Origin of the sequence: Grylomicrobium aquisgranense, assembly GCF_033971865.1 — a bacterium.
Lineage (GTDB): Bacteria > Bacillota_I > Bacilli_A > Erysipelotrichales > Erysipelotrichaceae > Bulleidia > Bulleidia massiliensis.
Genome location: NZ_JALBUR010000015.1, coordinates 1 through 54,125, shown reverse-complemented (window position 1 = coordinate 54,125; position 54,125 = coordinate 1). Strand labels below are relative to the sequence as shown.

Sequence of the window (54,125 nt, the reverse complement as noted above, 5' to 3'; positions counted from 1 at the left end):
GTAACTTTAATTGTCTTTTTACCATCTTACTGTAACAATGAAACCGGAAAGGAAAGCCGTATGCGTTAGAAGCGCACGTACGGTTTGATGAGGGGCGGCAGAAGTTAACTCTGTCGCCTACTCTTTTCTATTACATTGGTACCTTGTTTTCAGCCATTCTGTAATACAATACTTCTGGTAAGCGTCACGGAGGATTTCAATCATGGCAAAACTGTACTTTTATTATGGTGCAATGGGCAGCTCCAAAAGTGCCAATGCATTGATGGCAGAATACAACTATCGTGAAAGGGGACAGAAGGTATTACTGGCCAAGACCAATACGGATACAAGAGATGGTAAAAATGTCATTCGTTCCCGGATTGGTCTGGAAAGAGAATGCATTCTGCTGAGCGATATCTGCGCCATGAGCGATGAAGAAATCAAAGAATATGATGCTGTGATTGTGGACGAAATCCAGTTTGCGCCGGCCAAGCAGATTGATTTCCTGGCTCATATTGTCGATGACCTGGGTATTCCGGTACTCTGCTATGGCCTGCGTACAGACTTTCAGCTGAACCTGTTTGAAGGCAGTGAACGTCTGTTGGCGATTGCGGATGAGATCAAAGAGATCAAGACAGTCTGCTGGTGCGGCAGGAAGGCAACCTGCAATGCCAGATATAACAAGCATGGCATTGTCCGCAGTGGTGCCCAGATCATGCTTGGTGCCAATGATGACTATATTGCTTTATGCCGCAAACACTTCCTGGAAGGAAAACTCAGCCCTGATGATCCCGGTGATCAAAACAGGAAGTGATGATGCGGGGATATTCCTCTTCTTCCGATAGATCATAGACACAGATCACAGCAGGTTCCTGCAGCCTTGGAAGTACTATGCCTTCCGGCCGCATGAGTTCCTGCTTTTTTTCATGGGCTGTTTCGATGGTTAATAGATATGTAGAACGGTCAGGATTCGGTATACTGCAGTGAAACAGGGAATCGTTATCAAAGTCCAGTACGGGTCCATTGGTAACCTGAACTTTGCCATAGCGGATGGCATCATGGAATTGCTTTGAAAGCGGCTTTCTTTCTTCAGCATCCATCCAGGTGGTATACCATCCTGCCATGTTTTCCGGCTGGTGCAGATCCATGCCGGATACCGGCTGAATATGAAAGCCTTCCAGTACCTTTGCTTTCCAGAGATACAGTGCTCTCTGGTTGTCAGGATACAGTGGATGGGCATTGTTTACGATCTCCAGGAAGTCCACCAGATGCCAGTCATGAATCTGCATGGTCCATGCCATGCCGTTGGAAAAGGGGTAGGGGATGGAACAAGGGTGGGCAGGACCAGCCACGCCGCCATCCTTGTGAATGCGCTCTAACAGCAGATCGGCATTTTCTTTCTGGAAATCTTCCCATTCAAAATAGCTGCTGATTCCCTGGGCCAGCAGATGGCCATACCATGTCGTCACTTCCATGCCCTGGATTGTTTCCATGTGCAGATCTGCACATGCTTTTGCAAAGCGTTCATAACCGGCGGTTGTATTATGATCTGTCAGCGATGCCGCCATGATGTCATGATCGTGCAGATATTGTGCAAGTGCTTCGGGGGTAAACTTTCCATCCGAGGCGATTGTATGATGATGCAGTTCAATGCGCTTCCACATATGGCTACTCCCCCTTTACCTGCAGTGTGATTACAGTATCATCCTCAATGGCCGCAAACACATTGACCACAATCCTAATCTGACCCCGGATCTCCTTTACCACAGTTCCTTCATTTTGCGGACTGGATGTGATCACCATTTTTTTAGTTTTGCCAGGTTTGTGGATATTGCAGACAAAGCGGCCATTCATAAACAAGGCAAACTGAATCTCTGTCTTCATGTGATCCATTGCCTGCCGCAGATCGATATCACTGGGGTGTCTGCCAAGGTACGCTTCCAGCCGGTTGGCCAGAAAGATGCGGTATTTCTGTAGATAGGCTGCTGGATCCTGTATTTTCTCATGATTGTATGACAAAGTGATTTCCAATTGGCGCAATGGTTTTTCCAGACAGTATTCATAGCTTATGGTTCCCTGATAGTTGCGGGGAACTGTACTTTGAAATGACAGCAGATCTTTCATTTCTCGTGTCTCCTTTTGTACAAAAGCAGCCTTACTATACAAAATCCGTGTGAAAAGTTCGGCTTATTTATGTTGAATATAGGTAAAAGCCAGATATTTTGTATATGAAAATTTTACATTTGCGATAAATATTTAACCAAATCTGTTTTTGTACTTCTGAAAATATTTTACATTCCTCTGGCAAGATGGATGCCGTTGAAAGGGAGTGACAAATATCGGTATGACATATCTGACTGCTCATGCTGGCAGTGATGGTACAAAAGACAACACACTGCCATCTGTACAGTATGGTCTGGACAGCGGTGCCGACTGTGTGGAAGTGGATGTCCGTCAGAAAGATGACGGAACCCTCGTCCTTTCCCACGATGAAAGCAACCGGGACAGTGTGCCTCTGGCGGATGCGTTTGCCTGTCTGAAAAAGTATCCGCAGGCGAAGATGAACTGTGATCTCAAGGCAGAAGGGCTTGAGGAGGCTGTATATCAGCTTGCTGTATCCTGCGGTGTATCGGATCAGCTGATCTATTCCGGTACTGTGGATCCGGTGGATTTCCATCAGCGCCATGCAAAGTTTGCCAAAGCAGAAGTATATATGAACATCGAGAATCTCTGGCCGACGATCTATGAGAACATGCTCAAAGGCGTGATTCCGCTGCGTATGCTGGATGTATTGAAGGATGCCGCGGCACAGGGAATTCATGTGATCAATCTGGAATACCGCGTCTATGACGTACTTGTCAATGATCTGAAAGAATGCGGTTTAAAGGCTTCGGTGTGGACGGTGAATGAGATGGGTGAGATCAAAAGATTTCTGCAGGATCCGCAGATCATCAATATCACGACCCGGAAGATCAGGGATGCCGTGGCATGCCGGGAGGAATTATGCTGAAGAAATACTACCATCAGGTTGGTTCAAAGAACTTCTGGCAATACATCATCTTTGCGGTATTTGTCATCTTCTTCTATCTGCCATTGCTGAACCTGGTCATGCTGGCATTTGCCGACAAATATGAGGCACCGGCCATCATTCCGCAGAAGTTTGGCTTCAAGTGGTGGCAGTTTGTGCTTGGACAGCCTTCACTGCTGTCATCGATTGGCACATCCTTCATTCTTGCCATCGTTGTGACCATTGTCAGTGCCATCATCTGCGTGCCGGCAGCCTATGCCCTGGCCCGCTTCAAGTTCAAAGGCAGAAATGCCTTCATGCTTTCCTTCCTGCTGTCCAATGCCTTCCCGCGCATGGGCCTGTACATCTCGATCGGCATTCTGTTCTACAAGCTGAATCTGATCGGGACCTTCCAGGGCGTTGTGCTGATTCATGTCGTCAACTCCATGATGTTCATGACCTGGATCCCGTGCGGTGCCTTCCGCAGTGTGTACAGCCAGATGGAAGAGTCAGCCCGTGATGCCGGTGCCAGCCCGCTGCAGACTTTCTTCAAGATCACGCTGCCGATGGCAAAGCCTGGCATTGTAGTCGGTGCCGTGTTCACGTTCCTTGGTTCCATGGAAGAAGCACAGGGCACTCTGCTGGTAGGCTTCCCGCAGATCAAGACCATGCCGGTGCAGCTGTACGGCGTCATCATGGAATATCCATTGACAGCCGGTCCGGTGCTCTCACTGATCCTGATCGTACCAGCGATCATCGTGCTGCTCTGTGTCCATAAATATTTGAGTGCCGATACTATTTCCGAAGGATTCGGCATGTAAGGGGAGGAATCAATATCAATGTGTACTGAATGGAAGCTGCAGATCAAGGATATGAAGAAACGCTACCGCAATGGTGATGGTGTTGAACATATCAATATCGATGTGGCACCAGGCGAGTTTCTGACCATGCTTGGTCCGTCAGGCTGCGGCAAATCAACAATTCTGAGAACGATCGGCGGATTTCTGCAGATCGATGAAGGTGACATCCTGCTGGATGGCAAGTCCATCAAGGATCTGCCGCCGGAGAAACGGCCGACAGCCATGGTGTTCCAGAGCTATAACCTCTGGCCGCATATGACCGTGGCAGACAATCTTGCCTTTGGCCTCAGGATCCGCAGGATGAACAAGAATGACATTGCTAAAAAAGTGAAGGACGGACTGGCGCTGGTGAACATGAGCGGTACGGAATACAAGTATCCCACTCAGCTGTCCGGCGGCCAGCAGCAGCGTATTGCCATTGCCAGAGCACTGCTTCTGGAGCCAAGTGTTTTGCTGCTGGATGAGCCGTTCTCAGCACTGGATGCCAAGATCCGGGCACAGATGCGTGAAGAGCTCAAGAAGATCCAGGAAGAGCTGCATATCACAGTTGTGTTTGTAACGCATGATCAGGAGGAAGCCATGGTGCTGTCCCACCGTATTGTGGTCATGAACAAGGGCGTGATTGAACAGACCGGTACACCGAATGAAGTGTATGACCATCCGGCCAGCCGCTTTGTAGCATCGTTCATTGGTGAGATGAACTTTGTCAATAACGGCGACAAGGTGCTGGCGGTTCGCCCCGAGAACGTTCTGCTTTCAGAAGGGGATAAGGCAGGCATCCGCCATGGCAGTGTGCGCACTGTGATGATTCTGGGGCACTATGCCGAAGTGACTGTGGATGTCAACGATCAGATCGTCAAAGCATATGTGACAAGACAGGAAGCTGACCGTTTCCACCCGCATGATGAAGTATCACTGCAGTTTACAAAGATGTTTGAATACGCTGCATAAGCGAATGAGATAAGGAAAGAGAGAAATAAGTTATGAAGAATGGTTTCAAGAGAATTGTCAAGATCGGCTGTACCGCTTTACTGACTGCTTCCATGGCAGCCGGCTGCTCCGCAGGAGCTGCCAAGAGCACTTCCGGCGCGAAGACGATTACGGTCTGGGCAAACGGCTCCGACAATGTCAGAGTGCAGTTTGAACAGCAGATTGAAAAGTTCAATGCCAGCCAGAGTGATTACACAGCCAAGCTGGAGTTCATCACTTCCGGTACTGGTGCCCAGTCTTTGAGTGACAGAATCATCGCTGCCAAGAAGGCAGGTCAGACAGACACTGACTATGATGTTGTGGAAGTATCTGACAATGATGCTGCAACCTATCTGTCTCAGGCAGGTGACGATATCTTCACCAAGATTGATGCATCCAAGCTGAGCAACTACAGCAATCTGACAGTACAGTCTTCCTATTCTGATTATCTGGTGCCTTACCGTGGAACAACCGTTGTTCTGGCTTACAATTCCGATACCGTCAAGAATCCGCCGAAGACAGCAGATGAGCTGTATCAGTGGATCAAGGACAACCCTGGCAGATTTGCCTACAATACACCATCTTCCGGCGGTGCCGGCGGATCCTTCGTTCTGACCGCTGTCTATAACTTCCTGCCGGAGGAAGCATTGACTTCTACCGATACCAAGTGGGAAGAACAGTGGGACCAGGGCTTCAATCTGCTCAAGGAACTGCACCCATACCTCTATCAGTCTTCCGGTAAGACTGTTTATCCGAACAAGAACCAGGGTACCCTCGATCTGTTGGCCTCCAAGGAAGTTGATATGATCCCGGCCTGGGCTGATATGACGCTGTCACAGATCAAGCAGGGCACACTGCCGGATTCCATCAAGATCACCCAGATTGATCCTTCCTTCACTGGTTCGACTGTAGGTCTTGCCATTCCTACCATCGGCTCCAATCAGGATGGTGCATATGCGTTCATCAACTACATGCTTTCTGCAGATGCACAGAACATTGCTCTGGATTCCATGGCAGCTGTACCGGTTATCAGCTATGATAAACTCGACCCGGATCTGACAAAGTCCATTGAAGACCTCAAGATTTCCTCCTATCGTATGAGCAGCATCGGTTCCCTGTCCACAGACCTCAACGACAAGTGGGACTCTGAAATCGGCACACTGAACTGATGAAGGAAACCCGCTTTCATAAAATCCTGCCGTATCTTCTGATTCTGCCATCCTTTCTGATCATGGCCCTGGTCATCATCTACCCGGTGATCCTGTCCGTGATCAGCAGCTTCCAGCAGGAAGAAGGCGGCATCGGACTGGGCAATTATGCCTACTTCTTCACAGATGCCGTGCAGCGTGGGAATATGATCTATACCCTCAAGATTGTTATCTGGACGGTTGTACTTGCCATTGGCATCTCGTATCTGCTGGCGATCTACCTGCGCTTTTCCAAAAGCAAGGTCGCGAAATGGATCTCCCATCTGTATCTTTTGCCAAGATTCATTCCGGGTCTGGTCGCTGTCAACGGCATGATCACCATCATCCGTGACTCCGGCATGATCAACCGGTTCTTCCAGTTGTTTGGTCTGAATGTACAGCTTGGTCTGATGTACAATGCCAAGGGTATCGTCCTGATGAACCTGTGGTTCAACATCCCGTTTGCCACGATGCTGCTGGTATCGGCTATGGGGAAAATCCATGATTCCATCATCGAAGCGGCCAAGGACGTCGGTGCTTCACCAATCCGTATCCTGTGGAAGATGATTCTGCCGCTAACATACCGTGATCTGTTCATCGCCGCAACATTCGTCTTCATGTCCAACATTTCTTCCTTCACAACCCCGTACCTGATGGACGGCACCAACCCGCAGATGATGGGCATTGTCCTGTACAACCAGTACACCAACATGCACTATGCACGTTCGGCGGCACTGTCCGTGATCATGTTCCTGTTCTCTGCACTGTCTGCAGGTGTCTATGTCTATACCAACATGAAGCAGGCTGGCTGGGAAAAAGGCCAGGATGACTGAGCAGCGAATGCTGCCAAGGATCATTGCCCACCGTGGGGATCTGACCAAAGGCATTGAAAATACAATGGAGGCTCTGAATGGTGCTCTGGAATGCGCTGATGGTGTGGAGATTGATATCCGGATGACATCAGATCATCATCTGATTGTCTTCCACGATGACAGTCTGAAACGCCTGGCACCAAAGGAATATGAGCGCCTGGGGAAGAGAAAGATCCATGATCTGACTTTGTCAGAAATCCAGAGTGTACAGATGCCGAAGGATGGCAATCTGCTGGGTCCGTTTCCAAAAGGCGGCTATCCGGTTGAGACGATGCCGTTGCTGAAGAAGTACCGCACTGGCAATGGTCATGGCGAAACATCCGGCATTGTGACATTTGCCCAGTTCTGCGCCTGGTTAAAGCAGACACCGGAAAACTTCTTTGCGGAAGTGGAATACAAAGAGAAAGATCTTGTTGAGGCAAGTCTTGCCACGATGAAAGAATATGATGTGCTGCACAAGTGCATTCTGTTCTCAGGCGACAGGGCAGTCATCCAGCAGCTGCAGACCTGGTTCAAAGAGCATGAAAAACCGGATGGCCTGCGGCTGGGGGCCAACATCCGCTTTCTCAACAAAGAAACCATGGCAATGATCCAGAATATGGATCTCTATGAAGCCGGGCTAAATGGCGGCATGTATGCCAACCATGATGTGCTCTGGCTGAAAGAACATGGTATTGTGACATTCTCAAATCTGCTGGATGTACCATCCTGGTGGGAAAAACTGGCAGGAAGTGAGACTGCTTGTTTCAAGACAAACTGTGCCCGCACTGTACATGATTACTTTGAAAACATGTGGTAAATGAAAAGAAAGGCTTCGGCCTTTCTTTTCGTTATGCAGCATCATTTGTGCACAGCTTGTTATATGTTTTTTCAATCAGAATCGCACCCAGCGGGGCGGTAATCAATATAGCAATAACTGACATGGTAAGCACCTGATTGCCGCAGGATAAACCTCTTGCCAGCGGCACGCCGCCAATGGCGGCCTGTACCGTAGCCTTAGGAAGTTCGGCAATGATGGTAAAAAGTTTTTCTTTCCGATTGAGATTTGTACCAAGGATTGCCAGCCAGGTACCAAGAGAGCGGAAGGCAAGTCCAATGAACAACACAAGAATCATAGCAAGACCAGCCGATACGACATACCTGACATTCACGAGTGTTCCAACAAGGACAAACAGAAAGATGGATGCACCAACCCACAGCTTGTCGAATTTGGGGCACAGGCGTTTTGCAACAACAGGGCGCCTGTTATTGATGAGGATGCACATACTGATGAGCGCAATCAGACCGGAGATGCTGATGACTCCTTTGATGACATTTTCCTGATAGACAAGCAGGAAGGATACGGCAAGGATGATCAGTACTTTCAGTGTGTCCCGCATATGGATTTTCTTGAAAAGGAAAGAAAGCAGAATACCAATCAAAGCACCAATGATAATTCCAAGAAAGATGGATACAGGGATCTGCAGGAAGGTGCCGGCAGATACTTTCTGACCGCTGGCAAAAGAGAGCAGGGCAGTGAAGATGACAATGACATAGACATCATCGGCAGAGGAACCGGCAATGATCATCTGCGGGATGCCTTTCTTTGTGCCGATCTTTTTATCGAGCATCATACTCATGTATGGAACAACAACCGCCGGGGACACAGCACCCATGACCGCTCCCATGATGGCGGCTTCCAGTACCGTGCAGCCCAGCAGCTTTGGGGCAAACAGGACAAATCCGATCAGTTCAAATGTTGCCGGCAGAAAGCACATCAGCACGGCCGGACGGCCGATCCGCTTGAGATCGCTGAGATCCAGTGACAATCCTGCTTTGGCCAGGATGATGATCAGGGCAATCTCACGGACATCACCAGAGATAGCAAGAATATTCTGATCCATCAGATTCAATGCATTTGGCCCAAGCAGGATGCCGGCAATCAGAAATCCCAGCAGAGAGGGAAGGCCAAGTTTTTTGAAGAGGGCACCGATGAGAATGCCGGTGAGAATAATCAGGGCAAGACTTAACAGCATATTTGTTCTCCTTTCAAACGGGCCATAAAAAAGCTGATGACCCTGTGTAATCACAGAAGTCATCAGCCTGTATGGCGGTTTTGATTTGCATCAAGGGAGAACTTCATTCCCGTATGGAGATATGTTACCACGCAATGTTATTTCTGCAACTTTTTCAAACAGCATCAGACTGTCAATTTTCATTCAATGAAATGGAAAAGGCATTCATGTCCTGGCCTGTTTCCTTTAATACACTCTGCAGATAGACGGCCATCATCGTGTCATCCATATGGGCAATCTGATCATCCAGTTCCGGCTCATCCTGTATCGTATCCACGCTGCCGGTAAAGAAAGCCGCATTCAGATTGGCAATATAGTCATCCAGCTCTGCACTGCCGGTGGATTTTGCATAAATCGCCTTCATAAAGAAATCTCTGGCATACTGACTGTAATGCAGCAGATTCTCATCGGTAACCAGATGCTCTTTTGCCCAGGCATCCACATCAACGCTCTCTGTCTGATAGGAAAGTGTTCCATTCTTGATCGAAATGCTGGCAATGTGGCTTTCAAGAATGGAAATGGCACTGGTCACAGCTTCTGTAAAACCATTCCTGGAGGCGATGTGCTGGCAGTGCATATGACCGGAAAATCCTGCTTTGACACCATACGCCTGAAACAGATCCAGAAGCTTGTCACCATTGGCAATCCGGAATCCATCTGTAAAAAGGTCCATATGAACAAGAAAGTTCTGGTGGGAGAATGCCAGTACAGGCTCGCCGGCTTTCTTTGCTTTTTTGAGCTGCTGTTCGATCCATGTCAATGTCGTATCAGACACAGCCCCAAGAATGGAAGAGCCATTGACATCAATCATCAGACAGCGCACACCAGAATCCAGGCGGTATACATAACTCAGAGAATCCGAATCACGGGAAAGGGCATCATCATAGCCATCGTTATGGTAGATCTGTACAAATTCATCGTTTGTTACAGAATCAACCGACTGTACACCATCATTGGTATAGGCAATGGCATGTTTGTTATTCAGATCGTGATTGCCGGGTATAACCAATACCGGAATACCGGCATCATTGATTTCATCCAGTTTTTCAGCCAGTTCTTCATGGGAAGTCTTTTCACCATTCAAGGTCAGATCGCCCGTCAGGATAAAAGCATCGGGATGGTTATGAATGACAGTTTCGATCATGGCATCAGTTAGCTGGCTGCCATAGATGATGGTTTTGCCATCACCTTCTTCAGCAGCTTCCTTTACCAGGTCCAGATTCTCCATTAAAGAAGGGGAAAGATAGTGCAGATCCGTTGCTGTCATGAATGAAGTATCAGGCGTTGTTTCAACGGCATGCACGCCGCAGCCTGCCAGCGAAAAGGACAGGCATACAAGCAATGTTTTCAGATAGAGTTGTTTCATCACGGCCATTACAATAACACACTGTCGTATAATAGTCATGCAAGGAGACTATGACAATGAAGGGTGCAATTTTTGATATGGACGGCCTGATGTTTGATACAGAACGCATCTGGCAGGATACCTGGCATCAGATTGCCAGCGAACATCATGTGGTACTGGATCCCGGTTTTGGCAAAGCAGTAACCGGTACATCCGGTCCGAAAAGAGAAGCTGTGATCCGGGAGTATTACCATGTCAGTGATGGCCATCCGATTGATGAAGAGTGTGTAAAACGCATACATGCCTATCTTGAAAAAACTGTACCGGAAAAGCCGGGCATTCACGAAATTCTTTCCTGGCTGCATGATCATGGCTACAAGATCGCTGTGGCATCCAGTACAGAAAGCAGACAGATCGAGCATAACCTGGAGATGACCAATACCAGACAGTATATTGATGCGGTATGCTCCGGCACCCAGGTAGCTCACAGCAAGCCGGCACCGGATGTGTTTCTGTATGCGGCAGAGTGTATCCATGTACCGATTGCAGAATGCTATATCTTTGAGGATGCTTTCAATGGCATCCGGGCAGCCTACAATGCCGGGGGTGTTGGCATCATGGTGCCGGATACCCAGGCCCCGGATGAGGAGATGAGACAGAAAGCCCATGCCATCTGCAGGGACCTCAATGAGGCTCTGGCACTGATTCAGAAGGAATCCGCACAATGAACGGATGTCTGAATACTGCCTTGTTTTCAGATTCATATCAGGTAACAACGCTGCAGGAAGAAGATATTCCTGCAGTTTTTGCACTCTGCAGAAAAAATGAGCTGTACTACCAGTACTGTCCGCCCATGGTAACTATGGACAGCATTCGCTCTGATCTGCATGCTCTTCCCACCGGTGCAGAGATGTCGCAGAAGTATGACGTTGGATATTATCAAAATGGCAGACTCGTTGCCATCATGGATCTGATTACCGGCTGGCCAGAAGAAAGAACTGTCTGGATTGGCTTATTCATGGTGGATGTTTCCTGTCAGAGAAAAAATGCTGGCACAAAAATCATTCATGACCTGAAGATGGCGTTGAAACAGGCTGGTTTTGAGATGATTCAGCTTGGCTGGATGCAGGGTAATCCTCAGGCAGAACATTTCTGGAAGAAGAATGGCTTTGTGCCTTTGGATATACCCCGGCATACCAGCAGAGGAGATGTCATAATTGCACAATATCAATATTAAATAATGAATCCCTGCCTGATTGCTATGCATGTTATGTATAGCAAATCATACTGAAATACAATTGGAATTCTCATTTGATGCCAGCTATATTGTTGCTGAAAGAGGGCAGACATGAAGAAAAATCTGGTGATCTACTACAGCAGAAGAGGCGAAAACTATGTCAGCGGCCGCATTGAAGATCTGGCCAAAGGAAATTGTGAATATCTGGCTGCATATATTCAGGATGCGATTGAGGTGGATCTTTTTCATGCAGAGACAGTTGTACCTTACAGCAAAGACTATGAAGAATGTACCAGAGAAGCAGCACGCGATCTTAAGGAAAACAGGAAGCCAGAACTAAAAGCTTATCTGGATGATCTTTCTGACTATGACAATATCTTTCTTGTGGGTCCATGCTGGTGGGGGACCTATCCGATGGCCTTGTTTGTAGCTCTGGATGGACTCGATTTTACTGGAAAACATGTGTTTTGCTGCATGAGCCATGAAGGCTCTGGCATGGGGCATAGTGTACAGGATTGTAAGAAGAAGCTGAAAGGTGCTATCTTTGGGGAAAGCCTGGCAGTGCAGGGGAGCCGGACACAGGCATCCAGGGATCTTGTTTCAGCTTGGGCACAGAAGTGTATGAACAGATAATATACAGGAGAAAAATATGGAGTATGTAAGACTTGGCAGCAGCGGACTCAAGGTATCAAAGATATGCCTTGGCACAATGGGATTTGGCACACCTGGTGAATTGTTTTCCTGGACGGTTGGCTATGAAACAAGTGAGGCAATTGTGCGGGAGTGTCTGGATCTTGGCATCAATTTCTTTGATACGGCAAATGTGTATTCCAATGGGGAAGCAGAACAGTATCTGGGCAAAGCAATCCGTCAGTATGGCAATCGGGATGAAGCTGTGATTGCAACCAAAGTTGGTCTGAACATGGACAAGCATCCCCGTCCAAATACGGTCGGTCTTTCACGCAAAGTGATTTTTTCTGAAGTAGAAAAGAGCCTGACAAGACTTGGCACAGACTACATTGACGTTTATATTATTCATCATCCGGACGCGGAAACACCGGTTGAGGAAACGATGGAGGCACTGGACGATCTGATCAGATCCGGCAAAGTCAGATATATCGGTGCATCCAATATGAAAGCATGGCAGTTTGCCAAGTATCAGTACATTGCCAGAATGCATGGCTGGCATGAATTTATCTGCCTTGAAAATATGCATAATATCTTTGTCAGACAGGATGAACGTGAGGTGTTCCCGATGCTGGAAGATATGGGCGTCTCGCTGATGGCTTATAAGGTTCTGGCAGGTGGAAGACTTTCCCGCAGTGTGAATGAAAAGACGGCACGTTCTGCTACCCAGCCGCTTTCTGCAAAGGATCTTGCCATGAATGACAGGATCCAGCAGGTGGCAGATGCCCATCATTGTTCAAAGGCAGATGTATTAATCGCCTATGAATTGGATAAGAAACCTGTTGATACGGTATTGATCGGGACAACAAAGCCCGGCAGAATGAGCGATACCGTCAAGGCACTGGATATTCACCTTTCAGATGATGAAATTGCCTTACTCGAAAAAGACAATTAACGTACAAAAGGCTTATAGCTGCAGTATTAATTGATTGAACAATGCAGTGCAGGAGGATTGAGTTTATGATGAATGTATTTCCGGAGGTAAAAAAGAATTTTGGCTTTGGTATGATGCGGCTGCCAATGAAAGATAATGATGTGGATTATGATCAGGTGTCGCAAATGGTCGATCTGTTTCTGGAAAATGGTTTCAATTACTTCGACACTGCCCATGGCTATATCGATGGCAAGTCTGAAATGGCAGTGAAGAAGTGCCTGACATCAAGACATGACAGAAGTGAATATTCGCTGACAGACAAGCTGACAGGCTCCTATTTCAACAAAGAAGAGGATATCCGTCCGTTCTTTGAAAGTCAGCTGAAGGCATGCGGTGTTGATTACTTTGACTTTTATCTGATGCATGCCCAGAATGCCAGAGAGTTCGAAAAGTTTAAAAAGTGCAGGGCATATGAAACGGCGCTGGAACTGAAAAAAGAAGGAAAGATTCATCATTTTGGCATTTCCTTCCATGACAAGGCAGATGTTCTGGATCGGATTTTAACTGAGTATCCGCAGATTGAGATTGTGCAGATTCAGTTCAATTATCTGGATTATGAAGATGCTTCAGTAGAATCCGGGAAGGTATACCGTGTCTGTGAAAAGCACAATAAACCAGTGCTCGTCATGGAACCGGTCAAGGGAGGCTCTCTTGTCAATCTGCCCAAAGAAGCACAGGAGATTTTTGATGCATTGCATGGCGGTTCCAATGCTTCTTATGCAATTCGGTTTGCCGCAGGCTTTCCGAATATCCGCATGGTACTTTCCGGCATGAGCAGTCTTGAGCAGATGCAGGATAATATCTCATTTATGAAAGATTTCAAGCCGTTGGATGACAAGGAACAGGAAGCAGTCCGCAAAGTGACGGAAGTATTCTCTCACCTGCAGATGATTCCGTGCACATCCTGCCACTATTGTGTCGAGGAAAACCACTGTCTGAAGAAAATCCGCATTCCGGACATGTTTGCCTGCATGAATAAAAAGAAGATCTTTAATGACTGGAACCAGAATTATTATTACAGCAATGTTCTGACTTCGGGCGATAATGGCAAAGCTTCTGACTGCATTCAGTGCGGCGGCTGTGAAAGGGTATGCCCTCAGCATCTGCCAATCCGCAGTCTTCTCAAACAGGTCGCAAAAGAATTCGAATAATGAAAAAAGGTCAGAGATTATTCCTGGCCTTTTGATTTGCCTCATTCAGTTTTCTGACAGCATCAAGTTCCACTCTGGTGATATGGCAGTAGCCATCCGGGTTCTTTTTGAGATAATTCTGATGATATTCCTCTGCTTCATAGAAGCACTGCAATGGCTGCAGCTCCACATAGAACTTCTGATGTTTCTGTCTTTCCAGATCAAACCGTTTCTGCAGCACCGGCAGCAGTTTTTCATCCTTGTAATACACACCGGTCTGATACTGCTCGCCGATATCATTGCCCTGCTGGTGATACAGGGTAGGATCAATACACAGGAAGAATGCATCAAGCAGTGTCTCTTCCTTTAATACCGATGGATCATAGGTGACCCGTACTGTTTCCTTAAAGCCGGTATCATTGCGGCAGACTTCTTCATAAGAAGGATTGAAAGTATGGCCATTGGCATAGCCCACCGTTGTATCAATCACGCCATCCAGCATCTGAAAGATTCTCTCTGTGCCCCAGAAACAGCCCCCGGCAAAGTACAGAACATCTTTTCCTTCCGGCTGCCAGGCATCATCTTTAGTCGTTCTTGGGGCATCATGCACATAAACAATCGTTTCTGCATTCTTCTTGAAGCGTGCAAACCCGTTGTGTTCCAGCACATGGCGCGCCTGCTCATTACGGATGGGAACTACAGCAAATACTTTTTCCAGATGCATTTCTTTGTGCAGATAAGGCATCAGCACATATACAGCATTTGCCGCAAAATGCTGTTTCTGATACGCCGGATCAACTGTAAAGGAAAGCATTGGCCCATCCTCTTCTGTTGTAACAGAGAGACAGCCAGCTTTTATGCCATCATGCAGGATATCCCAGTGTGTGTCATCTTTCTGTTTCAGAGTGACAAGATCATTTTTGAGTGTTGTTTTCATGGCGCCATTGTAGCATTCTTCTGCAGAAAAATATGAAATCATGATCTGATCAAAGAGAAATTTCAGATGATGAGGCTGGCAGGCAGAGATGCCCGCTGTGAAAAACAGTAAATATGGGGAAATTCAACAAAATAAAAATATGAAATATGAGGCTTATTGTCCAAATGAGAATATCAAATATGGGGAAAGTGATAGATAACAATCAAGGTGCCTTGGGATATTGAACAGGAGCCGGTTATCATTCTGCTTCATTCCGCATATATTTTGTAAGAAAATAATATAGTTAGAAATGCTCAGAAATGTTCAAATCTCCTTTTTCTGCCTTACAGATTCGGCTGCGACACAGCAGTGGCTGATGTTTGCTATGTCCAAAGAGAGCAGACGGATGTTATACTGATGCAGGAAAACCGGCAGGACAGATATGAAGCATTCTGCCAGTATCATAAGCTGATCCTTTCAGTGCAGGAGAAAATGATGGCATATAAAGCGGTTCTATTTGATTATGATGGTACACTGACTGATCGTACCAGAAGTGCTTATACAGGTTTTAAACTGGTTTTGAAGAAATACTTTCCTGATATGGAAGAGAGTGATCCTGTCTTTGAGGGCATGATGCAGCAGTGCATTCTCTGGGATGAATATGGCACCATTGGCAAGAAGACCGTGATGGAGAGAGTGAAAAATCACTGGCTTCCGGATCTGGATGTGGATCAGGCTGTGAAAGAGTGGTACGAGATCTTCCCGGACTGCCAGTTCTGGACGGAAGGCATGCCGGAAACAATCAAAGCCTTGAAAGAAAAATATAAAGTCGGCATGGTTACAAATGGTCCGCATGACCGTCAGTGGCCGAAGATTCATAAGATGCAGATGGATGGGATGTTTGATCCGATCATTGTCAGTGGAGATTTCGGTAAGAAAAAGCCGGATCCTTCCATCTATCAGGCAGCTGCCGATTACCTGCATGTATCCTGTGAAGAGTGCATTTATGTCGGTGATACTTTCCATACAGATATCGTTGGGGCAATGAATGCACATATGCGTCCCATCTGGTTCTGTGCAGAAAGGGCAGGGGTTACGGACCTGGATGTAGAGATTGCCAGATCGGCAAAGGAGCTGGCAGATCTGCTGCTGTAAATGAATACGAAAACGGAGCAGTTACCACTGATGTGGCAGCTGCTCTTTTTGGTAAGCTGTTCGAAGCAGATTATCGGTTATGATCGGTAGTCTGCCTGCGACGTATTTTCGACGTGTGGTAATACATCCTGAATTGCCCGAAGACATTCAGCTTTATTTTCTTCTGGTAAGGAAGAAATATCCTGCATTAATTCATCTTCAGCCTGCTGATCAGCATAGTTTTGAAGCTTTTGATATTCTTCTCTGGTATTAGCAAATTTCAATAATTCCTGATTATCAGTGATGATGGTTTCTTCATTGATTGCAGAAAGCATAGTATCAATACTTGTTTCTGTGGATTTCCTTGCGCTAAGTTTTAAATCAATGAAGCAGTACTGCTGCAGCTTATTGAAGAATTCTGCTGACTGCAGTTTATGGAAGATATCCAGCCAGGAATCGTGGCCCAAGTGCCATTCTGATCCAGTTGCTTTTGACTCATCTGAAAAATAATAGTAAGTATCATATTTCCTAATGAGCATTGCATACATTGCCGAAAGAGCCATGACTGCGCTCAATATGCTTTCCTTGTCGTATACAGCATCTTCTATGAAGCATCTATACATGATTGTTAAGACTGACTTCATTTTTACGATATTTTCAAAATAGACATTATCGTTGATCGCAATGTGGCGCTTTTCTTTATCAAGAATATCGACATAGTTATCAACGCATTCACCGTACTTTGCCAATGTCTCTGCTTCAGATGCTCCAAGAGTTTTTTTAACTTGCTCACTTAATCTAGCAATGCTGTTTTCAACATCCTTGATTTCATCGCTGAGGATTGCAAATCCTGCAACATCTACACACAGGTTAACACCAGTCAGAGCTATATTTACAAAATTCAGCCCTTTGATAGTTTCCAGTGAATTTGTTATAAGACCAATATTGCTTGCAATGTTTTTTGTTGTATCTGAGATTTGTACTGCGTTTTTCCCAATTTCATTGATAGCTGATAATGCTGACTGATTTGCCTTCACAATTTGCTGCATGAGATTGGAGGTATTGCCAGAATCAGAAACTGTTTCAACCATTATCTTCTTGAATCTCTGTAGTGTTCCATTCTTGCGTCGTGAGATTACTTGCAGCACTCCATCTTTAACTAGTTTTTGATACTCAGCATCGGTTAGGTTTATTATGTATTGCATTATTCATTCTCCCCAACTTCAAAATCTCTCATTCGCAGGTAAAACATCAGTGCCATCACATAAGTGAAGTTTCGTATTGTATATCGGGTATTATCCATACTTTGATTCACTAATACGTTATAAACTGGTTCACTTGTATTAAATTGGTTGATGACCATGTTAACCTGGTAAGCCAATTCTTTTCCATCATGCAACATGTCTGCAGCGGCATCCTTCACCACCTCAGGTACTATTGCGTCTGCTTTCTTTTTTACCCCATTAATGAAGGAATTCCCTTTTTTCTGCTTTTCGTCTTTCAGAATGCTTTTCATGCATGTGTAAAAGAGAATTTGATTAATACGGAAATCTACTGAACGTACTGGCTCCTGATTGTTTTGCAGATATGTTGAATACAAGCAGAGAAATCCTTTCGTGAAATCTTCAAGCATGCTGATTACATCTTCACTTTTGCATACTTTTATATCAATACTGATCTCCGTGATCCGTTCTAGATAATCGTCTGCAGACGATCCTGGTTGTACTCTTTCTGCAAGGTAACTTAATGCACTTTTCGTATAGGTGCTTGCCAACTGTGTATCATGTAGATGGTTACGCTTTTCGATTCCTGCTAAAAACACCCCCAGTTTTTCCAGCAGTACTTGTTTGTCTGCATTTGCTGGATCAATAAAGATGTAGTCTGCAAAGCTATTAAATCTTTTTCTGAAATCTGCTATCGAACGATCACTTAATTCCATAAGGACAGTTTTGAAATCAATAACAGGCTCTGCAGGTTGAGGCTTCGTATCTGTCTTCTCCGGCATAATATCCTCCCAAACCTTTTCTTCTATTGTAACGTTACGTCAAAAGAAAAGGGGAGTGAAATAACATCACTCCTCCTGATTGCAGTATATGCGCAGGGATTACTTTTCGCCTTCTCTTGGCTTCATGGTCGGGAATAACAGAACATCACGGATGGAATCCTGACCTGTCAGCAACATGACAAATCTGTCGATACCGATACCGATGCCACCTGTCGGAGGCATGCCGTATTCCAGTGCCTCAACATAATCTTCATCCATTTCACCGGCTTCATCATCACCGAGCTTCTTGTTTTCCAGCTGCTGGATGAAACGCTGCTTCTGATCGATTGGATCATTGAGCTCCGTGAAGGCATTGTCGAATTCAACACCGCAGATTTCCAGCTCGAAGCGCTGGGTGAATCTAGGATCATCCGGATTCTTCTTGGCCAGCGGCGAAATCTCAATCGGGTGGCCCCAGACAAAGGTCGGCTGTTCAATCTTGTCTTCGCAGAACTGATCAAAGAACAGCGAGATGATGTTGCCGACTGTTCTTTGATGAGGAAGTACTTCCACATTGTGTTCCTTGGCCAGCTCGAGTGCTTTGTCAACGGACATCGGCTGCCAGAAATCAACACCAGTGACTTCCTTGACGGCATCCACCATGTTCCATCTCTTGTATGGTGCCTTCAGGGAAACATTTTTTCCCATGAAGCTGAACTCAGTCTTGTGGAAGACTTCATTGGCGACGTATTCAAACAGCTGCTCATTCATTTCCATCATGCCCTTGAGATCACTGTAGGCAAGATAGGCTTCCATGGTTGTAAATTCAGGGTTGTGCTTGAGGTCCATGCCCTCATTGCGGAAAATGCGGCCGATTTCGTAGACACCTTCCATGCCGCCAACAATCAGTCTCTTCAATTCCAGCTCAGTGGCAATACGGAGATAGAAATCCTTATCGAGGGCATTATGGTGGGTAATGAACGGTCTGGCATTGGCACCGCCGAGAATCGGCTGCAGAATTGGTGTTTCGACTTCCACATAGCCATGGTCATCCATCCATCTCTGGATGGCACGGATGATCTTCGGTCTTGTCAAAGCAATCTCCATGCTGGAACGGTTCATGATCAGATCCAGATACCGTCTGCGGTAGCGCTCTTCCTTATCGGTCAGGCCATGGAACTTCTCCGGCAGAGGGCGCAGTGCCTTGGACAGGTGGGTGTATTCATGGCATTCCACAGACAGCTCACCGGTCTGGGTACGGATGATGCGTCCCTTGACACCGATGATATCGCCGAGATCTGCAGACTTGAACAGTTCATAGACTTCCGGGCCGACGACACGCTCATTAACGACAACCTGGATTCTGCCTTCGCGGTCCTGCAGCTGGATGAAGCCAAGCTTGCCCATTCTGCGCTTTGCCATGATACGGCCGGCAACGGATACCTGTACATCCATCTTCTCCAGCTCTTCGCCAGTATTATCGCCATAATCGCGGCGGATGATGCCGCTGTTGGAATTGCGGCTGAAGGCATGTCCGAACGGATCAATGCCCTGGCTGGCAAGCTGTTCCATCTTCTGGCGGCGGGCAGCTTCCTGGTCATTCAGACTCTGCTCATTGACAGCCTGCACAAGCTCTTCCTTTTTCTTCTGCAGTTTCTGTTTCTTCTGATCAGCCTCTCTGCGGCGGGCAGCCAGCTCCGGATGCGCCGCTTCAAATGCTTTTCTTCGTTCTTCCTTGAGACGCTTCTTCTCTTCTTTTGTCAGTTCTTCTTCAGACATTGTCTTCCTCCATCCTAATATAAAAAGCTCTCACCCATAGGGACGAGAGCTTGTTCGTGGTACCACCCTAATTCATGACAGAATCTGTCATCTCATTACTCTGCCATATCGCAGCAGCGCGGCTTTCTCAAAAGGCCTTGTCATCAGGTTTCACCATTGTTCTGCTTGCACCATCCAGAACTCGCTGCTCATGGCCTTGTGCCTGTGCTTCCTCTATCACTGTCGGCGCTGTTATTCTAGCAGATAGGCAGGGGAATGCAACTTAAAGATCGTTGTCGTCGCGGGAGTTTGGATCCTTTGCCAGCAGCTTGTTTACGATGATGCCAAGGATCAAAGAGCAGGCGATCGTCGTGATCGTGATCTTGCCGAATGTCAGGGACAATCCGCCGATGCCGGAGATCAGAATCGTGGAGACAACATACAGGTTGCGGTTGAGGTCGAGATCAGCTCTTTGGATCATCTTCAGTCCGGAGACAGCGATGAATCCGTACAGTGCCATGCATACACCGCCCATGACGCAGGTTGGGATCGAGGAGATGAAGGCGACGAACGGTGTGATGAAGGAGATGATCAGGCATTCCACAGCGGCGCAGGTGATGGTGGCAACGCTGGCATTGCGGGTAATGGCAACGCAGGCGATGGACTCACCATAGGTTGTGTTCGGGCAGCCGCCGAAGAAGGCACCGGCAATGGAGCCGATGCCGTCACCCAGCAGTGTGTGATCAAGGCCTGGATCTGTGAGCAGGTCTGTTTCAATGATGCTGGAGATGTTGCGGTGGTCCGCGATGTGCTCGGCGAAGACGACGAAGGCAACCGGTACATAGGCCGCAAAGATCGTGCCGATGTAGGAAGCGTCGATTTCATGGAAGCCGGCAAATGCCTTGAGAAAAGTGAAGTCCGGTACAGACAGGAAGGTGTGCAGGCCGATGCCGCCATCTGTCAGTGTGCTGAAGGCGCTGAAGTCAACAATCTGCATTGGTGCATAGCCGGTGGCCAGGCCGATCCATGTGAAGATCGCCGCTACACCGTAGCCGGTCAGGATACCGATAATGAAGGGGATCATCTTTGCCTTGCGGCCGCCATAGGTGCTTGCCAGCATGGTAGCGATCAAAGCGATGATGCCGCACAGGACGGCAAACTGGGTCGTTTCGCCGGTCAGGCTGGATGTGCGCAGGTTGGTGACAGCACTGCCTGCCAGGGACAGGCCGATGATGGAAACGGTGGGACCGATGACAATCGCAGGCATCAGCTTGTTGATCCAGCCGGTGCCGACTTTGCGGATGATCATCGCGAAGATGACATAGACGATGCCGGCGAAGGCTGCACCCAGCAGCAAGCCTGCATAGCCGGCCTGAATGGATACCGCACCAGCGAAGGCTGCACTCATTGATCCTATAAACGCAAATGAAGAGCCCAGGAATACTGGGCTCTTATGATTGGTAAACAGGATGTAGACAAGGGTTCCAATGCCGGCACCAAACAGGGCGGCGGCGGTGGACATGCCATTGCCGATAATGAGAGGAACGGCGATTGTTGCGGCCATAATAGCCAGAACCTGCTGGAAGCCGAAAACAACGAGCTGCGTGAATTTGGGTCTGTCATTAACCTGATAGACGAGTTTCATGTGAAGATCCTCCTTTTCGGTGTCTTATCATATCGGACGCATACCTGTTTGTAAACACTAACATTTGCCTGATACTGTTTTCATGAAACAGAAAATGGTAAAATATAGCCCGGAGAGAAAGCATGAAGTGGAAGAATAAACTTGATCCTGTCCTGACAAAAATATGTTTATACATCATCGGAACCATTGCCATCCTGTATGTTCTCTACCATGCCGGCAATTCTTTGTTCTCATTACTGATGATGTTAATCAAGCTGATCGGCACGATCTTCCATCTGCTGGTGCCGGTGTTCTGGGGTTTCTTCCTGGCATACCTGCTGATGCCGATCACTGACTTCCTGCAGAAAAAGCTTGCCTATTCCCGCTTCAATAAGAAAAACAAGTCATGCCGCGGCTTTGCCGTTGCTTTGACGATCATGATCATTGCGGCCTTCTTTGTGGCAATGCTTTCCATTCTGATCACGTCCTTTACATCCACCGTTCAGATCGCCGATCTGGACAGCACGATGAAGTTCTTCAAAGGCATTTCCGACAGTGCCCAGAACATCTATAACTCGCTTCTGTATCAGCTCAAGAACATGAACCTGGATTCCAAGCAGATCCAGGATGGCATCAATGCCGTTGTCTCTGCTTTGACCAACTGGTTTACCGGTCTTGGCAAGAATATGTTTACTTCTTTGGAAGATCTGCCCGGCATTCTGTCCAGAGTTCTGCTGTCAGTCATCTTTGCCATCTGGTTTCTGCTGGATGGGGCACACATTGCCATCTACTGGGGCAAGGTTGCCTGTGCATTGTTTTCGGATGAAACAAGACAGAAGATCGGCGACTTCATTGAAGATGTCGACCGTGTCTTCTCCGGCTATGTGCGCGGCCAGATGCTCGATGCATTACTGATGATGATCATTCTTTCCGTTACACTGTCATTATGCAAAGTGCCGTTTGCCGTACCGATCGGCGTGCTGGCAGGCTTTGGCAATCTGATTCCGTATGTCGGCCCGTTTGTTGCCTATGTCGGTGTTATCATCGTCTGTGCAGTCAAGATGGATCTGTCCAAGATGATCATTTCGCTGATCATGCTGTGGATCGTGCAGTCGATCGATGGCAATATCATCAATCCGAAGTTGCTTGGCTCCAATGTCCATATTCATCCGATGTATGTGATCATTGCACTGATCATCGGTTCAGGCCTTGGCGGACTGCTTGGCATGCTGTTTGCGGTGCCGATTGCGGCCTTGATCAAGCTGCAGTTTGACCGGGCAATGGCTGCACTGCTGAAGCGCAGACAGCGAAAAGAACAGGAAAAAGAAAGTTCCGATTCTGAGTGAACCGGAACTTTTTTACATGTTGGTATTGAGGTAATTGACCAGAGCCAGCGCCTGGGGATACAGCTGGACAGAGGATGCCATCGAATTAAACGATACGCAGAAGGAATAGTTGTCAGTAAAGCCGATCATGTAGCAGTGTACACGGTCATTGGGGCATTCTGCCGTACCGGTCTTGGCATAGACCATGCCATACCTGCTTTCCGAAAAGCCGTAGGACAGGGCTGCTTCATGCATGGCTTCCTTCAGTCTTGCGTCTACCGTTTCATCAATGGCCGCAGAAAGCTTTTTCTGCCTGGCCTGATAGGAAGTAAACAAGGAACCGTCAATCTTCTGGACGATGTAGGGTGACATCATGACGCCGTCATTGGCCACTGCCTGAGCGATCAGAGCCAGATGGACAGGCGTGATTTCGGTATTGCCCTGGCCAAAGGCGGTCTGGGCAATGGTTGCCGGCTTGTCATCTTCAATATCAAGCTGCGAATGCAGCGTGCACAGGAACGGGATCTCAATATCCTTGCCGATCATGAAGTTTTCTGCCATGGTGCGCAGATTGTCAGCACCGGTCTGAATGCCAAGGTTGGCAAAGTAACAGTTGACGGAATTGGCAAAGGCTGTATCCAGATCAATATCGCCATAGACCTCATTGTTGTAATTGGTGATCGTCCAGTCATCACCTTCCGGCGTATACGTGCCGGTGTCGGTATACTGGAAGAAATCATCGGATAGGCCTTCATCTTCCTGTTTCTTCAATGCCGCTGCCGTTGTGACAACCTTGAAGGTGGATCCCGGGGGATCGGTCTCATAGGTGCCGCGGCGGTACTGGCCGTCCTGGGTGGTATTGGCCAGGAAGCTGTCGGGATCATTGACGTCATAATCAATCGTTGACTGGGAAGCCAGGGCCAGAATGGCACCGGTCTTGTTATCGATGACCGTGATGGAACCTTCCTGTCCATCCAGCAATTGATAGGCATAGTCCTGCAGACCGGTATCGGTTGTCAGGGTAACCGTTTCACCTTTATCATTGCTGTCAAGATGATACAGCAGGGCATCCTTGAGACTGCCCCGCAGGCCATAGGAATTTTCCTGCGAACTGTTGACAGTATAGTAGCCAAGCAGCCATGCATAGGAATAGCTTTCCGGATCTGATGCCGTGCCGCCTTCACCAGCTTCGGCATTTCCGAAGATCAGACTGCCGTTGCGGTCAAGAATATCGCCTTCCTTGACATAGCTGCTGATTTCCTGATATGTAATCTGATTTTTAGTTGCCTTGTACGTGTCATTGACATAGGGCATCACGACATATTTGCCGCCAAATACCGCACATAGCACAAGCGGTGTGACAACACACAGCACCTGGGCACTCTGGATGCGCCGGCGGGCATTGCTGCGATGGTTTTCATGCGTCTGTTTCATCTTCGGATTCCTCCTCTTGCTCAGACAGGTGCAGAAGGGTACCTGTAAAGCAGAATACAATCGTCTGATAGGTAAAGCCGCGGGATAAGAACGGGATCGGCAGACCGGTGAACGGGATGATGTTGCACGAGCCAAGAATCACAATCAGTCCCTGCATCACCAGCATGAAGGCAGCGCCAAAGGCAACCACCGCATCCTGGCGGTGATGTTTCAGCAGACGATTGGCAGCGGCACAGCCGCGGCTGCCGATCCGGCACAGCATGAAGATGCAGTACAAAGCAAGCACCCAGCCAAACTCGGCAACCATTGCCACAAAGGCCATATCACTTTCTGCCACCGGAATGGCATTGAAGTTGACCGTGTTGCCAAACAGGCCACCCATCCACAGTGCTTTCTTGCCCTGCAACAGCTGATAGCCGGCACCATAGGGATCAGAATAGATGTTGGCTGTGACTGAGAAGCGCTCATAGACTTTTTTGCATAACGGATACAGCAGAGTGAAGGGTGCTTTTAACGTTCCGGCCTGATAGCTTGGATCAAGCAGCTTATACAGGCCGAACAGGGCTGCTGCACTTCCAAAAAACAGGACAAACATGATGATCAGATACATCCGCTTGCGGTGGGAATGCTTCATGAAGATGAAGATCAGTCCAAGGTGCAGAAAGAACAGGATGAAGAAAGAGCCAAGTTCACGGATGAGGATCGAACCGCCCAGGTTAATGAGAAAGAAGATGGTGGACAGCAGCAGTACTTTATCTTCTTCAAAGCGCAGCTGAGAAGAGAATAAAGAGGCATAGAACAGCAGGGCACTGACTTTGGTGAAGTCAGTCATCTGGATCGTGAAGCCGGCAATGGAAATCCATGCATTGGTGCCATAGCCATTGGGGTCATAGCCTCTGACTGCCAGAAAGAGATAGATGGCAGCGGAGACGGCCATCATGACATAGACGGTTCCCTGCTTGTTCAGCAGTTTGCGGAAATAGCTGTAAAAGATCAGGAAGATCACCGCAATGACAAGTGAGATCAGATATTTAATGACACTAAAGGTGCCAATCGGGTTATACACCTGATCAATGGTCAGCTGCAGGCCGATGCCCGCCGCTGAAAGTTTTGCCACGGCCCCAAACAGTTTCATGTCGGCATTTTTCTGGTAGGCATAATTGCCGGCCAGGCCGGTGATGACAAGCATCGGTGCCAGAATATACAGATAGTTCATACCGGCCTTGGCAGACTTGAGCCATACAAAGGCCCCCATCAGCACTTCAAACAGAATGGCATACAGGATATGGCGGTCACTGCGGTCTACCCTGACTTCTTCCTGCTCATCTGTATCTGTTGCGGGCTGGCTTTCTGTTTCCTGCCGGTCATCGTTTTCTTCATCAATCCAGATTTTCATGCATTTATCCTTGATAACAATGTAATAGGATACGGTTTTTCACGTGGGAATACAAGTCTGGCTCACGATTCTTAAGGGCTCTGCGGTACAATGGAGACGGAGGAACCGTATGAAACAATCATCATTTGGAATCGATACAAAAGGGCGTGAAACAACACTGTATACACTGGAAAATGAGAAAGTTTCCATCAGTGTCTGTGACTATGGCGCCACCCTGGTGCGCTTTATTGACAAAAAGAGCGGAAAGGATATCGTCAAAGGGTTTGATGATATCCATGGCTATCAGAGTCAGACATCGTATATCGGGGCCAGCATCGGCCGCACTGCCAACCGCATTGGCAAAGGGCAGTTCTCTTTAAACGGAAAAACATACCAGCTGCCGATCAATAATAATGGCAACTGCAACCATGGCGGCATCGAAGGCTTTGACAAGAAGCTCTGGCAGGTCAAAGAAGCAGGGGATGATCACATTGTGTTCTGCTATCTCAGCAAAGATGGTGAAGAAGGTTATCCGGGAAATCTGGATGTGCGTGTGACATACACGCTGCTGGACCGCGGTGTTTCCATCACGGCAGAAGGAACGGCTGATCAGGATACCTTGTTTGCCTTTACCAATCATTCCTACTTCAATCTGGAACAGAGTGAGGATATCCGCCATCATCTTCTGCAGGTCAATGCGGATGGCTATGTGCCGGATGATGAAAACGGCATGGGCATGGATGAGGTGCGGCCGGTGGCAGGCACACCGTTTGATTTCCGTGCGATGAAGGAAATCGGCAAGGACCTGGATCAGGATGATCCCCAGTTGCATGTGGCAAGAGGCTATGATCACTTCTATCCAGTACAGGGTGAAAGTCTGCGCACGGTGGCAAAGCTGCAGGGCGGCGGATTGCTGTTAACAGCGCAGACAAACCAGCCTGGCGTGCATATCTATTCGGCTAACTGGCTGGAAGGAGAAACGGGCAAATATGGCATCGTGCATAAACCGCAGAGCGCTGTCTGCCTGGAATGTGCATGGCATCCAAATGCCATCAATTACCCGGATGTCTGCGCCAAGCCGATTGTAAAAGCAGGACAGACTAGCGTGCAGATCATTCAGTATACAGTGGAGGACGCATGAAGAAGGACGAAAGATGCCGGCTTCTGTATGAAGCAGGTGCCATCGTTCTGCTGTTTTTCGGGGCATGGGTGATTGCCTATACGTGGCTGCCATCCGCTCTGCGCTGGCCGCTGGGCATCATCTGTATTGTGCTTGAGATTGTGCTGCAGGCAGCGCTGCGGATTCTGGATCAAGAAGGCGAATGGTCTTCGATTGTCAATGTACGCAAACGCTCATCCTTTCTGAATATCCTTTCTTTGATCAGTTTCCGGATCATGCCCATCGTGGTCATTGTGATTCTGATCCTGATGGATCTGGGAGGTATGCTATGAGTGCACAGGCAGCTGTTTTTGATATGGATGGCACACTGCTCAATACCGTGGCAGATATGGGCGGTGCTTTGAATTATGCCATGGGTGCATGCGGGCACCGCCATGACTTTACACCGGATCAGATCCGCAGCTTCTTTGGCTCGGGCGGACAGGTGGCCATCTGCCGTGCTCTGGCTGTTGAAAAGGGCTATGGCTTGGATCAGCTGGAACAGGTAGGCACAGACCATGATGCCATCTCGCCGCATCTGGATCTAGCCCTGGCAAAAAAGATTGTCGGCGTGTGGGAGCCGTACTACTTTGCCCACAATGCGGAGCAGACTTCTCCATATCCCGGCATTGTTGAGATGCTGAAAAAGCTCAGAGAAAACCGGGTGTTTACGGCGGTGGTATCCAATAAGCCGGATCCGTCTGTACAGGTGCTGGCAGAAAAGTACTTTCCAGGCTGCTTTGACTATGTGGTCGGCAACAGTGCAAAGATGCGCCGCAAGCCGGCGCCGGACATGGTTGTTTCCGCATTGCAGGCAGGACGTATTTCCCCGGCCAATGCGGCCTATATCGGTGATTCAGAGATCGATATTCTAACGGGCAGAAATGCCGGTACAGCCAGTATTGCCGTGGCGTGGGGATTCCGCAGTGAAGCGTTTCTGCGTGCCCATCAGCCGGATCTGATTGTGCATGATGCCGCAGAGCTGTGCAAAGCCCTGCTGGAAATGTGACAATAGTCTGTACAGTCATAGTAAAATATGCAGGAAGAGATACAAAGAAATACAAATGGAGGCAAAGCGATGAAAGTTTGGTCAAGAGAAGAACGCAGCCGTACGCTGACAGCGAAGGATTATGATGAACTGGCGCATGCCCATGAGCAGATTTCTCATTCGATCTGGCGTACCCAGTACCATGTGCAGCCGGTGACAGGCCTGCTGAATGATCCCAATGGTTTCTGCTGGTACAAGGGCAAATGGCATCTGTTTTACCAGTGGTTCCCGTTTGGACCTGTGCATGGCCAGAAGCACTGGTACCATGTGCAGTCGGATGACCTTGTCCATTTTGAAAATGTCGGTCTGGGCATGAAGCCGGATACCTGGTATGACAACCATGGCTGCTATTCTGGCAGTGCACTGGTGGAAGATGATCTTGTCTATTTTGTCTACACGGGCAATAACCGGGATGAAAACTATATCCGTCATCCGTATCAGCTGCTGGCTGGCATGAATCAGGACAACCGGATTCTGAAGTATGAGGAGCCGCTGATCCAGGAAGACAAGGAGTATACGGAGCACCAGCGCGATCCGAAGATCTTCCGGCGCCATGAAGATGAAATGTATTATATTCTGATGGGTGCGCAGAATCTGAAGAAGCAGGGAAAGTTCCTGATGTACCGTTCGAATCAGATTCATACCGGCTGGCAGAAACTCGGTGAGCTGAAAGTGCGCGGCATGGATGACTTTGGCTACATGATCGAGTGCCCGGATATTGAAAAGATCGGTGACAAGTATGTACTGATCTTCTCGCCGCAGGGTCTGCCTGCTCACAAAGACAGGTTCCTGAATAAGTTCAACAATGTCTGCCTGGTTGGTGATCTGGATCTGTATCACATGGAGTTTATTCCGGATGGTGATCTGCAGATGCTGGATGCCGGCTTTGAGTTCTATGCGGCGCAGTGTGCAAACCAGTCTCTGTACAAGGATGCAGCGATTCTGGAAGGCTGGTTTGGGTGTTCTGACTATACCTATCCGGCAACGGATGAAGAGGGCTGGGATGGCCTGATCAGTCTGCCCCGTCAATTGACAATTGAAAATGGCAAACTGATGCAGAGACCTGTCAAGGATGCGGACAGTCTGAAGAAGGATCTGATCTTTGAAGTGCGCAATGGTTCCATTGTCAAAGATCAGATGCATGCCGAAATGCCGCGTGCCTGCATCATGGAAGTTAACAATGCCGAGGATAAATCGCTGACCCTGAATCTGTTTACCTGGGGCAGGGAAAGAGGCTTTGAGATTGCCTATGACGCTGACAAGAAGAAGTTAACAATTGACCGCTCTGCGATGGCGAATCAGTTCAATACAGAATTTGGCACGTCCCGCTCTGTCCATCTGGACAAAGGCTTGTCAAAGATGCAGATTTTTGTGGATCATTCCGCCATTGAAATCTTTGTCAATGATGGTGAAACGGTGATGTCTTCCCGGATCTTCCCGGAGAAGAGTGAAAATATGATCCGGATGGCTGGCAGTGATATCGATATCAAGGTGTGGCTTGCAGGAAGGAGTGTGCAGGATGAATTCAAGCTGTAAGGAGAATGACTGGCTGCAGAATGCCGTCTTCTATGAGATTTATCCACAGTCTTTCCGCGATGCCAATGGTGATGGAATCGGTGATTTTCAAGGCATCATTGAAAAGCTGGATGAGGTCCATGACACTGGCTTTAATGCCATCTGGATCAATCCCTGCTATGATTCGCCGTTTGTGGATGCCGGCTACGATGTCAGAAACTATTACAAAACAGCTGCCCGCTATGGTACCAATGCAGACCTGGTGAAGCTGTTTGAAAAGGCCCATTCTCTGGGCATGCATGTCCTGCTGGACCTGGTGCCGGGGCATACAAGTGTTGAATGTGACTGGTTCAAGCAGTCCAGTCTACCTGTGCGCAATGCGTATACGGACCGCTATATCTGGACAGATATGGTATGGAATGCACCGCAGAATGTCGGCTCGATCACAGGCTGGCTGCGGGGCGGCTTTGACCGTGACGGAGCCTGTGCTACCAATTTCTTCACTGCCCAGCCGGCTTTGAACTATGGCTTCTACCATAAAGATGAGGGCTGTGACTGGGAACAGGGCGTCAACGATGAAGGCCCGCAGTCGACCAGAAAAGAGATCGAAAAGATCATTGCCTTCTGGTGCGGGCTTGGCTGTGACGGCTTCCGTGTTGATATGGCTGGCTCTCTGGTCAAGAATGATCCGGAAAGAAAGGGAACCATTGCACTTTGGAATGAGATCTTCTCTCATGTCAGAAAGCAGTTCCCGGATGCCCGCTTTGTCTCTGAATGGGGACAGCCGGAACAGGCATTGCAGGCCGGCTTTGATATGGATTTCCTGCTGCACTTTGGCCCCAGCCATTATCTGGATCTGTTCAGGACAAAGACACCATTCTTTGCCAGAGAAGGCAAGGGCTCTTTGAAGGAATTCTTCCGTCTGTACATGGCTAACCGTGATTTGACAAAAGGCAAAGGTCTCATCTGCATCCCGAGCGGCAACCATGATATGGACCGTCTTGCCACAATGCTGGATACAGCTGCCCAGAAGCTTGCCTTCCTGTTCCTGTATACGATGCCGGGTGTTCCGTTTACGTATTATGGCGATGAGATCGGCATGCGGAAGCTGAATCTGCCAAGCCATGAAGGCGGCTATTTCCGCACAGGATCCCGCACGCCGATGCAGTGGAATGCCAGCACGAATGCTGGTTTCTCAGCGGGTGATCCTGCTTCTCTGTATCTGCCGATTGATGAAGAAAAGTATCAGGAGGTCAATCTGGAAACGGAAAAGAAAGATCCTGCTTCTTTGTACAGTGAAGTGAAGCGTCTGCTTGCCTTCCGCAAAGAACATTCCTGCTTCCTGGCTTCCAGCGGCTTCACGCTGGTCAGTGATGATTATCCGCTGATCTATGAACGTCATGATGACAAAGAAAAGCTGACTGTTGTGATCAATCCATCCCGCGAATCCTTTGGGACAAAGCTGCAGCAGAAAGATGTCATCTACAGCACCTTTGATCAGGAAATCAAAGATGGCGTTCTGCCGGGACAGAGCGGCTTCATCCTGCAGTCAAAGTAATGAAGAAAGATCTGTTTTGACAGCAGATCTTTTTTCCTCTTGCAAAGAGGATGAAGTTGATCTATGATACTGACACATCACGAAAAGCACAGGCGGTTATGGAACAGCTTTTTATAATGGCTGTTTCAGAAAGGCAGGTGCTTTTTTATGATGAAGACGATTGTTGTGACAAGTGTGAAGAAAAATGCTGGCTGTACAGAGGTTGTCTGGCAGCTCAATGGAAGTGAGCAGGTTTCTCACTTCTACCGGCACGGGGATGGCTCCATTGGGTTTGATCCTTACTTTGTGCGCCATTCCCTGACGGTGCAGGCAGTGGTCTTTGCACTGGCAAATGATTCATCCTTTCCCAGAAAGGGAAAGAAAACGGCTGTGCTCTCGGCATGAGGCACCGCCGTTTTTTCAGATTGCCGGAATGGCTTTGGCACGTTCTTCTGCCTTGGCCATCAGTTCATCCAGATAGGTATTGTCTTTGTGGTTCTTCCTGCAGGCAAGCACAACCGGAATGGATCCTTCCGGCTGTAATGGCACTGCCGCCAGCCCCTGTGCCTTGGCAACGTTCAGGGTTGAGATCGGCAGCAATGCAACCCCATGTGTACGCCTGACGGTATCGAGAATTTTATCAATGTCAGCGGTATGCACATTTTCTGTAGAGATGTGGCTTGCGATCAGCAGCTGTCTGCAGAAAGAATAGGAACCGCTGTGGGGATTGCTGAGATAGAAAGATTCATTCTTCAATTCACGCAGGGTAATGCTTTTGCGCTTTGCGGCAGGGTGGCTGCTGCAGACAATCGCTGCTACCTCGTCGGCGGCCAGCTGCACAATTTCATAATCATTTCCCAATACCTGGCTGCGGCGGGCAACAATGGCATCAAAATAGCCGCTGTTCAGTCCTTTCAGCAGGGTGGGTACTTCGCCTTCCTCCAGATGGAGCTCACATTCAGGATGCTCATCTTCAAAGTTGCGGAAGAAGCTATTCAGGCGGTACTGGCGCAGGATGGGCAGATGGCCGACATACAGGGTGCGGCGCTCTCCGGTTTTATACGGATCCATGGCTCTGACCATGGCATGATAGCGGCGCACAAAGTCAATTGCCATCGGCAGCAGTGCTTCTCCTGCTTTGGTCAGACGGCCGGAGGCCATGCCCTGGCGGTCAAACAGCACGCAGCCAAGCTCTTTTTCAAGGCGCAGGATTTCTTCGGCAGCTGATGTGCTGTAGCGGTGCACACTGCCATCCGGCGTGACATAGATTTCGCTTTCTGCCGCATTGATAAAAGCTTCCAGTTCCTGAATTGTCATAATCATATCTACCTCTGATTTTAGTATAGCATGCCAAAAGAAAAAGGACCGTGCGGTCCTTATGCATTCTGTTTGGCCAGATTCTCTTTGGCCACTGCAAGCATCAGCTTGATGCGGTTTTCCTGATTGACCTTGGTGGCACTGGGGTCATAGTCAATCGCACTGATATTTGCCTGCGGGTATTTGGCACGGATCGTATTGATCACGCCTTTGCCCATGATGTGGTTGGGCAGACAGCCAAAGGGCTGGGCACAGATGATGTTGGGATAGCCGCCCTTGATCAAAGATACCATTTCACCGGACAGCAGCCAGCCTTCACCCATCTTGGCACCAAGATGAATAATGCCTTGGGTCCCCTTGATCAAATCATAGAAGCTTTCTTCGCCATAGAAGCCGCATGCCTGCATTGCTTTTGACATCGAAACACCAATGCCATCCAGCACTTTCAAGGCAGCCTTCCAGCCAAGCTCAGTGATCTTATTGCCGCCATAGAGCTGAATATCCATCTGGAAGTTTTTCACACAGTAGTTGACATATCCCATCAGTCCCGGCATGTTCACTTCACAATCCTGCTCTTCCAGGAACTTTTTAAGTTCATTATTGCCCATCGGTGAAAACTTGACATAGATTTCGCCAACCACGCCGACCTTAACTTTCTGGATACGGGTGATCGGTACTCTGGCAGCATCGCGGGCAATCTCTTTGAAGCAGTGCTTCATCGCCGGAATCGTATAGTTCTTGTTCGCATGCATCCAGCCTGAGATCGTATGGATCCATTTATCACTCCAGGCATCGGCTGCCCCGGGTTCATTTTCATAGGGACGGATCTGATTGCGCAGGGCATCGATCATATCGCCATACTCCGCGGCAGCCAGTACCTTCTCACCCATCTTCAGGGTAAATGGCATCTGGGATCCTTTTTCAAGACCAGTCGGATTGATCGAGGCGACCGGAATATAGCCATAGCCTGCTTTGACAAGGGCTTTGCGCAGCAGCTTGATATAGTTGGACGCACGGCAGCCGCCGCCGGACTGTGAGATCAGCAGGGCAGTGTGGTGCAGATCATACTCACCGCTGTTGAGCGCATCCAGGAACTGGCCGATGACCAGCAGGGCAGGATAGCACGTATCGTTATGTACATAGCGAAGGCCAAGCTGGGATACATTTGATCCACGGTTTTTCAATACTTCCACGTGGCATCCTTCACTGTCCAGGGCTGCCTGAATCAAAGCAAATTGAATCGGTGCCATGTTGGGGATCAGGATCGTGTAATCCTTCAGCATATCCTTGGTGAAATTCGGTGTGAGATACTGCATAGTCACTCCTTTTCTTCTTTTTCCTTCTGCTCGTCCAGGGCCGCAAACAAAGAGCGGATCCGAATATTGACGGCACCAAGATTGGTGATTTCATCAATCTTGAGCTGGGTGTACAGCTTGCCGCCTTCCTGCAGAATTTCCTTGGTTTCATCGGTTGTGATGGCATCCAGGCCGCAGCCAAACGATACCAGCTGCACAAGATCCATATCTTTCTGGGTTGTGCAGTATCTGGCCGCCGCATACAGACGGCTGTGATAGGTCCACTGGTTCAATACGGCCGTAGGGAACTTATGCACGATCCAGGAAACACTGTCTTCGGTGATGACGGCAGCGCCCTGGCGCACAATGAGCTTGTCAATGCCATGGTTGACTTCCGGATCCACATGATAGGGACGGCCAGCCAGGACGATGATACGTTTGCCCTGTTTTCTGGCTTCTTCCACAATCCATTTGCCATGGCTGCGGATATCCTGCATGTGCTTTGCATATTCTGCATAGCCGGCGTCGGCCGCCTGCTCCACAAGCTTCTTTGGAATACCATGAAAATAGCGGGCCAGATACTTCGGGGCATCATGCTTGAAGCGCGCTGGATTGTCAAGATTCAGATAATCGTAAATAAACAGCTTGTCATGCAGTTCTGGCACATTGTTGGCCAGCACTTCCGGATAATAGGCAACCATCGGGCAGTTGTAGTGATTGTCGCCAAGGCCTTCATCCATGTTGTAGCTCATGCACGGATAGAAGATGGCATCCACATCCGGATCCTTTGCCAGTTCCATGATGTGGCCATGGGACAGCTTGGCCGGATAGCATGCGGTATCACTTGGGATGGTACCCTGACCTTCCTGATACAGCTTACGGCTGGAAACAGGGGATACCTTGACACGGAAGCCAAGGGTTGTCCAGAAGGCATGCCAGAATGGCAGCAGCTCATACATGTTCAGACATAGCGGAATGCCGATCGTGCCTCTATTGCCATTGCCAGGATTTTTTGCATAGGCAAGCAGAGCATTGAGCTTATAGGCATACAGGTTCAGAGTATCATCTGATGCCTTGCCGGTGACCGGCTTCTCGCAGCGGTTGCCGGAGATCAGCCGCTTGCCATCAGAGAATGTATTGATGGTCAGCTGACAGTGATTGCCGCATCCCTGACACTGTACGGAAGTAACTTTCTGACTGAAGTCTGCCAGTTCCTTCTGATTCAGGATGGCAGATTGGGCATCCTTTTTACTCTTTCGCAAGCCATACAAAGCAGCACCATAGGCACCCATCAGACCGGCAATGTCAGGGCGGATGACTTCTACGCCCATTTCTTTTTCGAAGGCACGCAGCACGGCTTCATTGTAGAAGGTGCCGCCCTGTACAACGATGCGGCGGCCAAGCTGATCAGGACTGGAAGCACGGATGACCTTGTACAGGGCATTCTTGACAACCGAGATGGAAAGACCAGCGGAGATGCAGTCAAGGGTGGCACCATCTTTCTGGGCCTGCTTGACAGAAGAATTCATAAACACGGTGCACCGGGAGCCAAGATCCACCGGATGCCTGGCAAACAGGCCCTGCATGGCAAATTCTTCCACGGTAAAGTTGAGCGCTTTGGCAAAAGTCTGCAGGAAACTGCCGCAGCCGGAAGAGCAGGCTTCATTCAGGAAGATGTCACTGATCGCGCCATCCTCAATCTTGAAGCACTTCATATCCTGACCGCCGATATCAATGATGAAGTCGACATCCGGCATGAAATGCTTGGCAGCCGTGAAATGAGCTACGGTTTCTACCAGGCCATAGTCACAATGGAAAGCCTGCTTCATCAGCTGTTCGCCATAGCCGGTTGCCGTAGCGGACTGGATATACAGGTTCGGGTGCTTTTCATAGAGTTCCTGCAGGGTCTCTTTGACCATCGGGATCGGGTTGCCGTTGTTGGGCTGATAGCGGGTGAACAGCAGTTCACCTTTATGATTGATCACGGCAATCTTGATCGTCGTGGAACCGGCATCAATGCCGATATGCACCGGTCCGCATGTTTCATCAAAGGGAACACGGGGGACAGCTGCCTTTGCATGGCGGTTATGGAAGTCCCAGTATTCCTCCCGGCTTTCAAACAGGGGAGGCAGCGAAGCATACTTTGCCTTGCCGCTGTATTCGGAAAGATTCCGGATGACATTGCGTACATCCAGTTCTTCATCCGCATAATACGCAGCCCCCAGGGCGACATACAGCAGGGAGTTCTTTGGACATGTGCCTTTGACGTGCAGTGTTTTGTCAAAACTGTCCCGCAGACATCTGGAGAAGGTCAGCGGGCCGCCCAGGTACAGGATATTTCCCTGGATGGGGCGTCCCTGGGACAGGCCGGCAATCGTCTGGTTGACAACAGCCTGATAGATGGAAGCAGCGATATCGCCTGTTTTGGCACCCTGATTGATCAGCGGCTGTACATCGGACTTGGCAAAGACACCGCAGCGGCTGGCAATGGTATAGGTGCGCTCTGCCTTGCAGGCTGCTTCATCCATCTGGGACGCATCCATCTTCAGCAGGGTCGCCATCTGGTCAATGAAAGCACCAGTACCGCCGGCACAGGATCCGTTCATCCGCACTTCTGTGCCGTTGGTCAGAAACAGAATCTTGGCATCTTCACCACCGAGCTCAATGATGCAGTCAGTGCCGGGGTTGAGCCGGTTGGCTGCCACGCGCTCTGCGAACACTTCCTGTACAAAGGGTACCTGGCACGCATCGGCCAGGCCCATGCCCGCCGAGCCGGAAATGGCCAGAATGGCTTTGCCATCCGGCAGGTATTTATTCACAATATCAGTGAGCATTTCCTCACCCTTTTCCAGGATGTGGCTGTAATGGCGCTGATAATCTGAGGCAACGATTTGATTCTGATCGTCCAGAACCACGCATTTGATGGTTGTCGAACCAATATCCAGACCAACTCTCATGCAGATCCTCCTAAACATATGCAAGCAAAAACAACCTTATTTTAGTAATAAAAGGCAAACAGTCAATTTATGCACCTGCAACAATGAACAAAGAAGGCATATTGTATGCTAGCCAAGAAAGAACAAAGCAGACAGGCTGCCATCGAAAATATTGGTATTTTGCACAAGCCATGCTATTCTATTTACGCGTGTGGAAATTCACACTAAATGGGAGGAAGAGTATGGATCAGAAACATGGTTTCAGACTTGGAACCGTCGGCCTTTTTGCCGCGGCTCTGGTTCTGGGCGCAATTCCTGGCTGTGCCAAGAGCAAGGGTGTTTCCGGTGATTTTACAGGAACAGCCAAAGGCAACGGCGGCACAGTTACAGTAACAGTGACGCTGAAAGATTCTGTGATTACAGATGTCAAGGCAGATGGACCGGATGAGACACAGGGGATTGGCTCCAAGGCCATTGATAAGCTGCCTGGTGAGATGGCATCTGGCAATACACTGAATGTGGATGCAGTCTCTGGTGCTACCATTACATCTAATGCCATCAAGGAAGCAGCTGCGGCAGCTTTGAAGTCTGCCGGCCTGAATCCGGATGACTATCAGAGTGTGGCAAGTGCTGCTGCAGCTGAGGATGTGACGGAAGACGCTGATGTGGTTGTTGTCGGTGCCGGCGGTGCTGGTATGACAGCTGCAATCGTTGCGGCCAATGAAGGCAAGTCTGTTGTCATTCTGGAAAGCCAGGATGCCGCAGGCGGAAACTCCGTACGTTCTACTGGTGGCATGAACGCTGCCAAGACATCCTATCAGGATGAAAATCAGTTCAATGAGGCCGCTGGTGTTCAGAAGACTCTGGATACAGCTGCCAGCAAGTACGCTGACAACCAGGCTATTACAGACCTGGCCAAGACGGTACAGGAACAGTGGGATGCCTATCAGGCAAATCCGACTGGCTACTTCGATTCTGTAGAGCTGTTTGAGCTGGATACACTGATCGGCGGCAAGGGCATCAATGATCCTGCCCTGGTCAAGACACTGTGCGAGAATTCTGCAGATTCCATCGAGTGGCTGTCTTCGATCGGTGCTGATCTGAAGAATGTCGGCCAGTTCGGCGGTGCTTCTGTCAAGCGTATTCACCGTCCGGTCAACGCCGAAGGCAAGACAACAGCAGTTGGTGCGTATGTTGTGCCGATTCTGGAGAAGAATGTCGAAGATCTCGGCGTCAAGGTTTACTACGATACAACTGCCAACAAGATCCTGATGAAGGATGGCAAGGCTGCTGGCGTTGAGGCTGAAGGCAAGTCCGGCAACAAGGTGACTGTCAATGCCAAGGCTGTTGTTCTGGCTACCGGCGGTTTCGGTGCGAACAACGACATGGTTGCTGAACAGAATCCGGATCTCAAGGGCTACATCACAACCAATGCACCTGGTGCACAGGGACAGGGCATTACCATGGCTACGGCTGAAGGCATTGATGCTGCTACAGTTGATATGAAGCAGATTCAGCTGCATCCGACTGTTCACGTTGATGATTCCGGCAATGCACATCTGATTACGGAAGGTCTGCGCGGCGACGGTGCGATCCTGGTCAATGCAGAAGGCAAGCGTTTCACAGATGAAGTTGGTACGCGTGATGTTGTCTCTGCTGCTGAGAATTCTCAGACCGGCGGTACAGCATGGCTGATCATTGACCAGAACATGGTCGATGCTTCTGCTGTCATTCAGGGCTACATTGATTCCGGCTACACAGTACAGGGTGATACGTATGAAGACCTGGCCAAGGCTATGGGCGTTGATGAGTCCACATTTGCCGAGACCATGAATACATGGAATACAGATGTTGAAAACAAGAGCGATCCTGATTTCAACCGTACAACCTTTGCCAACAAGCTGGATAAGGCTCCGTACTATGCCATCAAGGTTCAGCCGGGCGTTCATCACACCATGGGCGGCCTGAAGATCGATACTTCTGCTGAGGTCATCAATACTTCCGACGAAGTGATCCCGGGTCTGTTCGCTGCAGGTGAAGTTACCGGCGGTGTGCATGGTGCCAACCGTCTGGGCGGCAATGCTGTTGCTGACTTCGTTGTCTTCGGCAGAATTGCTGGTCAGAGTGCTGCTGACTACGCTAAGTAATGCACGTGAAAAGCTGTCTGGAGAAATCCGGACAGTTTTTTTGTATTTGTGAAGCAGGCAATCTGTGATATCATACATGAGACTTTCAGGAAGAGATGGGGAAGATGAACAAGAAAAAGCTCTCAAAAATATGGCCGGTGATTGCCATCATCGGTGTGATGGTCCTGACCATCTGGCTGATCTATCATTTTTTTGGTGACTTTTTTGCAACACTGTTCACGATCCTGCGCAATGGCGATCAGGCAGAACTGACAGCCTATCTGAATTCCCAGAATGAAGCTTCCGGCTTGCTTTCCATCTTCCTGTTAACAATCCTGCAGGTTGTTTCCATCTTCTTCCCGGGCATGGTCATTCATATCGTTGCCGGTGTGATTTATGGCTGGTGGAAGGCATTCCTTGCCTGTTATGCCGGCTTTGTCGCAGGCAACGTCCTGGTCTTCATCTTTGCCCGCAAGTTCGGATCTGCCCTGCAGTCTGCTTTCAATGTTGAAAAAAGAGCAGGCTGGATCACCAGCAAGATCAACAGCACCAAGCCTGCCTTCATCTTTGCTTTGGCATGCATGATTCCCGGCATTCCCAATGGCTTCATCCCGTACTTTGCGGCAAGAACCGACATCCGTGCCGGTCAGTATGCCATGGCCGTGGCAGTCTCCAGCTGGATCCAGATCCTGTGCAATTGCTTTGCCGGACATTTCCTGATCCGCGGTGAATATTTCTACATGGTTATGGCCATCATCCTGCAGATTGTGATCATCCTGATTGCAATCTGGAAACGTGACTGGTTTCTTGGCAAAGGCAGACGCAATCCCCAGAAGGCATCCTGATGATGCCTTTTCTTATGCCTGTATACGCTTTCTGGGCTACAATACAGGCAGGAGGATTGTTATGCATACAATTACAATCGGATCACAGCAGGTATCTGTCATCGGTGCCGGCTGCATGCGGATTGCCGGCCTGTGTGAAACAGAAACAGACGCATTTGTTTCAACAGCCCTGGACAATGGCATCAACTTCTTTGATGAAGCGGATATTTATGGCGGCGGCAAGAGTGAGGAAGTGCTCGGCCGCTGGATCGCAAAGCACCCCGAAAAGCGGGAGAACATGTTTATCCAGAGCAAATGTGCCATCCATGATGGCATGTATGACTTCTCAAAGGAACATATTCTCAAAAGCGTGGATGGCATCCTGTCACGCCTGCACACAGATTATCTGGACTCTCTGCTGCTGCACAGGCCGGATATCCTGATGGAGCCATCAGAAGTTGCAGAAGCCTTTGATACGCTCGAGAAAGCTGGCAAGGTGCGCCATTTCGGCGTATCCAATGAAAACCCGGCACAGATGTCCTATCTGCAGTCTGGCCTGGCCCAGAAACTCTGGTGCAATCAGGTCCAGCTCAGCTGTGCCCATACGGTACTGATTGATGCAGGATTAAACGTGGATATGCACAATGATGCCGGCATTGACCGCGATGGCGGGACGCTGTACTGGTGTGCGCAGCATCATATGGCCATTCAGGCATGGTCTCCCTTGCAGATGGGATATTTTGAAGGCGTGTTTCTGAATGCAGAGAAGTATGCTGCCCTGAACCAGAAGCTGCAGGAGATTGGCGAGCGCTATGGTGTTGGCAAAGATACGATTGCCTATGCCTGGATTCTGCGTCTGCCATTTGATATGCAGGTGGTGCTTGGCACCAGTAAGCCTGCCCGTCTGATCAATGGCGCCAAGGCCGCGGATATTCAGCTGACCAGAACCGAATGGTACGATATTTACAAAGCAGCAGGGAATATGCTGCCGTAAGGAGAGAAACATGAATAAGAAAATTGTCTTTCTGGATGTGGATGGGACACTGATCAACTACCATGCCGAGCTGCCTGAAAGTGCAGCAAGGGCAGTGGAAGAAGCACGTGCCAATGGCCACCGTGTGTATATCTGCACGGGCTGCTCCAAAGCGGAGATTGAACAGCGCCATCTGTGTGAGCTGGATGGCATGATCGGCGGCAATGGTGCCTATGTGGAAGATCATGGCCATGTGGTCATGCACCAGGGATTGAGCAAAGAAGAGACAAAGCACATTGTCGACTGGTGCTGTGAACGCCATCTGGGCTTCTATCTGGAAGCCAATTCCGGCATGTACTGCAATGATGACATGCTTGTGCAGGGACCCGCCGTCATGACCCGCTATGCACTGGGCAAGGGTGCGGATCTCACCGATGCCCAGAAGGGTGCAGATTCCTTTGTGAATTCGTTTATTCATCTGCCGCAGGAACAGCTGTACCGTGATGACATCAACAAGGTTTCCTTCATCCTGTCTTCCTACCAGGACCATCTTGACAGCAAAAAGGAATTCCCTGAACTGGAGGCCAATACATGGGGCGGCAAGGGTGAAGAAGCCCTGTTTGGGGATCTTGGCCCCAAAGGCATCACGAAAAAGCATGCCATTGATGTGCTGCTGAAATACCTGCATGCGGATCAGAAGGATACGATTTCCTTTGGCGATGCCAAGATTGATCTGTCTATGTTTGAGCTGTGCGCGTACAATGTAGCAATGGGCAACGGCGGCGATGAGATCAAGGCTGCTGCTGATTATGTGACCGATGATGTGGACAATGACGGCCTGTACAAGGCATTTGTGCATATCGGCCTGATAGAAGGAGACAAGTAATGACCAAAGAAGAAATGCTGCAGAAATATCATGACTGGATCTTTGCCATCTCGGCATACCGGATGGCACTGAATACGATTGAAATCGACAAGCAGACCGTTGCGCCTGCGGGCGGCAATGCGTACCGTGACAAGCGTTCTGCTTATCTTGCCGGCCAGCTGTTTTCTCTTGAAACAGATCCGGAAATGTATGAGATTCTGAGCGCATTGAACAAGGATGAAACACTGGATGGTGATGACAGGAGAGCTGTGCAGCTGTATCTGAAGGAAGCTGACAACAACCGTTGCATTCCGCATGATGAGTTTGTGGCATACCGCAATCTGATTGATACATCCTGGAATGTATGGCTCAAGGCAAAGCAGACCAATGACTATGATTCCTTTGCACCGGTGCTGGCAGATGTCATTGCAGCTAAAAAGAAGCTGTATGGCTACCGTCAGAGCGATCTGTCTTTGTATGACCGCATGCTGGATGACTATGAGCCGGGCATGAATCAGCAGAAGTATGATGCCTTCTTTGCAAAGGTGCAGAAGGATCTTGTGCCGCTGCTGGAAGAGGTTGAAAAAGCAAAGCAGATTGATGATGGCTTCCTGTATCAGGACTATCCGGTGGAAGGCCAGAAGAAGTTCATGACCGGCCTGCTGCAATATCTTGGCTTTGATCACAGCTGGGGCTATCAGAATGAGACCGAACATCCGTTTACATCCTGGATCTGTGAAAATGACTGCCGGACAACGACAAAGTATCTGGAACACAATGTTATCAGTGCGGTGCTGTCCACTGTGCATGAAGTTGGCCATGCCTATTATGAACATGACTGCAATCCCAAGTATGACGGCATGATTCTCTCCGAAGGTATTCCATGTGCCCTGCATGAGTCACAGTCCCGCTTCTGTGAGAATTATCTTGGCAGAACAAAAGCATTCTGGACATACAACTATCCGCGTCTGCAGGAAGTCTTCCCGCAGCAGTTGCAGAATGTGTCCCTGGATGCCTTTGTCAAAGCAATCAATGTGGCAAGACCGTCTCTGGTCAGAACGGAAGCGGATGAGCTGACCTATCCGCTGCATATCCTGGTGCGCTACCAGATCGAGAAGGGACTGTTTAACGGCTCCATTTCCACGGATCATCTGGATCAGACATGGAATGATATGTACCAGAAGTATCTTGGCGTACATGCTGAAAAGGCAAGTGAAGGCATTCTGCAGGATGTGCACTGGGCAGATGGTGACTTTGGCTACTTCCCGACCTATGCCCTTGGTTCTGCCTATGCGGCTCAGTTCATGCATGCCATGAAGAAGGATCTCGACGTGGATGATGCCCTTGCCAATAACCGCTACAAGGACTGCATCAGCTGGCTGAAGACACATATTCATCAGTATGGTTTCCGCTATCCGGCAGAAGAGCTGATGGTCAAAGTAACGGGTGAGCCGTTCAATCCGGACTACTACATTCAGTATCTGAGAGATAAATACGCAGCTTTGTACCAGTTATAACTAACGCATATAACAAAGAAGGCGCCTGTGCATACAGGCGTTTTTGTTTCTGTGCTATCATCGACGCAATATGAGTTAGACAGAGGGATGCATATGTCAGCAGAAAGTGTCAGAACGTTCTTTGAGGAAAAGGGAATCGCGGATCGGATCCAGACGCTGCATGAGTCTACAGCTACGGTGGCTCTGGCCGCAGCAGCTCTGCATATTGAAGAAGCACAGATTGCCAAGACGATGGCATTCATGGTGGAAGATCAGCCGGTGCTGGTGGTGTGTGAAGGCACAGCCCGGATTGACAATCATAAGTTCAAGGAAACTTTTCATACCAAGGCAAAGATGATGAGTGCAGAACAGCTGATGGAATATGTCGGTCATGAACCGGGCGGTGTGTGCCCGTTTGGCCTGAAGCCAGGTGTGGATGTGTATCTGGATGAGAGTCTGAAACACTGGGACAAGGTATGGCCGGCGGCCGGTGCCCACAACAATGCCATCTGTGTTTCTCTGGAAGAACTGGAGCAGTACAGCGGTGCAAAGGGATGGGTGGATGTGACCAAGGCTGCCGCCTGAGACAAACAAAGCAGAGAAATGGTATAATACTCCTGTTTTGGAGGAGCTTTATGAAGGGACGCCATTTGATTCCGCTGCTGAGCATCATGCTGGCAGTCAGTGTTCTGCCCATACGCGCAGATGATGATTATTCCGATACAACATACTGGACAAATCTCTGCACATCGGGAAATCTGACTTCAGCGGAAAAGACTTCCTGTCAGGGCTTCGTGGATTATATGTCATCCCAGTCTGATTCACTGTCTGCATCGATTGCGGATATTGACAGCCAGAAGGAGCAGATTGCGGCCAACATTGAAGAATATGCCGCTAAGATCTCCGACTATCAGACCCAGATTGATAATCTCAATGCGCAGATCAATTCCCTGCAGACACAGATTGATGATCAGCAGGCACAGATCAATGAACAGGAAGAAAACGAAGCTTCTCTGCGTGAGAAGGTGAACCGTCAGATTGTCAATGCCCAGCCGACGATGCGGCTGTCAACGATGGTGGATATTCTGATGGGTGCCAAATCATTTGAAGATCTGATCCGGGTGGCCAATGGTCTCAGTGATATCACATCCTACAGCCATTCGCTGTTAGTACAGCTGAATAATCTGATTGCGTCCCTGAATGATGCCAAGGCACAGTTGCAGACCAGCCAGGGTGAGCTGAAACAGAAGCAGGATGATGTGCTTGCAAAGCAGTATGAGGCACAGGTCATCCAGCAGGAATATGAACAGCAGCAGGCAGATTTGATGGCCCAGCGAGCTTCGATTGTGTCCAATATCGAAGACATTCAGTCACAGATGAAGAATATATCGGATGCCCTTGGCCAGGTGACAGCCAGTGACGGATGGACATGGCCGGTGCCCGGTGTCAAGATGACGCCCGGTGCAGGCACATGGTATTACGCTTCCGGCGGCAAGCACTATGGTGAAGACTTCGGCTATGGTGTTGTCTATGGCCAGTCCTATGTCGTAGCAGCGGCCAACGGTGTTGTCCTGTATGCCCATGATGCCGGCTGCGGCTATGGCCATCTTGGCGACTACTGCCCGGTGGTCGGCGGCGGCAATGAAATCCTGCTGCTGGTCAGCGTCAATGGCTCCGCCTATGGTGTCAAATACTACCATCTGTTAACCGGATCCTTCTCGGTATCCACCGGACAGGTAGTCAATGCCGGCGACCGGCTGGCCAATGTCGGTTCCTCCGGCAACTCGACCGGCCCGCATTGCCATATCTGTGTGTATTATCTTGGCGATGCTTCCAACTTCTCGTATTATGCCGAGAACTGGAATGGCGACATGGCGATGAATACCGGCTGGAATTCCAGGACGGAAAGAATCTGTGAAAATGGTGCTTCGGCACCATGCAAAGTCCGTCCGGAGACAATCTTTGGAACAGGTTGGGAATAAGGTGCATTGAAGCACCTTTTTCTTTGGGGTATGATGTGTTCAGGAGGAATCGTATGGCAGTTTATACAATGAAAAATGAGGAAGCGGCAGTCACCATTGATGAGCACGCATCCGAGATTCACAGCTTCACACTGGCAAAGACCGGCTTTGAGTACATGTGGAATGGAGATCCCAGGTACTGGTCAGGCCGCAACCCGACCCTGTTTCCGATGGTTGGCAAGACATGGGATGATACACTCCATATCAATGGCAAAGAGTATCATACCGGCAATCATGGCTTTGCCAGACACAGTGATTTCACCTGCATTCATCATGATGACAGCAATATCGTGATGCAGCTGAAAGACAGTGAAGAAACCTTGAAACAGTATCCGTTCCATTTCACGATGACCATTTCCTATCACCTGGAAGGCGCAAAGCTGTCCATCCGCTATGAAATCACCAATGACAATGAAGAAGTGATGCCGTTCAACTTCGGCCTGCATCCGGCTTTCAACTGCCCGAGTGATCCGGCAAAGAAGTATGAAGACTATCATATTGACTTCAATGCACCGGAAACGTTCACCTGGAAAGAAACGTATCTGGCCGGGGCAAAACGGATGTCCCTGCATCCGGATGCACTGAGTCAGACGATCATCATTCATCATCCTGACAGTGATGAGGTATCACTCAACGATGGCAGCCATGGTGTAAAGGTACATTTCACCGGCTTTGAATGGCTGGCATTCTGGAGCCCGCATGCACCGTTTGTATGCATTGAGCCGTGGTATTCCCACACCGATTTTGAACAGGTCAAAGTGCCGTTTGAAAAGCGGGAAGGCACCCAGTTCCTGCAGCCGCATGATACGTTCCATGCAGGTTATGACATTACAGTGTTCTGAGATTGACACTGGAAACCCGTCCTGATATTCTTTTTCATGTAAGGCTTTTCAGAAGGGAGAATATCATTCACTATGTTCAACATTATTGTCTGCAAGAACTATGACGAAGTCAGCGAACAGGCATTCAAGCTGATGAAGGACATCATGCGCAAGGAAAAACCAGTGCTGGGTCTGGCAACCGGCAGCTCACCAGTTGGTCTTTACAAGCTGATGATCCAGGATCACAAGGAAAACGGTACATCCTATCAGAATGCTTTGACGTTCAATCTGGATGAATATGTCGGTCTCAAGCATACCGATGAGCAGAGCTACTACTATTTCATGCATGAAAACCTCTTTGACGGCATCGACTGCCCGGAAGAGAACATCCATGTACCGGATGGCAGCACCAATGATCCTGAAAAGGCAGCTGCAGACTATGAGACAGAGCTGGCAAAGCATACCGTTGATCTGCAGGTTCTTGGTATTGGCTCTGATGGCCACATTGCCTTCAATGAACCGGGTACGCCGCTTGATTCCGTGACCCATGTGACTGACCTCAAGGAACAGACAATCTCTGACAATGCCAGATTCTTTGGCGGCGACAAGTCCAAGGTTCCGACCAAGGCTATTACACAGGGACTGGCATCCATCATGCGGGCAAGAAAGATTGTGCTGATTGCCACAGGTGCCAATAAGGCTGATGCAGTCTATGGCATGATCAAGGGTGAAGTTACAACAGACTGCCCGGCAAGCATCCTGCAGCGCCATGATGATGTGACGGTTGTGCTGGATGAAGCTGCCGCAAAGCGGCTTTGAGCATTTCACTTTTCTTTCCGGAAATGATTTGGCATACTGTCCAATGTAAACGGAGGAAACAATAATGAATATCATCAAGAATACAGCGGAATATGATGAGACACTGAAGAACAACAAGAGTGTATTTGTAGACTTTTATGCAGACTGGTGCGGACCGTGCAAGATGCTGGGACCGGTCGTTGAGCAGCTGGCAGGTGAAAACAGCGATGTGACTTTTATCAAGGTCAACGTGGATGACAACCCGGAAGTTGCTGAGCGCTATGGCATCATGTCCATTCCGACCCTGATTGCATTCAAGAACGGTGAGGTTGCCGGCAGCTCTGTTGGCTTCCAGCCGAAAGAAGCAGTTCAGGAACTCATCAATAAAGCAAAGTAAGAAAGCAAACGAAAATCTGCAGCGATGACTGCAGATTTTTTCTTTTGACAAAATCTACGCTGTCTTTCTGATCTCTGGCAAGGTTCTCCCGAAGGATAAAAGACTGCGTGTCTTATGATGCTCTTCAGCTGAAAACTGTGAGGCAGTTGAGAGAATGCTGCAGCATGCATCATCTTTGCCTAACAGATATCCGGGCTCATGGAACCGGTTTTTTTCATGCGATGGCTGGACAATCATGCTGGAAAGCTGTAAAGAACATGTTCATTTGAAAGCATCCTGCTGGATTTTTCTGCAGCAGGTCTTTTTCTGGGCCAGAAGTTTAGAGATTGCAAACAAAAAGTATTGCATAAGTGAAGCGGTCCGGTATAATAAGCAAGGTTTGTTAAAAAGTCATTTTTGGTTTAGCTAAACTAAACATGAGAGGGGGCTTGCAAGTGATAGATATTGGCAATCGAATCAGGCAGCTGCGCATCAAGAATGAGCTGACTCTGCAGGAACTGGCCAGCCGGACAGAACTGACCAAGGGCTTTCTGAGCCAGTTGGAACGGAATCTGACCGCACCATCTCTGGCAACGCTGGATGATATTTGTGAGGCGCTGGGTACGGATCTTTCGCATTTCTTCAAGGAGGAAGGGGAAGAGAAGATTGTGTTTACACCGCAGGATGCTTTTGTGGATGAGCAGGAGGGCAGAGTGCTGCACTGGATTGTGCCCAATGCGCAGAAGAATGACATGGAACCGCTGCTGATGGAGCTGCTGCCGCATGGACGCTCTCAGGTGATTGAGCCGCATGAGGGTGAGGAGTTTGGCTATGTGCTGCAGGGCAGGATTGTCATCATGCGGGACACGGACCGCAAGGGTATTGCTGCCCGGCGCGGGGATACGTTCTATCTCAAGGGTGATACGGCGCACTATCTGGAAAATCGTACGGAAAACAAAGCTGTTGTGCTGTGGATTAGCACACCGCCGGTATTTTGAAGACAAGAGGGGATAAGAGAAAATGAAGAAACTGATCGAAATCAAGAATGTTGTAAAGGCATTTGACCGCCAGGTTGTTCTCAAGGGGATCTCACTGGACATCAATGAGAATGAGTTTGTGACGCTGCTGGGACCTTCCGGCTGCGGCAAGACAACCTTGCTGCGCATGATCGGCGGCTTTCTGGAACCGGATGAAGGCCATATCCTGATTGATGGCGAAGATCAGGCAGGTGTGCCTGCCTATAAGCGGGATGTTAACACGGTATTTCAGCACTATGCTCTGTTTCCGCATCTCAATGTCTATGACAATATTGCCTTTGGCCTGAATATCCGCAAAATGCCAAAGGACATCATTGAACAAAAGGTTTCCCGCATGATCTCGCTGGTGGGTCTGGAAGGCTTTGAAAAGCGTGATGTTACCCTGATGTCCGGCGGCCAGCAGCAGCGTGTTGCCATTGCCAGAGCGCTGGTCAATGAGCCTAAGGTACTTCTGCTGGATGAGTCTTTGAGTGCACTGGATAAGAACCTGAGAAAAGAAATGCAGATGGAACTCAAGGACATCCAGAAGGAAGTCGGCATTACCTTCATCTTTGTCACGCACGATCAGGAAGAAGCTCTGACCATGTCTGACAAGATCGTCATCATGAAAGATGGCGAGATTGAACAGATCGGCACGCCAACTGATGTGTACAATGAGCCGATCAATGAATACTGTGCCCGTTTCATCGGTGATTCCAACATCATTGATGGCACGATGAAGGCAGACCGCAGAGTAGAGTTTGATGATACGGTCTATGACTGCGTGGATTATGGCTTTCATGAGAATGAGCCGGTTGATATTGTGATCCGTCCTGAGGATATTGATATCGTGACCAGAAACAGAGGCCTGCTGAATGGTGAGGTCAAGTCTGTTCTGTTCAAGGGCGTACACTATGAGGTTATTGCCGAGACATCCTCCGGTACAAGTAAGACCGTTACAATGCATGTGACCAAGGCACAGGACGTCGTCAATGAAGAAGCCCATGAAAAGATCAGTGCTTCTTCGTTCTACATGGATCTGGAAGACGTTGCCAGCCTGTCTGATCCTGAGGTCATTGCCCGTGCCAATGCCCAGGCATGGAATGATGATAATGAAGATGTATCTTTGACAACCGTGGAATATGATATCAAGCCGGAAGTCGGCGTTTATCCGTGCACATTTGCCACAGATGCCGGCACTTCCATTACGATCCGCATTCATGTGGTCAAGCCGCAGGTTGTTGAAGATACGGAAAATGAAGAGAAGATCCAGGCATTTGATTTCTACCGCAATGCGGATGATATCAAGGAGTCTGTTGCCCTGGATACTGATCTGATCCGCTGGGCAGATGCCTATGCATGGGATACCGAAGATAACAGCCGCGTTGAGATCTGGGACGTGAAGTATGACTTTGATGACCAGAATATCACCGAAGGCGACTATCCGATTACGTTCAGCACACAGGGCCGTGAGCTCAAGATCGAGACAACTGACAAGCATGAAGTCGGTGAGAGAATCGGTCTGCGCTGGGATCCATCTGACATCCATGTCATGAGAAAGATGAGGTAAGCACATGAAGCAGTTTAACAAACTTGTGTATCCTTACATGATCTGGGCCTTCATCATGATCGTGCTGCCCATGGTCATGATTGTCCTGTATGCTTTCACAGTCAAAGGAAACGATGTTCTGACTTTCCAGTTCACCATTTCCAACTTTACCCGTTTCTTCTCCGATTCCATCTTTCCAAGTGTGCTGTGGCGCTCTTTAAAGATGGCATTCTTCACAACCATCATCTGCATTGCCATCGGGTATCCAACTGCCTATTTCATGGCAAGAATGAAGCCGAGAAGCCAGGGACTGACCGTATTGTTAATCACGCTGCCAATGTGGATCAACATGCTGGTGCGCACCTATGCCTGGAAGGGCATCCTGGCCAGAACCGGATGGCCCGCTGAAGTACGTGTCTATATCGGCATGGTCTATAACTTCCTGCCGTTCATGATCCTGCAGATCTACAATGCATTAAACAAGATTGACCCTGCTTTGATCATTGCCGCCAATGACCTTGGCGCCAACAGCCGCCAGACATTCCGCAGAGTCATTCTGCCTCTGTCACTCAGCGGCGTTGTCAGCGGCATCACACTCGTCTTTCTGCCGGCGGTATCTTCCTTCTTCATCCCCAAGCTGCTGGGCGGCGGAAGATATGTTCTCATCGGCAACCTGATCGAAGACTACTTCATCAGCACCGGTGACTGGAACTTCGGCTCCGCCATCAGTATGATCATGGCCATCATTATCCTGATCTCCATGTACATCACCCGCAAACTTGACAAAGAACCAGAGGAGGCATCTGACTGATGGAAAAGAAAACAGATCTCAAAGCTAAAATCTGGCTTGCACTGATCATGGTGTTCTTCTATGCACCAATTGCCTATGTTGTCTTCTTCAGCTTTAACCGTTCCAAATCTCTGACCAGATTCACCGGTTTTTCGCTGCGCTGGTATGAAGCTATGTTCCATAACAGGTCCATTCTGGAAGCCATCGGCTATACCGTGCTTTGTGCAGTGCTGGCAACGGCGATCTCCACGCTGGTTGGTACCATCACTGCGATCTCTTTAAGCAAAAACAAGAAAGTCATCAGAGAAGCCGTTACCCAGGTCAATAACCTGCCAATGCTCAATCCGGAGATTGTCACAGCAATTGGCTTAATGCTGTTCTATACATCTCTGCGCATCAAGACAGGCTTCATGACAATGCTGCTGGCACACATTGCCTTCTGTATTCCCTATGTCATCCTGACCATCATGCCAAGACTCAGACGGCTGGATCCCAACATTGCCGAAGCTGCCATGGACCTTGGCTGCACACCGATGCAGGCCATGTTCAAGGTCATCATCCCGCAGATCAAAGAGGGTATTGTTGCCGCAGCACTGGTCGCATTCTCCATGTCCTTTGATGACTTTATCATCTCTATGTTCACGACCGGACCAGGCGTATCCAACATTTCCATCTATGTCTATGCCAACGTCAAGCGCGTCAATCCAACCATCAATGCACTCAGCTCGATTATCGTGCTGATCATTACGATCGTATTGATCATCGTCAACGTCGTACCGATGATCAGAAAGGGGAAAAAGAACAATGAAGCATTTGCTGAAGACCGCATTGCTTAGTGCAACCTGTCTTTCCATGGCTGCCTGTGCCGGCGGCAGCGGCAGTTATGTGCAGCAGGTGGCAGATGCCAAAACAGAATATGGCTGCAGCGTCATCAACGTCTTCAATGCCGGTGAGTACATTGGTGAAGATGTCGTTTCCAACTTCGAGAAGATGTACAATGCCCGCGTTAACTACGATACGTTTGAATCCAACGAAATGATGTACACAAAGCTCTTGGGCGGCAGTTCGTATGATGTGCTTGTCCCGAGTGACTACATGATTGAGCAATTGATGCAGGAGAACATGCTGCAGAAGATTGACATGAGTGCCATGACCAACTACAGCCTGCTCGATCCGAATGTCATTGAGAACCAGAAGTCCTTCGATCCAACCCTGGAATATTCCATTCCGTATTTCTGGGGATCTGTCGGTCTTGTTTACAACAAGACCACTGTTCCGGAGGAAAAGATCAGGAAAGAGGGCTGGAATATCCTTAAGGATCCGGAATACAAGGGCAAGATCTATTTCTACGATTCCCAGCGCGATGCCTTCATGGTTGCCTTCAAAGCACTTGGCTATTCCATGAATACAGATGATGAGGAACAGATCCAAAAAGCGTATCAGTGGCTCAAGGAAATGAATGACACCATGGATCCTGCCTATGTCACGGATGAAGTCATTGATGGCATGGTTAATGCCGAAGAGGATATTGCCCTGATGTATTCCGGCGATGCGGCCTACGTACTGTCTGAGAACATGGATATGGGCTGGATTGAACCGGATCAGGGCACCAATGTCTGGATCGATGCCATGGTCATTCCATCCAATGCCAGCTGCCCTGGCCTTGCCAATGCCTTCATGAACTACATCATCTCCGAAGATGTGCAGATGGAAAACAGCAGCTATGTCGGCTATACATCCGTTGACAAGAGTGTCGCGGAATACATGAGCGGCAAAGACGGCGACTACTTTGAAAACGATGCCTACATTCCAAGAACCGGTTATGCCAAAGACGAAGCATTCCACTATAATCCGGTTCTCAAGCAGAAACTCTCCGACCTCTGGAACAAAGTTAAAGTAGGCTGATATGCACAAGGTCACTGATATCTCAAGATGTCAGGAAATCGCATCGGCTTGTACAGACGCATTCCTGCATGAACCGGGAACATTTCCCGCCATGCTGGATGTGCAGGAAACCATGACTCTGATGCAGGCAGTTATCCATATGGCAGTCTTATCCGGATCACTCTATGAAAATGAAGCACAAAGTGCCTGGATGTTTGTTTATCACAAGCACAATGGGCCCAGTATACTGGCACAGGCAAGGATGGGATGGAATGTTCTGAGACATATAAAACCAGCCCATACGATGGCAATGCAGCAGGCATTGTCATCATGGCAGCCGGCAACGGAACGCTTCCGGAAGGAACACAATTACCTGTATGTCTATCTCTTTGCCATACGCACAGAAAGCCAGCATCAGGGCATGATGCGCGCCATGCTCAGACAGCTTCAGAAACAGGCAGCTGAAGAACAGATCCCCATCATTCTCGACACGGATTCACCGATCAAAAGACAGAAATATGAGGCCTGCGGATTCAGAACTGCAGCCAGTGCAGAACTGCCCTGCGGCATCTGCCAGTATGCCATGATCTGGCGTCCTTACTGATAGTTTTGGTTGCAATTGACCTCTACTCTTGGTATTATAAGAAAGCACGAAAAGTGAACGTGGTTCCTTAGCCAAGTGGTAAGGCAACAGACTGCAACTCTGTGAGCGCCGGTTCGACTCCGGCAGGAACCTCTCAAATAACCGTATCCGATACTAAGAATGCGGTTTTTTTCTGTTCTGTTTCTGACGAATGCGTGGCTGCCAATGAGTGTCCTGTATTGCGCTTTCATTGGAAATGTAGTATAAACTACCTGCAGAAAACGAAGAATTTGATTCATCTTTTTTGTATTGCGGGGTCATGGCGGAATCGGCAGACGCATCGGACTTAAAATCCGGTGATGGCAACATCGTGTGGGTTCAAGTCCCACTGGCCCCATCCTTGAAAAGCCCTTGAAACAGGGTTTTTTTAGTATTTTCGGTGTCTAATTCACTTGTGAAAAATCAACAAAGTTTCTATCGTTTATTTCAATATTGGCACACTTTATCAGCTTCCTATAGTCAGAAATATAGTCAGATTGCTGTTCATTGGGCTGTCAGAGTGGTCAGAAAGTGGCAGAGTGTAACATCTGATTGCGAGAATAGCATTCAGATTCTGAACTGTGTTTGTCTGAATTTGTCAATATAAACTTGATTGAAAGAAAGGCAGAATAAAGTATAATTGCTCGTGGCACTGCTTTTTTTCAGAAAATTGTGGGGGATTGGGAAGTATGTGTGAGTTTCTGGAAAAGCAGAGGTTAAATGGAGGAAAGTGATATGAAGAGAAACATGAAAGCAACTTCTGCACTGCTGGCTGTTGTGCTGTGCGGAGGACTGGTGTTTGCTGGATGCGGCAGCAGTTCCTCTGCAGCTGCTTCAGCAAGTGCTGCAGCTTCTTCTCAGGAAGATGACTATGAAAAGGGCGTGGAACAGATGAATGAGGGGAAGTATGCCAATGCGGCGGAGTATTTCCGCTCTGCCGGCGACTATTCTGATGCGGATGCTCAGCGCCTTGAGGCTGAATATCAGTATGTTGCAAGTCAGAGAATGCTGGCTACAAGCCGTGGGAAGGAATACATGCAGGACCTTCTTGACAACAATTACAAGGATGCCCAGGATCTCGCTGCAAAGCTGGGATTTGAGGCATCATCATCTTCTTCTGCTAACTGAGTAAAAAAGGATTCCGTGGGCTCAGCGGACAATGTCATTAAGTTAGGGCTTGATGATTGAAACGCTTTGTATTTTGTAAGAATACAAGGCGTTTTTTTTGATGGCCAAAAGGGTCCGTATTTTTTTGGATGATTATCTAAAAAAATACTTGACAGCCAAAAATCAGCCTTTTTTACACAATCCGAAGGAAATTGTAGGAGGAAAAATTCACTATGATT

General features: G+C 48.7%; 51 protein-coding genes, 2 tRNA genes and 1 riboswitch. Of the genes, 39 read left to right on the top strand and 14 right to left on the bottom strand.

Translation table 11 applies throughout. The features are described from left to right. Positions 1-202 precede the first annotated feature (202 nt). Positions 203-793 (top strand): thymidine kinase, encoded by a 591-nt coding sequence (locus MOZ60_RS07155; RefSeq protein ID WP_370596139.1) that lies wholly within the window; start codon positions 203-205, stop codon positions 791-793. Here the strand turns inward: MOZ60_RS07155 and MOZ60_RS07150 are convergent. Both MOZ60_RS07150 and MOZ60_RS07145 read right to left on the bottom strand, forming a co-directional pair. Beyond that, positions 756-1,643 (bottom strand): CehA/McbA family metallohydrolase, encoded by an 888-nt coding sequence (locus MOZ60_RS07150; RefSeq protein WP_370596138.1) that lies wholly within the window; start codon positions 1,641-1,643, stop codon positions 756-758. The two genes, MOZ60_RS07155 and MOZ60_RS07150, sit on opposite strands and share 38 nt — an antisense overlap. A 4-nt stretch (positions 1,644-1,647) precedes the next feature. Continuing rightward, on the bottom strand, positions 1,648-2,103 hold the full coding sequence (locus tag MOZ60_RS07145; protein ID WP_370596137.1) for a DUF6669 family protein: 456 nt from the start codon (positions 2,101-2,103) through the stop codon (positions 1,648-1,650). 220 nt (positions 2,104-2,323) lie between these two features. Between MOZ60_RS07145 and MOZ60_RS07140 the strand changes: the two genes are divergently transcribed. The 6 genes from MOZ60_RS07140 to MOZ60_RS07115 are packed head-to-tail and all read left to right on the top strand — an operon-like array spanning position 2,324 to position 7,673. Beyond that, positions 2,324-2,989 (top strand): glycerophosphodiester phosphodiesterase, encoded by a 666-nt coding sequence (locus MOZ60_RS07140; RefSeq protein WP_370596136.1) that lies wholly within the window; start codon positions 2,324-2,326, stop codon positions 2,987-2,989. Further along, positions 2,968-3,807 (top strand): ABC transporter permease, encoded by an 840-nt coding sequence (locus tag MOZ60_RS07135; protein WP_277644620.1) that lies wholly within the window; start codon positions 2,968-2,970, stop codon positions 3,805-3,807. Before MOZ60_RS07140 ends, MOZ60_RS07135 begins: the two co-directional genes overlap by 22 nt. A gap of 18 nt (positions 3,808-3,825) precedes the next feature. After that, the gene (locus MOZ60_RS07130) at positions 3,826-4,797 is read left to right on the top strand and encodes an ABC transporter ATP-binding protein (RefSeq protein WP_370596135.1); all 972 of its coding nucleotides are present in this window, start codon (positions 3,826-3,828) and stop codon (positions 4,795-4,797) included. Positions 4,798-4,829: 32 nt separating this feature from the next. Beyond that, positions 4,830-5,984: an extracellular solute-binding protein gene (locus tag MOZ60_RS07125; protein ID WP_370596134.1), complete on the top strand. Its 1,155-nt coding sequence runs from the start codon at positions 4,830-4,832 to the stop codon at positions 5,982-5,984. Beyond that, positions 5,984-6,835, top strand: coding sequence for an ABC transporter permease (locus tag MOZ60_RS07120; RefSeq protein WP_277008083.1), 852 nt, complete (start codon positions 5,984-5,986; stop codon positions 6,833-6,835). The genes MOZ60_RS07125 and MOZ60_RS07120 overlap by 1 nt, the downstream gene beginning before the upstream one ends. Positions 6,836-6,842: 7 nt before the next feature. After that, positions 6,843-7,673: a glycerophosphodiester phosphodiesterase gene (locus MOZ60_RS07115; protein ID WP_277634745.1), complete on the top strand. Its 831-nt coding sequence runs from the start codon at positions 6,843-6,845 to the stop codon at positions 7,671-7,673. A 31-nt stretch (positions 7,674-7,704) separates the two neighbouring features. Here the strand turns inward: MOZ60_RS07115 and MOZ60_RS07110 are convergent, their stop codons facing one another. Then, positions 7,705-8,889, bottom strand: coding sequence for a cation:proton antiporter domain-containing protein (locus tag MOZ60_RS07110; protein WP_370596133.1), 1,185 nt, complete (start codon positions 8,887-8,889; stop codon positions 7,705-7,707). 46 nt (positions 8,890-8,935) lie between these two features. Beyond that, a riboswitch (Fluoride riboswitch) is annotated at positions 8,936-9,009 on the bottom strand. Between the two features lie 52 nt (positions 9,010-9,061). Further along, on the bottom strand, positions 9,062-10,294 hold the full coding sequence (locus MOZ60_RS07105; protein WP_277008077.1) for a metallophosphoesterase: 1,233 nt from the start codon (positions 10,292-10,294) through the stop codon (positions 9,062-9,064). A gap of 56 nt (positions 10,295-10,350) precedes the next feature. On the opposite strand from MOZ60_RS07105, the gene MOZ60_RS07100 reads away from it, so the two are divergent. From MOZ60_RS07100 to MOZ60_RS07080, 5 genes are all read left to right on the top strand, one after another. Continuing rightward, positions 10,351-11,001 (top strand): HAD family hydrolase, encoded by a 651-nt coding sequence (locus tag MOZ60_RS07100; protein WP_277008076.1) that lies wholly within the window; start codon positions 10,351-10,353, stop codon positions 10,999-11,001. Continuing rightward, positions 10,998-11,510: a GNAT family N-acetyltransferase gene (locus MOZ60_RS07095; RefSeq protein ID WP_277008073.1), complete on the top strand. Its 513-nt coding sequence runs from the start codon at positions 10,998-11,000 to the stop codon at positions 11,508-11,510. Before MOZ60_RS07100 ends, MOZ60_RS07095 begins: the two co-directional genes overlap by 4 nt. Before the next feature lie 111 nt (positions 11,511-11,621). Next, positions 11,622-12,143, top strand: coding sequence for a flavodoxin (locus MOZ60_RS07090; protein ID WP_277008070.1), 522 nt, complete (start codon positions 11,622-11,624; stop codon positions 12,141-12,143). Positions 12,144-12,159: 16 nt separating this feature from the next. Continuing rightward, positions 12,160-13,092, top strand: a complete 933-nt coding sequence (locus MOZ60_RS07085; protein ID WP_277008068.1) for an aldo/keto reductase — start codon at positions 12,160-12,162, stop codon at positions 13,090-13,092. 65 nt (positions 13,093-13,157) lie between these two features. Next, entirely contained in the window at positions 13,158-14,282 is a 1,125-nt protein-coding gene (locus MOZ60_RS07080) for an aldo/keto reductase (RefSeq protein ID WP_277008065.1), read from the top strand. A gap of 10 nt (positions 14,283-14,292) precedes the next feature. On the opposite strand, the gene msrA is transcribed toward MOZ60_RS07080, so the two are convergent. Then, complete coding sequence (gene msrA, locus MOZ60_RS07075) at positions 14,293-15,198, bottom strand: peptide-methionine (S)-S-oxide reductase MsrA (RefSeq protein WP_277008062.1); 906 nt, start codon at positions 15,196-15,198, stop codon at positions 14,293-14,295. A 471-nt stretch (positions 15,199-15,669) separates the two neighbouring features. Between msrA and MOZ60_RS07070 the strand changes: the two genes are divergently transcribed. Continuing rightward, entirely contained in the window at positions 15,670-16,332 is a 663-nt protein-coding gene (locus MOZ60_RS07070) for an HAD family hydrolase (protein ID WP_277653560.1), read from the top strand. Between the two features lie 77 nt (positions 16,333-16,409). On the opposite strand, the gene MOZ60_RS07065 is transcribed toward MOZ60_RS07070, so the two are convergent. The 4 genes from MOZ60_RS07065 to MOZ60_RS07050 form a co-directional block, all read right to left on the bottom strand. Continuing rightward, positions 16,410-17,516 carry a hypothetical protein gene (locus MOZ60_RS07065; RefSeq protein WP_277008056.1) on the bottom strand — a complete coding sequence of 369 codons (1,107 nt, stop codon included), beginning with the start codon at positions 17,514-17,516 and terminating at the stop codon, positions 16,410-16,412. After that, positions 17,516-18,316, bottom strand: a complete 801-nt coding sequence (locus MOZ60_RS07060; RefSeq protein WP_277008053.1) for a hypothetical protein — start codon at positions 18,314-18,316, stop codon at positions 17,516-17,518. Before MOZ60_RS07060 ends, MOZ60_RS07065 begins: the two co-directional genes overlap by 1 nt. 99 nt (positions 18,317-18,415) lie before the next feature. Next, positions 18,416-20,074 (bottom strand): lysine--tRNA ligase, encoded by a 1,659-nt coding sequence (gene lysS / locus MOZ60_RS07055; protein ID WP_370596132.1) that lies wholly within the window; start codon positions 20,072-20,074, stop codon positions 18,416-18,418. Between the two features lie 262 nt (positions 20,075-20,336). Further along, positions 20,337-21,698 carry a uracil-xanthine permease family protein gene (locus tag MOZ60_RS07050; protein WP_277645080.1) on the bottom strand — a complete coding sequence of 454 codons (1,362 nt, stop codon included), beginning with the start codon at positions 21,696-21,698 and terminating at the stop codon, positions 20,337-20,339. 122 nt (positions 21,699-21,820) lie between these two features. Here MOZ60_RS07050 and MOZ60_RS07045 point away from each other — a divergent pair, with 122 nt between their 5' ends. Continuing rightward, on the top strand, positions 21,821-23,023 hold the full coding sequence (locus MOZ60_RS07045) for an AI-2E family transporter (RefSeq protein ID WP_277008044.1): 1,203 nt from the start codon (positions 21,821-21,823) through the stop codon (positions 23,021-23,023). A gap of 12 nt (positions 23,024-23,035) precedes the next feature. Here the strand turns inward: MOZ60_RS07045 and MOZ60_RS07040 are convergent, their stop codons facing one another. Both MOZ60_RS07040 and MOZ60_RS07035 read right to left on the bottom strand, forming a co-directional pair. Further along, entirely contained in the window at positions 23,036-24,436 is a 1,401-nt protein-coding gene (locus MOZ60_RS07040) for a penicillin-binding transpeptidase domain-containing protein (protein WP_370596131.1), read from the bottom strand. Beyond that, positions 24,420-25,832 carry an FtsW/RodA/SpoVE family cell cycle protein gene (locus MOZ60_RS07035; protein WP_370596130.1) on the bottom strand — a complete coding sequence of 471 codons (1,413 nt, stop codon included), beginning with the start codon at positions 25,830-25,832 and terminating at the stop codon, positions 24,420-24,422. Before MOZ60_RS07035 ends, MOZ60_RS07040 begins: the two co-directional genes overlap by 17 nt. A gap of 109 nt (positions 25,833-25,941) precedes the next feature. Between MOZ60_RS07035 and MOZ60_RS07030 the strand changes: the two genes are divergently transcribed. From MOZ60_RS07030 to MOZ60_RS07005, 6 genes are all read left to right on the top strand, one after another. Next, entirely contained in the window at positions 25,942-26,952 is a 1,011-nt protein-coding gene (locus MOZ60_RS07030; RefSeq protein ID WP_370596129.1) for an aldose epimerase family protein, read from the top strand. Continuing rightward, positions 26,949-27,263: a hypothetical protein gene (locus tag MOZ60_RS07025; RefSeq protein ID WP_277655384.1), complete on the top strand. Its 315-nt coding sequence runs from the start codon at positions 26,949-26,951 to the stop codon at positions 27,261-27,263. Before MOZ60_RS07030 ends, MOZ60_RS07025 begins: the two co-directional genes overlap by 4 nt. Next, positions 27,260-27,979 carry an HAD family hydrolase gene (locus MOZ60_RS07020; protein ID WP_277009007.1) on the top strand — a complete coding sequence of 240 codons (720 nt, stop codon included), beginning with the start codon at positions 27,260-27,262 and terminating at the stop codon, positions 27,977-27,979. The genes MOZ60_RS07025 and MOZ60_RS07020 overlap by 4 nt, the downstream gene beginning before the upstream one ends. Before the next feature lie 69 nt (positions 27,980-28,048). After that, positions 28,049-29,554: a sucrose-6-phosphate hydrolase gene (locus tag MOZ60_RS07015; protein ID WP_370596128.1), complete on the top strand. Its 1,506-nt coding sequence runs from the start codon at positions 28,049-28,051 to the stop codon at positions 29,552-29,554. Then, complete coding sequence (locus MOZ60_RS07010; protein ID WP_370596127.1) at positions 29,538-31,091, top strand: alpha-amylase family glycosyl hydrolase; 1,554 nt, start codon at positions 29,538-29,540, stop codon at positions 31,089-31,091. The genes MOZ60_RS07015 and MOZ60_RS07010 overlap by 17 nt, the downstream gene beginning before the upstream one ends. A 147-nt stretch (positions 31,092-31,238) precedes the next feature. Next, positions 31,239-31,475, top strand: a complete 237-nt coding sequence (locus tag MOZ60_RS07005; RefSeq protein ID WP_108774155.1) for a hypothetical protein — start codon at positions 31,239-31,241, stop codon at positions 31,473-31,475. A gap of 15 nt (positions 31,476-31,490) precedes the next feature. Here the strand turns inward: MOZ60_RS07005 and MOZ60_RS07000 are convergent, their stop codons facing one another. The 3 genes from MOZ60_RS07000 to MOZ60_RS06990 are packed head-to-tail and all read right to left on the bottom strand — an operon-like array spanning position 31,491 to position 36,639. Continuing rightward, complete coding sequence (locus MOZ60_RS07000; protein WP_370596126.1) at positions 31,491-32,393, bottom strand: LysR family transcriptional regulator; 903 nt, start codon at positions 32,391-32,393, stop codon at positions 31,491-31,493. A 53-nt stretch (positions 32,394-32,446) separates the two neighbouring features. Beyond that, the gene (locus tag MOZ60_RS06995; RefSeq protein WP_370596125.1) at positions 32,447-33,703 is read right to left on the bottom strand and encodes a 2-hydroxyacyl-CoA dehydratase; all 1,257 of its coding nucleotides are present in this window, start codon (positions 33,701-33,703) and stop codon (positions 32,447-32,449) included. A 2-nt stretch (positions 33,704-33,705) separates the two neighbouring features. Then, positions 33,706-36,639, bottom strand: a complete 2,934-nt coding sequence (locus MOZ60_RS06990; protein WP_370596124.1) for an acyl-CoA dehydratase activase-related protein — start codon at positions 36,637-36,639, stop codon at positions 33,706-33,708. Between the two features lie 221 nt (positions 36,640-36,860). Between MOZ60_RS06990 and MOZ60_RS06985 the strand changes: the two genes are divergently transcribed. The 19 genes from MOZ60_RS06985 (at position 36,861) to MOZ60_RS06895 (ending at position 53,907) form a co-directional block, all read left to right on the top strand. After that, on the top strand, positions 36,861-38,765 hold the full coding sequence (locus MOZ60_RS06985; protein WP_370596123.1) for a flavocytochrome c: 1,905 nt from the start codon (positions 36,861-36,863) through the stop codon (positions 38,763-38,765). 104 nt (positions 38,766-38,869) lie between these two features. Continuing rightward, the gene (locus MOZ60_RS06980; protein ID WP_167836203.1) at positions 38,870-39,589 is read left to right on the top strand and encodes a TVP38/TMEM64 family protein; all 720 of its coding nucleotides are present in this window, start codon (positions 38,870-38,872) and stop codon (positions 39,587-39,589) included. Positions 39,590-39,650: 61 nt separating this feature from the next. Beyond that, positions 39,651-40,562 carry an aldo/keto reductase gene (locus MOZ60_RS06975; protein WP_370596122.1) on the top strand — a complete coding sequence of 304 codons (912 nt, stop codon included), beginning with the start codon at positions 39,651-39,653 and terminating at the stop codon, positions 40,560-40,562. A 10-nt stretch (positions 40,563-40,572) separates the two neighbouring features. Then, positions 40,573-41,427 (top strand): HAD family hydrolase, encoded by an 855-nt coding sequence (locus tag MOZ60_RS06970; protein ID WP_370596121.1) that lies wholly within the window; start codon positions 40,573-40,575, stop codon positions 41,425-41,427. After that, positions 41,427-42,923 carry a carboxypeptidase M32 gene (locus MOZ60_RS06965; RefSeq protein ID WP_370596120.1) on the top strand — a complete coding sequence of 499 codons (1,497 nt, stop codon included), beginning with the start codon at positions 41,427-41,429 and terminating at the stop codon, positions 42,921-42,923. The genes MOZ60_RS06970 and MOZ60_RS06965 overlap by 1 nt, the downstream gene beginning before the upstream one ends. 93 nt (positions 42,924-43,016) lie before the next feature. Then, positions 43,017-43,487: a YbaK/EbsC family protein gene (locus MOZ60_RS06960; RefSeq protein WP_277009413.1), complete on the top strand. Its 471-nt coding sequence runs from the start codon at positions 43,017-43,019 to the stop codon at positions 43,485-43,487. A gap of 50 nt (positions 43,488-43,537) precedes the next feature. Then, positions 43,538-44,884 carry a murein hydrolase activator EnvC family protein gene (locus MOZ60_RS06955; RefSeq protein WP_370596119.1) on the top strand — a complete coding sequence of 449 codons (1,347 nt, stop codon included), beginning with the start codon at positions 43,538-43,540 and terminating at the stop codon, positions 44,882-44,884. 53 nt (positions 44,885-44,937) lie between these two features. Beyond that, positions 44,938-45,765: an aldose 1-epimerase family protein gene (locus tag MOZ60_RS06950; protein WP_108774144.1), complete on the top strand. Its 828-nt coding sequence runs from the start codon at positions 44,938-44,940 to the stop codon at positions 45,763-45,765. Between the two features lie 72 nt (positions 45,766-45,837). Next, positions 45,838-46,563 (top strand): glucosamine-6-phosphate deaminase, encoded by a 726-nt coding sequence (nagB, locus tag MOZ60_RS06945; protein ID WP_277009418.1) that lies wholly within the window; start codon positions 45,838-45,840, stop codon positions 46,561-46,563. 64 nt (positions 46,564-46,627) lie between these two features. After that, on the top strand, positions 46,628-46,939 hold the full coding sequence (gene trxA / locus MOZ60_RS06940; protein ID WP_108774142.1) for a thioredoxin: 312 nt from the start codon (positions 46,628-46,630) through the stop codon (positions 46,937-46,939). Between the two features lie 437 nt (positions 46,940-47,376). Beyond that, the gene (locus tag MOZ60_RS06935) at positions 47,377-47,916 is read left to right on the top strand and encodes a helix-turn-helix domain-containing protein (RefSeq protein ID WP_108774483.1); all 540 of its coding nucleotides are present in this window, start codon (positions 47,377-47,379) and stop codon (positions 47,914-47,916) included. A gap of 22 nt (positions 47,917-47,938) precedes the next feature. Then, positions 47,939-49,504: an ABC transporter ATP-binding protein gene (locus MOZ60_RS06930; protein WP_370596118.1), complete on the top strand. Its 1,566-nt coding sequence runs from the start codon at positions 47,939-47,941 to the stop codon at positions 49,502-49,504. A 4-nt stretch (positions 49,505-49,508) separates the two neighbouring features. Beyond that, positions 49,509-50,294, top strand: coding sequence for an ABC transporter permease (locus tag MOZ60_RS06925; RefSeq protein ID WP_108774140.1), 786 nt, complete (start codon positions 49,509-49,511; stop codon positions 50,292-50,294). Further along, complete coding sequence (locus MOZ60_RS06920) at positions 50,294-51,109, top strand: ABC transporter permease (protein WP_108774139.1); 816 nt, start codon at positions 50,294-50,296, stop codon at positions 51,107-51,109. The genes MOZ60_RS06925 and MOZ60_RS06920 overlap by 1 nt, the downstream gene beginning before the upstream one ends. Beyond that, positions 51,078-52,178: an ABC transporter substrate-binding protein gene (locus tag MOZ60_RS06915; RefSeq protein ID WP_370596117.1), complete on the top strand. Its 1,101-nt coding sequence runs from the start codon at positions 51,078-51,080 to the stop codon at positions 52,176-52,178. Before MOZ60_RS06920 ends, MOZ60_RS06915 begins: the two co-directional genes overlap by 32 nt. Before the next feature lies 1 nt (position 52,179). Further along, positions 52,180-52,761, top strand: a complete 582-nt coding sequence (locus MOZ60_RS06910; RefSeq protein WP_370596116.1) for a GNAT family N-acetyltransferase — start codon at positions 52,180-52,182, stop codon at positions 52,759-52,761. 61 nt (positions 52,762-52,822) lie between these two features. After that, positions 52,823-52,893, top strand: a tRNA-Cys gene (locus MOZ60_RS06905). Between the two features lie 160 nt (positions 52,894-53,053). Beyond that, a tRNA-Leu gene (locus MOZ60_RS06900) sits at positions 53,054-53,137 on the top strand. Positions 53,138-53,514: 377 nt separating this feature from the next. Continuing rightward, positions 53,515-53,907, top strand: a complete 393-nt coding sequence (locus MOZ60_RS06895) for an outer membrane protein assembly factor BamD (RefSeq protein ID WP_135358280.1) — start codon at positions 53,515-53,517, stop codon at positions 53,905-53,907. The last annotated feature ends 218 nt before the right edge of the window (positions 53,908-54,125 follow it).

What these genes read in the sequence shown, in the direction of transcription:
- MOZ60_RS07155 (WP_370596139.1), top strand. Translation starts at nt 203, where the DNA reads ATGGCAAAACTGTACTTTTATTATGGTGCAATGGGCAGCTCCAAAAGT.
- MOZ60_RS07150 (WP_370596138.1), bottom strand. Translation starts at nt 1,643, where the DNA reads ATGTGGAAGCGCATTGAACTGCATCATCATACAATCGCCTCGGATGGA.
- MOZ60_RS07145 (WP_370596137.1), bottom strand. Translation starts at nt 2,103, where the DNA reads ATGAAAGATCTGCTGTCATTTCAAAGTACAGTTCCCCGCAACTATCAG.
- MOZ60_RS07140 (WP_370596136.1), top strand. Translation starts at nt 2,324, where the DNA reads ATGACATATCTGACTGCTCATGCTGGCAGTGATGGTACAAAAGACAAC.
- MOZ60_RS07135 (WP_277644620.1), top strand. Translation starts at nt 2,968, where the DNA reads ATGCCGGGAGGAATTATGCTGAAGAAATACTACCATCAGGTTGGTTCA.
- MOZ60_RS07130 (WP_370596135.1), top strand. Translation starts at nt 3,826, where the DNA reads ATGTGTACTGAATGGAAGCTGCAGATCAAGGATATGAAGAAACGCTAC.
- MOZ60_RS07125 (WP_370596134.1), top strand. Translation starts at nt 4,830, where the DNA reads ATGAAGAATGGTTTCAAGAGAATTGTCAAGATCGGCTGTACCGCTTTA.
- MOZ60_RS07120 (WP_277008083.1), top strand. Translation starts at nt 5,984, where the DNA reads ATGAAGGAAACCCGCTTTCATAAAATCCTGCCGTATCTTCTGATTCTG.
- MOZ60_RS07115 (WP_277634745.1), top strand. Translation starts at nt 6,843, where the DNA reads ATGCTGCCAAGGATCATTGCCCACCGTGGGGATCTGACCAAAGGCATT.
- MOZ60_RS07110 (WP_370596133.1), bottom strand. Translation starts at nt 8,889, where the DNA reads ATGCTGTTAAGTCTTGCCCTGATTATTCTCACCGGCATTCTCATCGGT.
- MOZ60_RS07105 (WP_277008077.1), bottom strand. Translation starts at nt 10,294, where the DNA reads ATGAAACAACTCTATCTGAAAACATTGCTTGTATGCCTGTCCTTTTCG.
- MOZ60_RS07100 (WP_277008076.1), top strand. Translation starts at nt 10,351, where the DNA reads ATGAAGGGTGCAATTTTTGATATGGACGGCCTGATGTTTGATACAGAA.
- MOZ60_RS07095 (WP_277008073.1), top strand. Translation starts at nt 10,998, where the DNA reads ATGAACGGATGTCTGAATACTGCCTTGTTTTCAGATTCATATCAGGTA.
- MOZ60_RS07090 (WP_277008070.1), top strand. Translation starts at nt 11,622, where the DNA reads ATGAAGAAAAATCTGGTGATCTACTACAGCAGAAGAGGCGAAAACTAT.
- MOZ60_RS07085 (WP_277008068.1), top strand. Translation starts at nt 12,160, where the DNA reads ATGGAGTATGTAAGACTTGGCAGCAGCGGACTCAAGGTATCAAAGATA.
- MOZ60_RS07080 (WP_277008065.1), top strand. Translation starts at nt 13,158, where the DNA reads ATGATGAATGTATTTCCGGAGGTAAAAAAGAATTTTGGCTTTGGTATG.
- msrA (WP_277008062.1), bottom strand. Translation starts at nt 15,198, where the DNA reads ATGAAAACAACACTCAAAAATGATCTTGTCACTCTGAAACAGAAAGAT.
- MOZ60_RS07070 (WP_277653560.1), top strand. Translation starts at nt 15,670, where the DNA reads ATGATGGCATATAAAGCGGTTCTATTTGATTATGATGGTACACTGACT.
- MOZ60_RS07065 (WP_277008056.1), bottom strand. Translation starts at nt 17,516, where the DNA reads ATGCAATACATAATAAACCTAACCGATGCTGAGTATCAAAAACTAGTT.
- MOZ60_RS07060 (WP_277008053.1), bottom strand. Translation starts at nt 18,316, where the DNA reads ATGCCGGAGAAGACAGATACGAAGCCTCAACCTGCAGAGCCTGTTATT.
- lysS (WP_370596132.1), bottom strand. Translation starts at nt 20,074, where the DNA reads ATGTCTGAAGAAGAACTGACAAAAGAAGAGAAGAAGCGTCTCAAGGAA.
- MOZ60_RS07050 (WP_277645080.1), bottom strand. Translation starts at nt 21,698, where the DNA reads ATGAAACTCGTCTATCAGGTTAATGACAGACCCAAATTCACGCAGCTC.
- MOZ60_RS07045 (WP_277008044.1), top strand. Translation starts at nt 21,821, where the DNA reads ATGAAGTGGAAGAATAAACTTGATCCTGTCCTGACAAAAATATGTTTA.
- MOZ60_RS07040 (WP_370596131.1), bottom strand. Translation starts at nt 24,436, where the DNA reads ATGAAACAGACGCATGAAAACCATCGCAGCAATGCCCGCCGGCGCATC.
- MOZ60_RS07035 (WP_370596130.1), bottom strand. Translation starts at nt 25,832, where the DNA reads ATGAAAATCTGGATTGATGAAGAAAACGATGACCGGCAGGAAACAGAA.
- MOZ60_RS07030 (WP_370596129.1), top strand. Translation starts at nt 25,942, where the DNA reads ATGAAACAATCATCATTTGGAATCGATACAAAAGGGCGTGAAACAACA.
- MOZ60_RS07025 (WP_277655384.1), top strand. Translation starts at nt 26,949, where the DNA reads ATGAAGAAGGACGAAAGATGCCGGCTTCTGTATGAAGCAGGTGCCATC.
- MOZ60_RS07020 (WP_277009007.1), top strand. Translation starts at nt 27,260, where the DNA reads ATGAGTGCACAGGCAGCTGTTTTTGATATGGATGGCACACTGCTCAAT.
- MOZ60_RS07015 (WP_370596128.1), top strand. Translation starts at nt 28,049, where the DNA reads ATGAAAGTTTGGTCAAGAGAAGAACGCAGCCGTACGCTGACAGCGAAG.
- MOZ60_RS07010 (WP_370596127.1), top strand. Translation starts at nt 29,538, where the DNA reads ATGAATTCAAGCTGTAAGGAGAATGACTGGCTGCAGAATGCCGTCTTC.
- MOZ60_RS07005 (WP_108774155.1), top strand. Translation starts at nt 31,239, where the DNA reads ATGATGAAGACGATTGTTGTGACAAGTGTGAAGAAAAATGCTGGCTGT.
- MOZ60_RS07000 (WP_370596126.1), bottom strand. Translation starts at nt 32,393, where the DNA reads ATGATTATGACAATTCAGGAACTGGAAGCTTTTATCAATGCGGCAGAA.
- MOZ60_RS06995 (WP_370596125.1), bottom strand. Translation starts at nt 33,703, where the DNA reads ATGCAGTATCTCACACCGAATTTCACCAAGGATATGCTGAAGGATTAC.
- MOZ60_RS06990 (WP_370596124.1), bottom strand. Translation starts at nt 36,639, where the DNA reads ATGAGAGTTGGTCTGGATATTGGTTCGACAACCATCAAATGCGTGGTT.
- MOZ60_RS06985 (WP_370596123.1), top strand. Translation starts at nt 36,861, where the DNA reads ATGGATCAGAAACATGGTTTCAGACTTGGAACCGTCGGCCTTTTTGCC.
- MOZ60_RS06980 (WP_167836203.1), top strand. Translation starts at nt 38,870, where the DNA reads ATGAACAAGAAAAAGCTCTCAAAAATATGGCCGGTGATTGCCATCATC.
- MOZ60_RS06975 (WP_370596122.1), top strand. Translation starts at nt 39,651, where the DNA reads ATGCATACAATTACAATCGGATCACAGCAGGTATCTGTCATCGGTGCC.
- MOZ60_RS06970 (WP_370596121.1), top strand. Translation starts at nt 40,573, where the DNA reads ATGAATAAGAAAATTGTCTTTCTGGATGTGGATGGGACACTGATCAAC.
- MOZ60_RS06965 (WP_370596120.1), top strand. Translation starts at nt 41,427, where the DNA reads ATGACCAAAGAAGAAATGCTGCAGAAATATCATGACTGGATCTTTGCC.
- MOZ60_RS06960 (WP_277009413.1), top strand. Translation starts at nt 43,017, where the DNA reads ATGTCAGCAGAAAGTGTCAGAACGTTCTTTGAGGAAAAGGGAATCGCG.
- MOZ60_RS06955 (WP_370596119.1), top strand. Translation starts at nt 43,538, where the DNA reads ATGAAGGGACGCCATTTGATTCCGCTGCTGAGCATCATGCTGGCAGTC.
- MOZ60_RS06950 (WP_108774144.1), top strand. Translation starts at nt 44,938, where the DNA reads ATGGCAGTTTATACAATGAAAAATGAGGAAGCGGCAGTCACCATTGAT.
- nagB (WP_277009418.1), top strand. Translation starts at nt 45,838, where the DNA reads ATGTTCAACATTATTGTCTGCAAGAACTATGACGAAGTCAGCGAACAG.
- trxA (WP_108774142.1), top strand. Translation starts at nt 46,628, where the DNA reads ATGAATATCATCAAGAATACAGCGGAATATGATGAGACACTGAAGAAC.
- MOZ60_RS06930 (WP_370596118.1), top strand. Translation starts at nt 47,939, where the DNA reads ATGAAGAAACTGATCGAAATCAAGAATGTTGTAAAGGCATTTGACCGC.
- MOZ60_RS06925 (WP_108774140.1), top strand. Translation starts at nt 49,509, where the DNA reads ATGAAGCAGTTTAACAAACTTGTGTATCCTTACATGATCTGGGCCTTC.
- MOZ60_RS06920 (WP_108774139.1), top strand. Translation starts at nt 50,294, where the DNA reads ATGGAAAAGAAAACAGATCTCAAAGCTAAAATCTGGCTTGCACTGATC.
- MOZ60_RS06915 (WP_370596117.1), top strand. Translation starts at nt 51,078, where the DNA reads ATGAAGCATTTGCTGAAGACCGCATTGCTTAGTGCAACCTGTCTTTCC.
- MOZ60_RS06910 (WP_370596116.1), top strand. Translation starts at nt 52,180, where the DNA reads ATGCACAAGGTCACTGATATCTCAAGATGTCAGGAAATCGCATCGGCT.
- MOZ60_RS06895 (WP_135358280.1), top strand. Translation starts at nt 53,515, where the DNA reads ATGAAGAGAAACATGAAAGCAACTTCTGCACTGCTGGCTGTTGTGCTG.